Annotated in this window: 35 protein-coding genes and 1 tRNA gene (1 of these 36 cut by a window edge); 11 read left to right on the top strand and 25 right to left on the bottom strand. The window is 64.4% G+C overall.

Features of this window, described 5'->3' with window-relative positions:
- On the top strand, positions 1–429 hold the 3' portion of the coding sequence (locus CK489_RS01315) for a hypothetical protein (protein WP_050629514.1). It extends 204 nt beyond the left edge of the window; 429 of the gene's 633 nt are visible here — the last part of the coding sequence; the start codon falls outside the window, past its left edge; the stop codon is at positions 427–429.
- 85 nt (positions 430–514) lie between these two features.
- On the opposite strand, the gene CK489_RS01310 is transcribed toward CK489_RS01315, so the two are convergent.
- Positions 515–1,603 carry a TRAP transporter substrate-binding protein gene (locus CK489_RS01310; protein WP_050629491.1) on the bottom strand — a complete coding sequence of 363 codons (1,089 nt, stop codon included), beginning with the start codon at positions 1,601–1,603 and terminating at the stop codon, positions 515–517.
- Positions 1,604–1,908: 305 nt separating this feature from the next.
- Between CK489_RS01310 and CK489_RS01305 the strand changes: the two genes are divergently transcribed.
- Entirely contained in the window at positions 1,909–2,994 is a 1,086-nt protein-coding gene (locus CK489_RS01305; protein ID WP_095731013.1) for an NAD-dependent epimerase/dehydratase family protein, read from the top strand.
- A 79-nt stretch (positions 2,995–3,073) separates the two neighbouring features.
- Here CK489_RS01305 and CK489_RS01300 read toward each other — a convergent pair whose 3' ends face one another.
- From CK489_RS01300 to CK489_RS01280, 5 genes are all read right to left on the bottom strand, one after another.
- Complete coding sequence (locus CK489_RS01300) at positions 3,074–4,381, bottom strand: NAD(P)H-dependent oxidoreductase (RefSeq protein ID WP_095731012.1); 1,308 nt, start codon at positions 4,379–4,381, stop codon at positions 3,074–3,076.
- A gap of 189 nt (positions 4,382–4,570) precedes the next feature.
- Positions 4,571–5,371, bottom strand: a complete 801-nt coding sequence (locus CK489_RS01295) for a phytanoyl-CoA dioxygenase family protein (protein ID WP_050629492.1) — start codon at positions 5,369–5,371, stop codon at positions 4,571–4,573.
- 56 nt (positions 5,372–5,427) lie between these two features.
- Positions 5,428–6,102, bottom strand: coding sequence for a GntR family transcriptional regulator (locus tag CK489_RS01290; protein WP_095731011.1), 675 nt, complete (start codon positions 6,100–6,102; stop codon positions 5,428–5,430).
- A gap of 347 nt (positions 6,103–6,449) precedes the next feature.
- Positions 6,450–7,697, bottom strand: coding sequence for a M20/M25/M40 family metallo-hydrolase (locus CK489_RS01285; RefSeq protein ID WP_095731010.1), 1,248 nt, complete (start codon positions 7,695–7,697; stop codon positions 6,450–6,452).
- 54 nt (positions 7,698–7,751) lie between these two features.
- Positions 7,752–8,618 (bottom strand): sigma-70 family RNA polymerase sigma factor, encoded by an 867-nt coding sequence (locus CK489_RS01280; protein WP_095731009.1) that lies wholly within the window; start codon positions 8,616–8,618, stop codon positions 7,752–7,754.
- 110 nt (positions 8,619–8,728) lie between these two features.
- On the opposite strand from CK489_RS01280, the gene CK489_RS01275 reads away from it, so the two are divergent.
- Positions 8,729–9,184 carry a carboxymuconolactone decarboxylase family protein gene (locus CK489_RS01275; RefSeq protein WP_095731182.1) on the top strand — a complete coding sequence of 152 codons (456 nt, stop codon included), beginning with the start codon at positions 8,729–8,731 and terminating at the stop codon, positions 9,182–9,184.
- 40 nt (positions 9,185–9,224) lie between these two features.
- On the opposite strand, the gene CK489_RS01270 is transcribed toward CK489_RS01275, so the two are convergent.
- Entirely contained in the window at positions 9,225–10,034 is an 810-nt protein-coding gene (locus CK489_RS01270) for an alpha/beta fold hydrolase (RefSeq protein ID WP_050629494.1), read from the bottom strand.
- A 157-nt stretch (positions 10,035–10,191) separates the two neighbouring features.
- Between CK489_RS01270 and CK489_RS01265 the strand changes: the two genes are divergently transcribed.
- Positions 10,192–10,734, top strand: coding sequence for a methylated-DNA--[protein]-cysteine S-methyltransferase (locus tag CK489_RS01265; RefSeq protein WP_095731008.1), 543 nt, complete (start codon positions 10,192–10,194; stop codon positions 10,732–10,734).
- Between the two features lie 63 nt (positions 10,735–10,797).
- On the opposite strand, the gene CK489_RS01260 is transcribed toward CK489_RS01265, so the two are convergent.
- The 5 genes from CK489_RS01260 to CK489_RS01240 form a co-directional block, all read right to left on the bottom strand.
- Positions 10,798–11,667, bottom strand: a complete 870-nt coding sequence (locus CK489_RS01260; RefSeq protein WP_095731007.1) for an MBL fold metallo-hydrolase — start codon at positions 11,665–11,667, stop codon at positions 10,798–10,800.
- A 19-nt stretch (positions 11,668–11,686) separates the two neighbouring features.
- Positions 11,687–12,880: a serine hydrolase domain-containing protein gene (locus CK489_RS01255; protein ID WP_095731006.1), complete on the bottom strand. Its 1,194-nt coding sequence runs from the start codon at positions 12,878–12,880 to the stop codon at positions 11,687–11,689.
- Positions 12,881–12,903: 23 nt separating this feature from the next.
- On the bottom strand, positions 12,904–13,518 hold the full coding sequence (locus CK489_RS01250) for a glutathione S-transferase family protein (RefSeq protein WP_095731181.1): 615 nt from the start codon (positions 13,516–13,518) through the stop codon (positions 12,904–12,906).
- 140 nt (positions 13,519–13,658) lie between these two features.
- A complete protein-coding gene (locus CK489_RS01245) occupies positions 13,659–14,501 on the bottom strand; it encodes a fumarylacetoacetate hydrolase family protein (RefSeq protein ID WP_095731180.1) in 843 nt (280 codons plus the stop codon).
- A 156-nt stretch (positions 14,502–14,657) separates the two neighbouring features.
- Positions 14,658–15,293 carry a TetR/AcrR family transcriptional regulator gene (locus CK489_RS01240; RefSeq protein WP_050629518.1) on the bottom strand — a complete coding sequence of 212 codons (636 nt, stop codon included), beginning with the start codon at positions 15,291–15,293 and terminating at the stop codon, positions 14,658–14,660.
- A gap of 172 nt (positions 15,294–15,465) precedes the next feature.
- On the opposite strand from CK489_RS01240, the gene CK489_RS01235 reads away from it, so the two are divergent.
- Positions 15,466–15,837, top strand: coding sequence for a hypothetical protein (locus CK489_RS01235; protein ID WP_095731005.1), 372 nt, complete (start codon positions 15,466–15,468; stop codon positions 15,835–15,837).
- A 1-nt stretch (position 15,838) separates the two neighbouring features.
- Here CK489_RS01235 and CK489_RS01230 read toward each other — a convergent pair whose 3' ends face one another.
- From CK489_RS01230 to CK489_RS01205, 6 genes are all read right to left on the bottom strand, one after another.
- The gene (locus CK489_RS01230) at positions 15,839–16,687 is read right to left on the bottom strand and encodes an MBL fold metallo-hydrolase (protein WP_095731004.1); all 849 of its coding nucleotides are present in this window, start codon (positions 16,685–16,687) and stop codon (positions 15,839–15,841) included.
- A 20-nt stretch (positions 16,688–16,707) separates the two neighbouring features.
- Positions 16,708–17,697: an NADPH:quinone reductase gene (locus CK489_RS01225; RefSeq protein ID WP_095731003.1), complete on the bottom strand. Its 990-nt coding sequence runs from the start codon at positions 17,695–17,697 to the stop codon at positions 16,708–16,710.
- On the bottom strand, positions 17,694–18,476 hold the full coding sequence (locus tag CK489_RS01220) for an SDR family oxidoreductase (RefSeq protein WP_095731002.1): 783 nt from the start codon (positions 18,474–18,476) through the stop codon (positions 17,694–17,696). Before CK489_RS01220 ends, CK489_RS01225 begins: the two co-directional genes overlap by 4 nt.
- Before the next feature lie 134 nt (positions 18,477–18,610).
- On the bottom strand, positions 18,611–19,126 hold the full coding sequence (locus CK489_RS01215; protein WP_095731001.1) for a CvpA family protein: 516 nt from the start codon (positions 19,124–19,126) through the stop codon (positions 18,611–18,613).
- A gap of 292 nt (positions 19,127–19,418) precedes the next feature.
- On the bottom strand, positions 19,419–21,026 hold the full coding sequence (locus CK489_RS01210) for a GMC family oxidoreductase (protein ID WP_095731000.1): 1,608 nt from the start codon (positions 21,024–21,026) through the stop codon (positions 19,419–19,421).
- A 157-nt stretch (positions 21,027–21,183) separates the two neighbouring features.
- Complete coding sequence (locus CK489_RS01205; RefSeq protein WP_095730999.1) at positions 21,184–22,617, bottom strand: coniferyl aldehyde dehydrogenase; 1,434 nt, start codon at positions 22,615–22,617, stop codon at positions 21,184–21,186.
- Between the two features lie 317 nt (positions 22,618–22,934).
- Between CK489_RS01205 and CK489_RS01200 the strand changes: the two genes are divergently transcribed.
- Positions 22,935–23,011 (top strand) — tRNA-Met (locus tag CK489_RS01200).
- Positions 23,012–23,139: 128 nt separating this feature from the next.
- On the opposite strand, the gene CK489_RS42080 is transcribed toward CK489_RS01200, so the two are convergent.
- On the bottom strand, positions 23,140–26,112 hold the full coding sequence (locus tag CK489_RS42080; protein WP_245350217.1) for a hypothetical protein: 2,973 nt from the start codon (positions 26,110–26,112) through the stop codon (positions 23,140–23,142).
- A gap of 590 nt (positions 26,113–26,702) precedes the next feature.
- Between CK489_RS42080 and CK489_RS01180 the strand changes: the two genes are divergently transcribed.
- Both CK489_RS01180 and CK489_RS01175 read left to right on the top strand, forming a co-directional pair.
- Entirely contained in the window at positions 26,703–28,844 is a 2,142-nt protein-coding gene (locus tag CK489_RS01180) for a type I secretion system permease/ATPase (RefSeq protein WP_050629504.1), read from the top strand.
- Positions 28,828–30,240 carry an HlyD family type I secretion periplasmic adaptor subunit gene (locus CK489_RS01175; protein ID WP_050629505.1) on the top strand — a complete coding sequence of 471 codons (1,413 nt, stop codon included), beginning with the start codon at positions 28,828–28,830 and terminating at the stop codon, positions 30,238–30,240. The genes CK489_RS01180 and CK489_RS01175 overlap by 17 nt, the downstream gene beginning before the upstream one ends.
- A 21-nt stretch (positions 30,241–30,261) precedes the next feature.
- Here CK489_RS01175 and CK489_RS01170 read toward each other — a convergent pair whose 3' ends face one another.
- The gene (locus CK489_RS01170; RefSeq protein ID WP_095730998.1) at positions 30,262–31,065 is read right to left on the bottom strand and encodes an FkbM family methyltransferase; all 804 of its coding nucleotides are present in this window, start codon (positions 31,063–31,065) and stop codon (positions 30,262–30,264) included.
- 148 nt (positions 31,066–31,213) lie between these two features.
- On the opposite strand from CK489_RS01170, the gene CK489_RS01165 reads away from it, so the two are divergent.
- Both CK489_RS01165 and CK489_RS01160 read left to right on the top strand, forming a co-directional pair.
- A complete protein-coding gene (locus CK489_RS01165; protein WP_245350216.1) occupies positions 31,214–32,524 on the top strand; it encodes an autotransporter strand-loop-strand O-heptosyltransferase in 1,311 nt (436 codons plus the stop codon).
- Between the two features lie 44 nt (positions 32,525–32,568).
- The gene (locus CK489_RS01160) at positions 32,569–39,537 is read left to right on the top strand and encodes an AIDA repeat-containing protein (protein WP_095730997.1); all 6,969 of its coding nucleotides are present in this window, start codon (positions 32,569–32,571) and stop codon (positions 39,535–39,537) included.
- 150 nt (positions 39,538–39,687) lie between these two features.
- Here the strand turns inward: CK489_RS01160 and CK489_RS01155 are convergent, their stop codons facing one another.
- The 5 genes from CK489_RS01155 to CK489_RS01135 form a co-directional block, all read right to left on the bottom strand.
- Positions 39,688–41,205 (bottom strand): ATP-binding protein, encoded by a 1,518-nt coding sequence (locus CK489_RS01155; protein ID WP_095730996.1) that lies wholly within the window; start codon positions 41,203–41,205, stop codon positions 39,688–39,690.
- A gap of 144 nt (positions 41,206–41,349) precedes the next feature.
- Positions 41,350–42,060 carry an alanyl-tRNA editing protein gene (locus tag CK489_RS01150; protein ID WP_095730995.1) on the bottom strand — a complete coding sequence of 237 codons (711 nt, stop codon included), beginning with the start codon at positions 42,058–42,060 and terminating at the stop codon, positions 41,350–41,352.
- Positions 42,061–42,123: 63 nt separating this feature from the next.
- The gene (locus tag CK489_RS01145; RefSeq protein WP_050626081.1) at positions 42,124–43,293 is read right to left on the bottom strand and encodes an OpgC domain-containing protein; all 1,170 of its coding nucleotides are present in this window, start codon (positions 43,291–43,293) and stop codon (positions 42,124–42,126) included.
- A gap of 288 nt (positions 43,294–43,581) precedes the next feature.
- Complete coding sequence (locus CK489_RS01140) at positions 43,582–44,196, bottom strand: TetR/AcrR family transcriptional regulator (RefSeq protein WP_050626080.1); 615 nt, start codon at positions 44,194–44,196, stop codon at positions 43,582–43,584.
- A gap of 89 nt (positions 44,197–44,285) precedes the next feature.
- Positions 44,286–45,401, bottom strand: a complete 1,116-nt coding sequence (locus CK489_RS01135; RefSeq protein WP_245350215.1) for an acyl-CoA dehydrogenase family protein — start codon at positions 45,399–45,401, stop codon at positions 44,286–44,288.
- Here CK489_RS01135 and CK489_RS41645 point away from each other — a divergent pair.
- Positions 45,378–45,731, top strand: coding sequence for a hypothetical protein (locus tag CK489_RS41645; protein ID WP_198960813.1), 354 nt, complete (start codon positions 45,378–45,380; stop codon positions 45,729–45,731). The two genes, CK489_RS01135 and CK489_RS41645, sit on opposite strands and share 24 nt — an antisense overlap.
- Positions 45,732–46,005: the final 274 nt, after the last annotated feature.

Genomic DNA, 46,005 nt, shown 5'->3' with positions numbered 1-46,005 from the left:
CTCACCGACAAGCAGGTCGACGGCGCGATCGCCGCGGCGAAGGAAATGGATCCGATCACCGCCAAGCTGTCCCAGGACGCCAAGCCGGATCCGAAGGTCGTCGCCCAGCTCGAGGCCATCGCCAAGAAGAACGGTTTTGCCAGCTATGACGAGTACAACAGCGTGGTCGACAACATCTCGCTGGTGCTCGGCGGCTTCGATCCGCAGACCAAGAAATATGTCGGTCCCGAGGCGGTGCTGAAGGCGCAGATCGCCCAGGTCCAGGCCGACAAGAAGATGTCGGCCAAGGACAAGAAGGACGCGCTTGCCGACCTCAACGAAGCCCTGAAATCGCCGCCGCCCGCGGTCGAGAACAAGGGCAACATCGATATCGTGACCAAGAGCTACGACAAGCTGATGGAAGAGTTCGGCGGCAGCGACGACAACTGAGCCGCCATCCGAATCGAACCCGAATCAAATTGAGCCCCGGAGAATTTCTCCGGGGCTTTTTTATTGTCCCGACACCGCGCTTGGTTCAGGTCCGGGTGCGCATCCGCATCATGAAGCTGTCGAACGAGAGCTCGGCGACCTGCATCCAGGCCAGCGATTCGTTGCGATAGGCGGACAGGCTCGCATACATCTTGCCGAAATGCGGATTGCTCTTGGCGAGATCGGCGTAGATCTCGTTGGCTGCGTTGTAGCAGGCCTCCAGCACTTCCTGCGGGAACGGCCGCAGCTGCGCGCCGGCCACGATCAGGCGTTTCAGCGCCGGCGGATTGACCGCATCATATTTGCCGGTGACCCAGGTGAAGGTGTCCTCGGACGCGGCCTGGATTGCGGCCTGATAATGCTTCGGCAGCGCGTTCCACTTTTCCTTGTTCATCACATTGTGGCCCTGGCCGGTGCCTTCCCACCAGCCGGGGTAATAGTAGAATTTCGCGACCTTGACGAAGCCGAGCTTCTCGTCGTCATAGGGGCCAACCCATTCGGCGGCGTCGATGGTGCCTTTCTCCAGCGCCGGATAGATATCGCCGCCCGCGATCTGCTGCGGCACGCCGCCGACCTTGGCGATGATGGTGCCGGCGAAGCCGCCGACGCGGAATTTCAGCCCCTGCAAGTCCGCCATCGACTTGATCTCCTTCCGGAACCAGCCGCCCATCTGGGCGCCGGTCGAGCCGGTCGGAATGCCGACGCAGTTGTATTCGCTGAGCAGATTGTTGAGCAGCTCGCTGCCGCCGCCCCATTGCAGCCAGGAAATATGCTGGCGCGTGTTGAGGCCGAATGGCAGCGACGTGCCGAAGGTGAAAGCGGGATTCTTGCCCCAGTAATAATACAGCGCGGTGTTGCCCATCTCGACCGTGCCGTTGGAGACGGCGTCGAGCACCTGCAGGCCGGGCACGATCTCGCCGGCAGCGAACGACTGGATCTGGAATCGGTTGTCGGTGATTTCGGCGACGCGCTTGCAGAAGAATTCGCAGCCGCCATAGAGCGTATCGAGCGCCTTCGGCCAGCTTGCCGCCAGCCGCCATCTGACCTCGGGCATCGATTGCGCGACCGCGGGTGCAGCGACTGCCGTCGCCGCGAGCCCGACGCCTCCTGCTTTCAAGAAATCACGACGCTTCATGCGTAGCCCTCCTGTGTGCCGATGCCTCGACAAGGGAACGATCTTGGTGCCGTCTTTCTTCGCCGATCGATCGACGTTGCTGTGATGATGTGTCCGGTGGCCCTCGACGGGCTCTTGTGTGGAAATCCGTTTCGTCCGGTTCCATCGCTCAGGATGATGGTTTGCCGGCGGAAATCAAGCGCCGGCCTTGGTTGCAGCTGCGAAGGAAAGTCGTCGCTGTGGGTCTCATCCGATACCCGCGCGACGGGCTGCGGGGCCTGTCGCGATCTGCTACGCAGGCAGCGAGTTGATGGGAGTTCAAGGACATGGCCAACAAGAAAGTCGTGGTCGCCGGCGCGACCGGCTTGGTCGGCAGCGCCGCCTTGCGACACTTCGGCGCATCCGACGATTGCGAGCGCATCGCGCTGTCGCGCCGCAAACCACGCGATCTCTACGGCGCGCGGCACGTGCCGATCGATCTCACCAGCGCTGAGGATTGCCGCCGCGCCGCGGCCGAGTTCGGCGGTGCAACCCATCTGATCTATGCCGCGCTCTATGAGGCGCCGAGCCTGGTCGATGGCTGGCGTGACGCCGGGCAGATCGAAACCAACGACCGGATGCTGCGCAATTTGATGGGCGTGCTCGAACCCGCAGCGCCTGATCTCAGGCATGTTGCGCTGCTGCAGGGCACCAAGGCCTATGGTGTGCATGTCCGGCCGCTCACGGTGCCGGCGCGCGAGGGCCGCTCGGAAATGTACGAGCAGCCGAATTTCTATTGGGCGCAGGAGAACTTCCTGCGCGAATTGCAGCGCGGCAAGAGCTGGCACTGGAGCATCCTGCGTCCGGTGCTGATCATCGGCGAAGCCATGGGCGGGGCGATGGACCTGATCCCGCCGCTCGGCGTCTATGCGGCGGTGCTGCGCGCGCAGGGCAGGCCGCTCGATTATCCCGGCGGCGCGCCGCGCGTCGCGCAGGCGGTCGACGTCGATCTCCTGGCGCGCGCGATCGCCTGGTCGGGCGAGGCCGAGACCGCGCGCAACGAAGCCTTCAATGTCACCAATGGCGATGTCTTCACCTGGGAGAATATCTGGCCGGCGGTATCAGATGCGCTCGAAATGGCGCCGGGCACGCACGTACCGCTGTCGCTGGCACAGGAGTATCCGAAATGGATCCCGCTGTGGGACGAACTGCGCAGGAAGCACGATCTGATCGCGCCGGGTCTGGAAGAGTTCGTCGGCCTGTCGTTCCAGTATGCCGATTACAGCATGCGCTATGGGCAGACCGAATCCGGTCCGCCGTCGATCGTGTCGACGGTCAAAATCAACCAGGCCGGCTTCACCGAGATGATGGATACCGAGGTGATGTTCCGGAAGTGGTTCAGGCTGGCGAAGGCCGGCCGGCTATTGCCGTAGTTGCCGGCGCGCTCTCTCGTCTCCCTCGCCCCGCTCTTGCGGGGAGAGGCGGAGAAGCCGCAGCGCTGTGAGCTGAGCGCTAGCGCGAAAACGCCTGCTCCATCGCCTTGCGGGTCTTGATCGTGTCGTTGCGCTCGTCGACCTCGACGTCGCTCCAGCGCACCACGGCGCCGTGGGCAACGTCGTTCTTCAGCTTGACCCGATGCGCGAGTCCGATCGGCAGTGCCCCGGTGGCGAGGCTGGCGGACGCCGGCATCAGTTTGCCCCACACCGTGTAGCCGCCTTCGCCGTCCAGCATCTCGCCGGCGCGCAGATTGCGTTTCGCCACCGAAGCGACGTCGCCGCGGAAGCCGCGCGGCTGCCCGGTCGGCTCGTTGCGCAGCGCCGCCGACAGTACCGAAATATTCAGCTCGAGCCCGATCAGATGATACGGCTTGTACATCGCCGCATAGCGGCCGGATGAATCGGTCTTGAGGCCATACTGCTTGAAGCAATCGGCGGCATAGTCGTTCGGTGCCTCCAGCACCACATAGACGCCCCAGCGCAGATCGCGGAATACCGGACGGCCGTCGCGCTCCAGCGACGACACCACCTCGACGATGCCGGATTTCTCCAACACGCCGCCTTTGTCGCGCGGGCGCATCACATGCGGCAAATCGTCGACGCCGCAGGGTGGAAACAGCAGGCCCTCCGACGGCACGTCGAGCGTGCAGGCATTGGCGATCGCCGCCATCTCGATCGCGGATTTGGTGCCATCGAGGAAGGAGTTGAACATCTGCGGATTCATGCCGGCGGATTGCGCTTCGCCCGCGGTGAGCCCGTAATGCTGCCACACGCCTTCCGGCGTCACGTCGTGATAGGCCGGCAGGTATTTGGTGCCTTTGCCGGCGGCGACGACGCGAAAGCCGGTGGCGCGCGCCCAGTCGACCATCTCCGCGGTCAATGCGGGCTGATCGCCATAGGCGAGCGAATAGACCACGCCGGCCTTGCGCGCCTCTTCGGCGAGCAGCGGGCCGGCCAGCACGTCGGCTTCGACATTGACCATCACGACATGCTTGCCGGCCGCGATGGCTGCGCGGGCATGGCGAATGCCGACCGCGGGATTGCCGGTCGCTTCGACGACGACGTCGAATGCGCCGCCGGCGATCGCCCGCGCGCCGTCGTCGGTGAAGGTGGTTGCATCGATCCGCGCGTCGTCCCAGCCGACCGTCCGGCAGGCCTCGCGGGCGCGCTCGCGGTCGAGATCGACGATCACGGGCACCTCAAGCCCCGGCGTGTGCGGCACCTGCGACAGAAACATCGAGCCGAACTTTCCGGCGCCGATCAGGACGACGCGCACCGGCTTGCCGGCGGCGGCGCGGGTTTTGAGGAGGTGATGCAGGTTCATGTGCTGGTTACCGATGGTGCAGTCGCGCAGGGCGCGCGACAAGGAAGAAGTTGTCATTCCGGGGCGCGACGAAGTCGCGAGCTAGGATGTGCAATTGCACATCTGAGAATCCATCGTACTACGAAACGTGCCAGATGGATTCCGGGCTCGACGCTTGCGCGTCGCCCCGGAATGACGGCGTCTGGGACTTTACTCCGCCGCCTGCCGCGGCGCACGGGCCAGCCGCAGCAGCGCGTCGTCGGCGACCGTCTGGATCGGCGTGAAGTCGCGGTGTGCGATGTAGTCGGGCCGCGTCGGGGTGCGGATGTAGTTCGAGACCGCGTTCAGCGTCAGATAGACGATCTTGCGCGGGTAGGGCGTGATGTTGCCGCTCGATCCGTGCACCAGATTGCCGTGGAACATCAGCATGCCGCCGGGCTTGCCGGTCGGCGCGACGATGCCGCCCTGCTTGACCAGGCGGGTCACCGTCTCCTCGTCCAGCGTCCACAGCGGGTAGGAGGTGGTTTCGAGGTCATGCGAGGCCTTGAGGTCGCCCGCGGTCTGGCTCTGCGGCACCAGCATCAGGGGGCCGTTGATCGGCATCACCTCGTCGAGGAAGATCGCGATGTTCATCGCGCGCGGCTCCGGCATGCCGTCGTCGCGCTTCCAGGTGCCGTAATCCTGGTGCCACTGCCAGACGTCGCCGGTGAAGGCCGCCTTCGCGTTGATCTTGAACTGATGCATGTAGACCTTCTCACCGAACAGCTGCTCGATCGGGTCGATCATGCGCGGGTGCGCGCCGAGGACGCCGAACGCCTCGTTGTAGAGATGCGCGGCGAATGCGGTGCGCGGCGCGCCGCTCTTCTCGCGCCACACCTCGGGGCGGTTGGCGTCATAGATCGAGATCGCCTCGCGGGCGAGGAAATCGACTTCTTCCTGGCTGAACAACTCAGGCAGGAACAGCCAGCCTTCGCGATGGAAAAATTCGACCTGCTCTTGGGTCAGTTTCATGGTGCTTCCTCCCTTGATTATTGGTCTTCGTTCTTGCGGCGCCGTCAGGTTTCCGTTCACGCCGCTACGTCGGTCGCTCTCAATCTCTCTTCGGTCATCCGTCCAGCCGTCTGCGCATGCGCCAGCGCGGCAGCCTCCGCGGCGGCGGCATTGCCGGAGAAGATATGCGCGGCGATGGTCTCGTGTTCGGTCCAGGCGCTGTCGCGGTAATCGAGCTCGGCGAGTACGGTCGCCATCGAGCGGCGCATGTGCGGCCATTGCGGCGTGATCATTTCCTCGATCGCGGAATTGCCGGCGAGCCGGTAGATCGCGCTGTGGAAGTCGACGTCGAGCGCGATCAGCCGCGCCAGCGGCGCGTGGTCGTCGATCGCGCGTCCGGCTTCGAGCGCGGCCTCGAGCTGCGCGCGTGCCGGGGCATCCTCTCTTGCGCGCCTCGCGGCAAGCCGGGCCGCCAGCGCGTCGATCGCGCCGCGGACCTCATAGAGCTCGCGGATGCGCTGCGGATCGAGCTGCGTCACCTCGAAGCCGCGCTTGCCGCTTTCCGCGACGAGACCCTGGCGATGCAGCAGGTGCAGCGCGTGCGAGATCGGCTGGCGCGAGACGCCGAGTTTTTCGGCAAGCTCGTTCTGGGTGATGCGCTGGCCGGGCAGCAGCGAGCGGTCGATGATCGCCTCGAGCAGCCGCCCGTAGACCTGGTCGATGAGGTTCGGAAGCGGATCCAACGGGATCATGCCGACTGTCCAATTTGGAATACGGAATTCCGTATTCGAAGAGAGGCTACTGCCGGTTGTGCGAGCGGTCAAGACTCCAATTTACGGCGGGGCTAAGCGTTTGGTAGATCGAAGTTTTTCTGAAGGGTGAACCGTCCGGCGTTCGCGTCGGTTGCGCTGATCAGCCAGCCTCAATCGCGCAGCAAGCCGTCAAGCAGCCTGGTCGAACGCTGGCTACCGGCTCCTTTGCATGGGGTTGTTTTCGATATTTTTTGGCAACGGGTCTTCCCTGCACGTGACAGTCGGGGCGGGGGCCCGGCTGCCGGCGCGAAAGATTGGCGCTGCTGTATCAACGCGATGCCGTTGCGCTACTTCGCCTTGCCCAGCTCCATCAGCATCCGCGTCATCAGATAGAGCCGCGGCACGATCGAATTGGTGTCGATGTATTCGTCGCGCGCGTGATAGCCCCAGCCGGCGAGCCCGAAGCTTTCGACCACGACCGCCTTGCCGCTGCGCGCGGCGTAGCCGGCGTCGGTGGCACCGCCGGTCATCTCCGCGATGTCAAGCGTGCGGTCGAGCTCGGCATAGATCGCCTGTCCCTGCTTGGCGAGTGCGCGGCCGCGATCATTGGCGACGAAGGGCGGGCGGCCTGCGACCACCTTCACGCTCACCTCGGTATCCGCGATCAGTCTGTTCTTCACCTTCTCGTCCAGCGCGGCCTGCAGCTTTTGCACGCCGTCCGGAATGGTGAGGCGGATGTCGGCGCCGGCAGAGGCATGATCGGGAATCTGGTTGCGCACGGTGCCGGCCTTCGCGGTGGTCCAGTTCAGCTGCGTGCCCGGAATCGATTTCGCGACGTCCTGGGTCTGCAGCAATTGATGCGCGAGCTCGATCAGCGCGTTGCGGCCGAGCTGCGGCGCCGCGCCGGCATGCGAGGCCTTGCCCTTCACATCGAGCGTGCCGGTCGCGGTGCCGCTGGCGCCGAGCAGCAGGCTTTCATTCTTGGCCACCGGCGGCGCGACCGTCGGTTCACACGACAACACCACGTCGTGCTGGTCGGCGAACTCGGCGATGATCTCGCCGGAGCCGATCGAGCCGACCTCCTCGTCCGGATTGAACGACACCGTGAGTCTGGCATAGTCGCGCCAGCCCGCATCGTTCAGGATCTTCAGGGAATGCAGGATGACGGCGATGCCGCCCTTGTCGTCGGCAATGCCGGGTCCGTAGATCCTGTTGCCGTCGACCTTGTAGGGCTGGCTGTCGAGGATGCCGTGCTCGTAGACGGTGTCCATATGCGCGATCAGCATCAGCTTCTTGCTGCCGGTACCTTCGAAGGTGCCGATCACCATGTCGGCGCCGGCGCCCTTGGTGGTCTTGCGCCGTTCGGTCTTGGCGCCGAGCGCCTTGAGCCGCGCTTCGGTGTAGTCGGCCATCTTCTTCAGGCCTTCGACATCACCGGAGCCCGACTCGATCAGCACCATGTCGTGCAGGCTTTCGATCACGGCGGGCTGGGCCTGCTCGGCGGCCGCGCGCAGCTTTTCATCCGCAGCAAGGGCGGAGGACGAGGCGAGGGCGAGCAGGCCGGCCGACGCGAGCAATTTGATCGATAGTTTCATGATTGTCCTCCCTGCACGAGCGCAGGGAGACACTAACATCGCGACCTGGCCGCGTCAGGTACGATCGAGCACCTCGACATCCAATGTTTCGATCTGCGCGGGTTCGGCGGTCGCATCGATCTCCGCGATCCTGTCGCCTGAAATCGTGACCCGCAGCACGACGCGCAGCTTGCCACCGAAGATGACGGCGACGCCGATCTCGCCGTCGACCAGCGCCGGCCGCGCCGCCTGCGCGCGTCCCTTGAAGCTCTGGGCGACAGCCGTGGCGCCGCGGATCACCGGCAGCGAGCCGAGCCGCTGCGCCGCCTGATCGGCGCGCACCACGACGTCGGGCGCGAGCACCGCGAGCAACCCTTCGAAATCGCCGTTGCGGGATGCCGCGAGGAAGGCCTCGACGATGCCGCGTTGCCGGCCGAGATCGGCATCCGGCGCGGGCGGCGCGCCCTGCACGCGACGCCGCGCACGGCTGGCGAGCTGCCGCGCGGCGGCCGGCGTGCGTCCGACGATCGGCGCGATCTCCTCGAACGGCACCGCAAACATGTCGTGCAATACGAACGCCAGCCGCTCGGCCGGCGCCAGCATCTCCAGCACCACCAGCAGCGCCGCGCCGACGGAGTCGGCCATTTCGGTCTCGCGCTCGGACGGATTATCCGCAACCGGTTCGGGCACGTGCGGACCGATCGGCTCCTCGCGGCGCGATTTGCGCGCGCGGAGCATGTCGAGGCAGATCCGCGCGATCACCGTGGTCAGCCATCCCCCGAGATTGTCGACCGCGGCAGCGTCGGTACGGCCAAGCCGCAGCCAGGCTTCCTGCACGGCGTCGTCGACCTCCGCGGTCGAGCCCAGCATGCGGTAGGCCACCGCCCGCAACCGCGGCCGGTTGGCCTCGAACTGCTCCGCCAGAAATTTCTTCTCGTCCATCGGTCACATTCCCTTGGTCCGCTCCGTCATGGCCATGACGAACGAAATTGGGCCGATGTGACAGCAGATCGGCACGGCGGCGTCAAAAGGCAAATCAGGAGAGCGATATGATGAAAGCCCGCATGAACCACCCGGTGATGGTTGTTCCCGAAGCCATGAAGGCGCTGCAGGCGCTCAGCGAGAGCACCAAGCCGGCGCTGCCGGAAAAGCTGCTCGAACTGGTCCATCTGCGCGCCAGCCAGATCAATGGCTGCAGCGTCTGCGTCGACATGCACCCGAAGCTCGCCCGCCGCGCCGGCGAGACCGACGAGCGGCTGTTCGCGGTCGGCGCCTGGCGCGACACGCCCTATTTTACGGACGCTGAGCGCGCGGCGCTGGCGCTGACGGAAGCGGTGACCCGGCTCAGCGACCGCGAGGATCCGGTGACGGACGCGGTGTGGGACGAGGCCGCCAAGCACTTCGACGAGCAGCAGCTGGCATCGCTGGTGCTCGGCATCGCGGCGATCAACGTCTGGAACCGGCTGAATGTCGCCGTGCGCCAGCCCGTTGGTTCGTGGAAGGTGTGATCTTCTCCCTCTCCACGCCAGCGGGGAGAGGTGCACCGCCTCAGCTTGCCAAGAACTCCAGCACGATCTCGCAGTAGCGCTGCGGGGCCTGCTCGAACATCGGATGCGTGGTGCCGGGGATCATCTCGGTGCGCGAACCCTGCACGTTGGCGGCGAGGGCGTGCAGCACCTTCGGCAGCACGCCCTTGGTGTTGGCGCCGCCGATGAACAGCGTCGGTGTCTTGATCGCCTCTGCGTCGGCCTTCGAGAACGGCGGTCGCTGGTCGCGGGTCTGGCCGATCAGCGTCGTCGCATTGTCGCGCAACAGCTGCTTGGAGGTCGCCGGAATCCGTTTCCAGGCGCCGGGGCCTTCGAGCGCGTCCATGAAGATCTGCAATCCGCCGTCGATATCGCCCTTGGCGATTTCGGCCGCACATGCCGCGAAGCGTGCTGCCAGCGGCGAGGGGCCCGGCTTGAAGTCGGGATCAAGGGTTTCATCGAGTTCGCCGCCGGGCTCGGCCAGGATCAGCTTGCGCAGCAGGTCCGGCCGCCGCTGCGCAGCGCGGAAGCAGATGTGCCCGCCGCGGGAATGCCCCATCAGGTCGACTGGTTTGGTATCGAAGGCCTCGATGAAGGCGACGACGTCGTCGACATGCTGCGCGATCGAATAGGTGTCGCCGACACCGTCCCAATGCGCCGGGAAAAAATGCCGCAGGCTGACCGCGATCACGCGATGGTGGCGGGTCAGCGGGCCGAGCACCGCCGACCAGATCCGGAAATCGCACAGCGAACCATGCACGCAGACCAGCGGCGGCCCAGCTCCGATATCGAGATAGGGCATGTCGAAACCGTTGACGCGGAGGCTGTGCATTTTGAGGGCTCGCGGAGGGCAGGAGATGTTGTTGATTTGACCCAAGTTCCCACGGAATTCGGGTGGATAGCAACATTCTCCAAGCCTAGATTTCAGATCAACAGCAGGCTCACGCGTGAGCTGAAGGAATGATATCAGGGAACATCTGGAGCGAGCCATGACCGGCCAGCATTTTGCAATCTTCGACACCATGATCGGCGCCTGCGGCGTCGTCTGGGGCGAGCACGGCGTTACCGGCGTGCAGCTGCCGATGGGCAACGAAGAGAAGACCCGCAAGCGGATTTTCCAGCGCAATGGCGACGTCACCGAGGCGGCCCCGCCGGCCGAGGTGCAGCACGCGATCGACGGCATGATCGAGCTGCTCGCCGGCAAGGCGAACGACCTCGCCGACATCGTGCTCGACCTCGATGGCGTGCCGGAGTTCAACCGCGGCGTCTACGACATCGCGCGCCGGATTCCACCGGGCAAGACCATGACCTATGGCGACATCGCCAAGCAGCTCGGCGGCGTCGAGCTGTCGCGCGACGTCGGCCAGGCGCTCGGCCGCAACCCATGCCCGATCGTGGTGCCCTGCCACCGGGTGCTGGCGGCGGGCAACAAGCCGGGCGGCTTCTCGGCCAATGGCGGCGTGGTCACCAAGCTGAAGATGCTGCAGATCGAAGGCGCGGTGGTGAACCACACGCCGAGCTTGTTTGATTGAGGAAGAATCACCCTCCCCTGGAAGGGGAGGGTGGCAGCGCGCTCGCCGCGAATTCAGCGCGCCTCACGCCGTCTCGCACACGAACCCGTTGCCCTTCCGCCGGATCTTGCCGACCGACGGCGAGGGGAAGTGCGCGGGGCAGCACAGCGTGTCGGTGTCGCAATAGCGCTCCAGGAAACCGCGGCGCGTCTTCGCGGCCTGCGCCGGGTCGACATCGAACTTCGGCGACAGTTCCGGATAAAGCGTCTGGATCGGCGAGTGCATCAAATCGCCAGCGAACACCGCATCATCCTTGCCGCGGCCGAAGGTGAAGGCGAGATGGCCCGGGGTATGGCCGGGTGTCGGCAGGATGCGCATGTGATCGCCGATCGCGAAATCATTGCCGACGAGCTCGGCCCGCTTGGCTTCGACCACCGGCAGCACGCTGTCGACGAACGGCGGGACCTCCGCCTTGGCATTGGTCTCGGTCCAGTAGTCGAACTCGGTCTTGTCGAACACGTAGCGCGCGTTCGGGAAGGTCGGGACCCAGCGGCCGTTCTCGAGCCGCGTATTCCAGCCGACATGGTCGACATGCAGATGCGTGCACATCACATAGTCGATGTCACCGACCGAGAAGCCCGCCGACGCGAGGCCGCGCAGATAGCTGTCGTCGGTTTTCATATTCCAGCTCGGCCGCCCCGGCCGCGGCTTGTGATTGCCGATGCAGCTGTCGATCAGGATGGTGTGGTGCGGCGTCTTCACGATGTAGGACTGGAACGCCAGGATCAGCGTGTCGCTGTCGTCGAGCGCGCCGGCGGCCTTCATCCAGCCGCGGTTCTCGGCGAGCACTTCGGGTGTCAAGCCAGGCAGCATGTCGTGCGCGGGCAGGAACTTGCCTTCCTCCTCCACGATGCGATGAATGGTGAGATCGCCGGCGGCAAATTTCAGGCTCATGGGTGATTTCCTTGAGAGATCAGTGCGCGTCGCGCACGGCGGGAATGATGATGTTGGCGAGGATATCCATCGCCGCAAGCCCCTCCTTGGGCTGGCCGTACTGGGCTGCCGTCGTCATCATCACAAGATCGAGATCGGGCACGACGATGATGCGTTGACCGCCCCAGCCGAAGGCGCCGACCCATTTCACTTCCTTGCCGTTGGACAGCGAGCGACCCATCCACCACTGATAGCCGTAGAACAGCGTGCCGCCGAAATAGCCGACGGCCTGGAAGCGCGGCACGGTCGATTGCGCGATCCAGTCGGCCGGCACGATCTGCTGCTCCTTCCACCGCCCGTGGTCGAGCACGAGCTGGCCGATCTTGGCGGCATCGCGCGGACGAAGCCGGAGGCCGGCAGCGGCGGCAATCTTGCTGTTCTTCGGATAGGCCTTCCACTCGAGATCGGTGATGCCGAGCGGCTGGAACAGCGTCTCCCGCGCGAAGGCTTCGAGCGGCTTGCCGGAGACCTGCTCGATGATGTTGCCGAGCAAATCCGTGCCGCCGCCATTGTAGGTCCACAGCGTGTCCGGCGGTGCTACGATCGGTTTGGCCAGGACATAGCCGATCGGATCGGCATCGAAGGCGAGATGCGGCTCGTCATTGTGCGGATCGGTCCAGGGCAGCGCTTCGTCCCATTGAATGCCCGACGACATCGTCAAGAGATGGCGCAGCGTGATCGCGTCCCATCCCGCTGATTTCACCGATCGGTGCTCGGGAAAGAACTTCACCACGGGTTCGTCGACGCCGGCGATCAGCTTGCGGTCGATGGCGATGCCGACCAGCAGCGACGTCACGCTCTTCGATGCCGAACGCATGTCGTGCCTGGTCGTCGCCGTGAATTCGGTGCGGCCCTCCGGATAGCCCCACGGCTGGTCGATGCCGGCGAAATACTGCTCGAACACCAGCCTGCCGTGACGTGCCACGACGACGGAGTGAATCTCGCTGCTGCGCAAGCCGAGCCGCGCGGCGATGCCGCACAGCCGCTCGCCATCCATGCCGACGCTGTCGGGTGACGCGATCGTCCAGCCATCGTCGAGCGCGGCCGGCGATCCGCAGGGCTGGTCGTTCTGTCCGGTTTTCATGTCGTCGGCCCTCAGCGTGGTGATCGAGGCCGTCAACGCGAGCACGAGGCTCGCGCCGAGAAGCAGGAGGCGGGGGAGGCGATGGGGCATCGTCATCCTCCCGCCTTGCTCCGCTACGCCGCTGGCGGGGCCGAGATCTTCACCGACGGCCGTTCCTGCATGCGCTGGTAGAAGGCGTCGAGCTTCGGATAGGCCTTGCGCCAGCCGCAATCGGCGAACCGGAAATCGGCGTAGCCGAGCACACAGACCAGGCCGATTTGCGCGATGTCGAACGACGAGCCGTCCAGCACGTCCGGCCGGTTCTCGAACCGCGCCATGCCGGCCCAGGCCCTGTTCCAATGATCGTCGTACCAGGCCTGCCACAGCGAGCCCTGCGGCCGCACCATCTTCTCGTAGCGGCAAAGCAGCATGGAATCGAGCATGCCGTTGAGCAGCGAATGATCGGTCTTCAGCTTCCAGCGCCGCGTGCCGTAGCCCGGGATCAGCCGGCCGCCGCCGATCTCGTTGAGATATTCGACGATGACGTAGGAATCCAAAATCACGTCGCCATGGTCGAGGATCAACACCGGCAGCTTCTTCAGCGGCGAGATCCTGGAATATTCGTCGTTGGCCGTGCCCGGTGCGACGGTGGCCGGCACGAACTCGATCTTGTCGATCAGGCCGAGCTCGATCGCCGCGATGCGCACCTTGCGGGCGAACGGGGAGGCGGGAGAGAAGGTGAGTTTCATTGGTGGCTCCTCGGTAGAGCTATCGTATTGGAGCGTCATTGCGAGGAGCGAAGCAATCCATTCATCCAGCATGGTTGGATAGATGGATTGCTTCGCTTCGCTTGCAATGACGTGGTCGCGCCGGTGTCCGGCGCCGGACCTCAAGCCGCGACGATTTCCTGGCGCTGCTCGCCGAGGCCTTCGATGCCGAGCGTCACGACGTCGCCGACATTGAGGAAGGTCGGCGGCTTCATGCCGAGGCCGACGCCGGGCGGGGTGCCTGTGGTGATGATGTCGCCGGGCAGCAGCGTCATGAACTGCGAGACGTAGGAAATGCACTTCGCCATCGTGAAGATCATGGTCTTGGTCGAGCCGGTCTGGCGGCGCTGGCCGTTGACGTCGAGCCACATCGACAGGTTCTGCACGTCGGCGATTTCGTCCTTGGTGGCAAGCCACGGGCCGACCGGACCGAACGTGTCGTGCGACTTGCCCTTGGTCCATTGTCCGAGCCGCTCGGTCTGGAAGTTGCGCTCGGAGACGTCGTTGCAGACGCAATAGCCGGCGACGTAGTTGAGCGCGTCGGCTTCCGAGACGTACTTGGCGCGGGTGCCGATGATCGCGGCGATCTCGACTTCCCAGTCCAGCTTGGTCGAGCCGCGCGGCTTCTCGACTGCATCGTTCGGGCCGGACAGCGAGGTGTTCGCCTTCATGAAGATGATCGGTTCGGTCGGGATCGCCGCCCCGGTTTCCTTGGCGTGGTCGGAATAATTGAGGCCGATCGCGACGAACTTCGAGATGCCGGTGACGGGGGCGCCGAAGCGCGGCTTGCCGGAAACGGCGGGCAGGGAGGCGGGATCGAGGGCAGAAAGCTTCTTCAGCGATTCCGGCGCGTAGGCTTCGCCGGTCAGGTCCTTCACATGGGCCGAGAGGTCGCGGAGCTGGCCGGATTTATCGATCAGACCGGGCTTTTCCGCACCCTTTTCGCCATAACGAACAAGCTTCATGTTGATCACTCCCTACGGTGTCTTGAGGATTGTTACTGGTATACCTCGACATGCTTCATGGAACAGCGCGGGCGGAAATTCAACCGCTTCGCGGTCACGACATTGCAGCCATCACCTTCCGACGTGGCGGTTTTGAGCTGCTCTTTCAAATAGCGGTCATGATCGCGGGCGCGGCACGGCCAGCATCCGCGTGAACATCTCTTCCAGCAGCCGGCACGGCGGCTCGGGATCGCGCATGCCCGCGATGATGGCATCGTCCGCCACCGCATGCATTCCGTCGAACACGATCAGCGCGGCACTGCGGGCGTCCGGGAACGTCCAGACGCCGGCCTTCCGGCCGTCCTCCAGCACGGCGACGATCTGGGCGATCACATCGTCCTTTTCCTGCGATTGGCGCTGATGATGCGGGAAGTCGTGAAACACGACGTCATGCAGTTCGACATTGGCAAGATAGGTTCCGACGGCGCCGCGTAGCCAGGCCGACAGCCGTCCGGCGTGATCGTCCGGAGCGCACGCGCCGATCGCAGCCGCGACACGGGACAGGAAGTCCTGCGTGAAGCGTGCGCGCAAGGCGAGGATCACGTCCGCCTTGGTCGAGAAGTAATGGTAGAAGGTGCCCTTCGCGACGCCGGCCCGGGCGACGATGTCGTCGATCGTGGTGGTCTCGATGCCTCTTGAGATGAAGAGCGCCGCTGCCGCCGACATCAGCTCGTCCACCCTGACCTCGGCGGGTTGAGTCCGCCGCCAGTGCCGCGATGTGTCGCGCCTGGTCGCCTGCCGCTTCCCGATCATGCCGTTAGCATCCATCCGTGCCTGATATCCGATTCTTGGATCGCATATTTAGAATGCCTTTGAAATGGTTTAGTTGAGTTGACCGACCGTCAGTCGATACGTATCTGTGATCCGGCCACGGCAGCTGCCCGATCAGCATGGCGGGGCGCCGTCCGTACCACGAGGAGTCTTCATGAAGTTCTTTCGCGAGGCCGAGCCCGGCATCTTCATCGCGACCGGTCGCCTGCAAACCGAGCAGGACGGTTGCGACTGGACCGCGGAATACAGCGAGCTTCTCGCTGCGGATCGTCCGCTTGCCGTGATCGTCAACGTCAACGATCAGCCGGAGGTCGCCGCCGGCAAGCCGATGGTGTTGTGGATGAAGGCGCGCAAGGCCGAGCTCGGCCGGCTGATCCGGGTCACCGTCTATATCGCCGATGACGATGCGGAACGCGCCGAGCTCGAGCGCACCCTTCCCGGACGGGCCAAGGCGTTGCCCTATCCGGCTGCGATCGCCGCCAGCGAGGCGGACGCGCTGTTCCTCGCGCGCGCCAGCTTGATCTAGCTTACCCCAGCGCGATGAACCTGAACGCGTCGCCGTCGCGCTTGATGTGGCCGGCGTTGAAATGCCCGCCGATCACCAGCGTCGGCGTGTCGGCAAATCGCGAGAACAAGTCGCGCCGGGTGGCCGCCGATTGCTTCTGGTCGGAATCCGCGGTCGACGACCAGTCGAGGTGATACATCTGGCAGGGATGATGCGCGACGTCGCCGGTCAGCAGCCCTTCCTCGCCGGCCGACTTGATGTGGATGCTCATGTGGCCCGGGCTGTGTCCCGGCGTCGGGATCAGCGTAATCTCTTCGGTCAGCCGGTGGTCGCTCGGCACCAGCTCGGCGTTGCCGGCATCCGCGATCGGCTTCACGGAATCGGCGAACACGGCGGCATGCGCTGGATCGTCGCTGTGGTCGCGCCAGTGCTCATACTCGGTCTTGCCGAACACGTAGCGCGCATTGGCAAAAGTCGGCACCCATTTGCCGCCGGCCAGTTTCGTGTTCCAGCCGACATGGTCGACATGCAGATGCGTGCACAGCACGGTGTCGATGCTGTCAGGTGCAAAACCAGCCGCGGTCAGCGTCTCCAGGAACGGATCGCTGCGGTTGTTCCAGGTTGGCACGTTGCGGCCCTGCTTGTCGTTGCCGAGCCCGGTGTCGACGATGATGCGGTGCTCCGGGGTTTCCACCAGCAGCGAATGGATCGACATTTTCAGCCGGCCGTCCTCATTGGCGAAATGCGGGATCAGCCAGGGCAGGCGCTGGATCTCCTCGCGGCCTGCGAGCGGCAGGATGAAGCGTGTGCTGCCGACGGTCTCCAGCTCGACGACCTTGGTGATCCTGACCTTGCCTACGGTCCAGTGCATGCGGCGTATCCTCGTTCTTGTTATCTGGCGCAGTCGACGATCACGGTGCCGATCTTGTCGCCCTTCTCGACGGCAAGGTGGGCATCGGCGGTCTCGGCAAGTGCGAATTGTCCGGCGATGTTGTGCACGCGGGTGCCCGATTCCAGCCATTTCGTGATGTCGGCCTGCGCGGCGGCGAGCAGCGGGGGCGGCAGCGCGAACAGCACCAGCGAGCGCACCGTGATGCACTTCTCCATCAGTTCGCGCACCGGCAGCGTGGGCGTGCGGTTGCCATTGGTGGCGTACACCGCGATGGTCGAGTTCAGCGCCATGAGCTTCAGCGTGGTTGCGAGGTTGCCGCCGAAATCGACGTCGATCACGCGGTCGACGCCGCGGTTCTCGGTGAACGCCATGACCTTGGCGACCACGTCCTCGGTCCGGTAGTTGACGACCATGTCGGCGCCGCCAAGCCGCGCCTCGACGTCCTTGACCTGCGAGCTGACTGTCGCAATCACCCGCGCACCGCCCCACTTCGCCAGTTGCACGGCGTAGTGGCCGACCGCGCCGGCGCCGCCGGTGACCAGCACCGTCTGGCCTGCGACCGGACCGTCGGCAAACAGCGCACACCATGCGGTCATGCAGGGAATGCCGAGCGTGGCTCCGGCCGCGAACGACACGTCCTGCGGCAGCGGCGTCACCAGATAGTCGGCGAGCGTGATGTACTCGGCGGCAGTGCCGAAGGCGCGGCCGTTGCGCTGGCCGTTGAACAGCCAGACGCGATCGCCGACGGCAAAGCGCGTCACGCCTTCACCGACCTGGTCGATGATCCCGGCGCCATCGCTGTTCGGGATCACGCGCGGAAACTCCATCGCGCGATAGTTGCCGCTGCGGCGGCCGACATCGGCCGGATTGACGCCGGAGGCCTCGAGGCGAATCCGGACCTCGCCGGGACCAGCGTCGGGCGTCGGCATCTCGCCGACGGTGAGAACCGTCGGCGCCGCGCCGGTCCGTTCGTACCAGACCGCCTTCACAGCGTGCCCGGGAAGGCGCCGCCATCGAGCAGGATGTTCTGCCCGGTGATGAAGCCGGCCTTGTCGCCGCACAGGAAAGCGCAAGCATAGCCGAATTCGTCGGGACGGCCGAAACGGCCGGCGGGGTTCAACTTGGCGCGCTCGGTCAGGACCTGGTCGGCCGAGATGCCGCGCTTCTCGGCCTCGGGCTTGGCGGTGCCGCGCAGCCGGTCGGTGTCGAACGGGCCCGGCAGCAGGCCATTGATGGTGACGTTGTTGATCACGGTCTTGCGCGACAAGCCGGCGACGAAGCCGGTGAGGCCGGCGCGGGCGCCGTTGGACAGGCCGAGGATCTCGATCGGGGCTTTCACCGCCGCCGAGGTGATGTTGACGATACGACCGAACTTGCGCGCCATCATGCCGTCGACGGTCGCCTTGATCAGCTCGATCGGCGTCAGCATGTTGGCGTCGATCGCCTTGATCCAGTCGTCGCGGGTCCAGTTGCGGAAATCGCCGGGCGGCGGACCGCCGGCATTGTTGATCAGGATGTCCGGCTCGGGGCAGGCTTTCAGCACCGCTTCACGGCCCGCCGCCGTCGTGATGTCGCCGACGATCTCGGTCACGGTGACGCCGGGGTGGCTTTTGCGGATCTCTTCGGCGGTCTGCTTCAGCGCCTCGGCGCCGCGCGCCGTCAACGTGACATGTACCCCTTCATTGGCGAGGGCGATCGCGCAGGCGCGGCCCAGTCCCTTGCTCGATGCGCAGACGATGGCGCGGCGGCCTTTGATTCCAAGATCCACGAGTTTACTCCCTGTGAGGTCGGGTGGTTTTTAAAGGTTTGATGGCGGCATTCTAGCCAAGCCCGGCGGCGTCGGTAAGAGAGGTGCAATGCATAAGTGCATGCCGGACAGGAACAACGGGTCGTCTCGATCAACTAGATGCGCTGCTCGCGGCGCAGCCGCTCGATCGCCATGGTGGCTTCCGGTGGCAGCGAGCGGAATCCGGCCTGCCCGGCCGCGGAGAACAGCGGCCGCAATTGCGATCCGTTGAGGAACTGCGGCTGCCTCGCCAGCGGCACCAGCTGATCGAACACCAGCACCAGCGTGGTCACGACGAGGCCGACCCTGACCGCGCCGAGCAGCGCGCCGCCGAGGCGGTCTCCGATCCCGACCTCAGCGCCGATCGTGTCGTCGAGCATCGTCCGCGCCATCTTTCCGAGAATGACGCCGATCACGAGGAACAGGCCGAACAGGAGCACCCCGTTGGGCGGAAACGGCGACGACGGCAGCGTCGCGATGTGGGGCCCGATCATCGCCAGCGCCGCGACCGCGAGCGGCATCGCGACGAGATAGGCCAGGATGGTGACCGCGCTGCGCAGCAGGCCGGTCGTGAAGCCGGTCACGACCGCGAACAGCAAGCCGAGGATCACGGCGGCATCGAAGAGGTTCATGAGTGAGAATTTCCTGCCCGATCTCCTACGGTCCCCAGGTTGGTGAAACCGGCTTGCATCCAGGACAATTGTAGCGATCAAGCGCCTACTTCCGGCAACCTGTCGATGTCCGGCCTATTCGATGCCGGTAAAGAAATCATCCTCTTCACCGACGCTCGCCGTCATTCCGGGGCGCGACGAAGTCGCGAGCCCGGAATCCATCGAGCTGCGGGTTCAACGGAAATGGATTCCGGGCTCGCGCTCACGCGCGCCCTCAGGTGCGCAATTGCGCACCGGGGAATGACAAAGAAGTTCACCCCGCGCGCATCTCCGCCCGGATCATGTCGGCGGCCTTCTCGCCGATCATGATGGTCGGCGCATTGGTGTTGCCGCCGATCAGCGTCGGCATGATCGAGGCGTCGACCACGCGCAGGCCGTCGAGCCCGTGCACGCGCAGCGTCGGATCGACCACCGCGAGCGGATCATTGGTACCCATCTTGCAGGTGCCGACCGGGTGATAGACGGTGTCGGAGCGCGCCCGCAGGATGCTGCGGATGTCGTCGTCGGTGCGGACATCTGCGGTGAACATGTCCTTCTGCTGCAGCGCGCGCAGCGCCGGCGTGTCGAGCAGCCGCTTCGTCATCTTGAAGCCGGCGACCATGGTCTCGACGTCGCTGTCCTCGCCAAAGAAATTCGGATCGATCGCGGGAGCTGCCATGGGATCGGCGCTGTTCAGCCACACGCTGCCGCGGCTCGCCGGCCGCAGCAGGCAGACATGGCAGGAGAAGCCGGTGCCCCAGCGCGGCTTGCGGCCGTGGTCTTCCACCATGGCCATGCAGAAATGCAGCTGAATGTCGGGGACGTCGAGGTCGGGCCGCGTCTTCAGGAAGCCGCCGCATTCGGCGACGTTCGAGGTCATCGGGCCGCGCCGCTCGCGCCGGTATTGCCCGATGCCCTTGATGATCCGCCCGATCCCGCTCCACGACAGTCCCGAGAAATAAGGTGCGTCGGAGGCGAAGCCGAACACGAAGTCCGGATGATCCTGCAGGTTCTGTCCGACACCCGGCAGCTGATGCACGCTGGCGATCCCGTGCTTGCCGAGCGCTGCGGCGTCGCCGACGCCCGACAGCATCATCAATTGCGGCGACTGGAACGCGCCGGCAGCGAGGATGACCTCGCGCCGCGCGCGCAGCACCTTCTTCTCCTTGCCCTGCATGTACTCGACGCCGACGGCACGCTTGCCCTCGAAGAGGATGCAGGTCGCGTGCGCCTGCGTCTCGATGCGCAGATTGGGCCGGCGGCCCATGTGGGGATGGATGTAGCCGCGCGCCGCGCTCCAGCGCTCTCCGTTCCGCTGCGTCACCTGGTAGATGCCGAGGCCTTCCTGCTCGGCGCCGTTGAAATCGTCGCGGATCCGGAACTGACCCTCGCGCGCGCCTTGCAGGAACATCTCCTTGACCGGATTGTCCGACTGCAGGCCCGTGACGTTGAGCGGCCCGCCCTTGCCGTGATATTCGCCGTCGAGCTCGGTGTTGTTCTCCGAACGCTTGAAGTAGGGCAGCACGTCGGCATAGCTCCAGCCGGTATTGCCGAGCGAAGCCCAGTGGTCGTAGTCGGCGCGATGGCCGCGGATATAGACCATGGCATTGATGGCCGAGGAGCCGCCGAGGCCCTTGCCGCGCGGCTGATAGCCGATGCGGCCGTTCAAACCCTTCTGCGGCACCGTGTCGAACGCCCAGTTGTTGATCTTGCCCGAGAGCATCAGAATGATGGCGCCGGGCGTGGTCACCACCCAATTGTCGTTCTTGCCGCCGGCATCGAGCACCGCCACCGAGGTCGCCGGATCCTCCGACAACCGCCCCGCCACCGCGCAGCCGCCGGAGCCGGCACCCACCACCACGAAATCGAATGTGTCAGTCATTTTTGTTTCCCCCATGCAAGTTATTTGTTGTCATTCCCCGGTGCGCAATTGCGCACCTGAGGGCGCGCGCAGCGCGAAGCCGGAATCCATTGCGCCGCATCGATGCGGATAAATGGATTCCGGGCTCGATGCTTCGCATCGCCCCGGAATGACGCCGCTAAGACAACATCCGCATCAGCTTCTCCAGCCGCGCGATCTTCGCGCCATAGGGCGGATAGAGGTCGGCGAGCCTGTTGAACCGCGAGCGGTAGAATACCGGCTTCAGCTTCGTGAGCGTCCTGAATCCCCATTCGCCGTGATAGGCGCCGGTGCCGGACGCGCCGACGCCGCCCATCGGCTGATAGGCCTGCGCGAAATGGAACAGGCAGTCATTGACGGTGACGCCGCCGGACACCGTGCGCGCCAGCACCGCGTCGCGGGCGGCGTGATCGGTGCCGAACCAGTACAGCGCCAGCGGGCGGTCGCGCTTGTTGATGAAGGCGATCGCCTCCGTTGAGTCACGGGTGCCGATGACCGGCAGCAGCGGCCCGAAGATTTCCTCCTGCATCACGGTCATCTCAGGCGTCGCATCGACGATGACGGTCGGCGGGAATTTGCGCCGCTGCTTCCACTCCGGATCGTTCGACGCTGCCGGTTGCATGATGGTCGCGCCCTTCGCGGCGGCGTCGGCGACGAGGGCCTCGAGCCGGGCGTAGTGCCGGTCCGAGACGATCGAGGTGTAGTCGGGATTTCTGGGATCGGTGCCGAACATGTGCTGCATGTGGCCCTGCAACCGGATCGCGAACGGCTGCACCGAGGCTTGCGGCGCCAGCACGTAGTCGGGCGCGATGCAGGTCTGGCCGGCATTGAGCAGCTTGCCATAGGCGATGCGTTGCGCGGCCTCGTCGATGTCGGCGGAACCGTCGACGATCGCGGGCGATTTGCCGCCGAGCTCGAGCGTCACCGGCGTGAGGTTGCGGCCGGCCGCCTCGGCGACCAGCCGGCCGATTCGGGTCGAGCCGGTGAAGATCAGATGATCGAACGGCAGCGCCGCAAAGGCCTTCGCGATGTCGTCGTCGATATCGGTGACCGCGAGCTCGGCGGTGTCGAATTTCTTGGCGATCGTCTCCATCAGCAATTCGGAGAACCGCGGCACCAGCTCGCTCGGCTTGATGATGGCGCGGTTGCCGGCCGCGATCGCCGCGACCGCGGGCGCCAGCGTCAGCTGCAGCGGATAATTCCACGGTGCAATGATCCCGACCACGCCGAGCGGTTGCGGGATCAGCCGGTTCTTGGCCGGCGCGAACTGTACCGTGGTCGGGATCCTCTCGGGCGCCATCCAGCCCTTGAGGTGCTTGGCGGCATGCCTGATCTCGCCGAGCACCAGCATGGTCTCGGCGATCGCGGTCTCGACGGTGGAGCGGTGGCCGAAATCGGCCGAGATCGCGGCCTCGAATCGCGCCTCGTTCTCGGTCAGCGCGGCGCGCAGGCGCCGCAGTCGGTCCAGCCGCGCCTGCAAGGTCGGCGCCGGCTCGCTGCGCGACAGCTCGAATTGGCGGTGAAAGACCTCCTCAAGCGCGTACAGCCCCGGGCTCTTCAATGGCCGGTCCATTGGCGTTTCCCCTCGGATGACGATTCCTTGACGGATTTTGTTGGCGCCAAGCTCCGCTTTTGCGTGCGATCTGGCAAGGCCCGGTTCCCGGCGGTAATTCTGTCAGGAAAAACCGGTGATTTGGACGTCACAAAATCCTCAAAAACCCGCATCCGGGGCTTTCCAAACCGACCTCACGTTGATACATACGCCCCGCACCCGACGGCTTCGGCCCGGGTCGCCTTCTCAGGAAGCTCTCCGGACGGATCGATCGGCGCCGTTACAAGCGTTGGCCGGCAGGTTCGGGCACCCTTCCTGAAAGGCACGCAACGGTTTAACGCGGGGTGGAGCAGCCCGGTAGCTCGTCAGGCTCATAACCTGAAGGTCATAGGTTCAAATCCTATCCCCGCAACCAAGTTCGGACCTACCGGTTCCGATGAAATGGCCCGCATCTCGCGGGCCATTTTTGTTTTGGGAGAAGGTTCGCCTCGATCGTCGGTGCCGGAGGACCGATCACTGCCTCCCGGCAAACCGGTCCGCGCGCTAGACGATGAAGTGAAATTCCTGCCAGGCGCTCCACATCAAGCCGTCATTGGCGCGAACCCAGAGGTCGTCGGCGACGGTTCCGCCCTGGAAGGTGGTGCTGGCAAGCTGGGCCGCGCTGACATTGATGGCGGTGTTGGTGGGCTGCGCGTTGCCGCCCATGCTCCAGTGACCGCTGTTGGCTGACGTGGTCGAATCCCAGAATTGATATTGGGTGATGCTGTCGCCGTCGGGATCGGTCACCGAAAACAGGTTCGATGCGGCCACGCTCTGGTTGGCCGTGGCGTGGAAGTCGGACGCGGAGACGATCGGAGCCTGGTCGATCGGTGCGGTGACGTGAAATTCCTTCCACGGCCCCCAGGCAATGCCGTCGTAAGCCCGCGCCCACAGATCGTCCGAACCGGAGCCGCTCTGAAAGCTCGTGCTCGAGAGCTGGGCGGCAGTGACATCGATCGCGACGTTGGTGCCCTGAGCCACTCCGCCGACCACCCAGTGCCCGCTGCTCGGATCCGACGTCGAATCCCACACCTGATAGTTCGCGATGGTGTCTCCATCCGCGTCGGTGGCGGAGAACAGCGCGGAGGCCGCGATATCCTGGCCGTGGCTCGCCGCAGCGTCGGCGGCCGTCACGATCGGAAGATTGTCGAGCGGCGCGTTGACGTGGAATTCCTTCCAGTTGCTCCAGACCATGCCATCGAAGGCTCGCACCCAGAGATCGTCGGAGCCTGAACCGCTCTGGAATGATGTATTGGCCAGCTGTGCCGCGCTGACATCGATGGCCTGGCCCGCCGGCTGTGCGGCGCCGGCCACGACAAAATGCCCGCTGGCGGGATCGGTCGTCGAGTCCCAGAACTGATAATTGGTGATCGTATCGCTGTCGGGATCGCTGACCGTGAACAGGTTGGACGCGGCGATGTCCTGACCATGCGTTGCGGTCATGTCCGACGCGCTGACCACCGGTGCGTGGTCGATCGGCGCGTTGACGTGAAACTCTTTCCAGGCACCCCATGTGATGCCGTCATTGGCTCGCACCCACAGGTCATCCGAGCCGGAGCCCGACTGGAACGAGGTGTTCGTCAATTGAGCGGGTGAAACATCGATCGCGATGTTGGCAGCCTGCGCCACTCCGCCGACCACCCAATGACCGCTGGAGGGATCGCTCGTTGAATCCCAAACCTGATAGGCGGTGATCGTGTCGTTGTCGGCGTCGGTTGCGCTGAAGAGATTGGATGCGGCGATATCCTCGCCATGGGTCGCCGCAAAATCGGTCGCGCTGGCCACCGGCGCATGATCGGGACCAGGCGTGACCGTGAACGGGACCCATGCGCCCCACAGCGTTCCATCGTAAGCCCTCACCCAAAGCTGGTCCGGAGCCGAGCCGAACTGGTAGCTGGTCTGGGCAAGCTGTGCGGCGGTGATGTCGATTTCCGCATTGGTGGCCTGAACGGCACCGTTCACCACCCATGCGCCGTTGCCGTTGCTGTCCCAGAGTGCGTACTGGGTGATCGGATCGCTATCCGGGTCGGAGGCGCTGAACAGGCTCGAAGCCGCGATCGACGTTTGCCCGTGTGCCGCCGTGAAGCCGGAAGCCGAAGCAACGGGAGGATGGTCGACGCCTGGCGTCGCCGTGAACGGGACCCATGCTCCCCAGAGATATCCATCATAGGCGCGGACCCAAAGCGTGTCGGGGGCCGAACCGAACAAATAGCTCACTTGCGAGAGGTTGGCGGCCGCGACGTCAATCTCGGCGTTGGTGGCTTGCGCAACACTGCCGATAGTCCAATGGCCGTTGCCCTGCGTGTCCCAGAATGCATATTCGGTGATCGTGTCGCTGTCCGGGTCGCTAGCGGAGAACAGGGACGAGGCAGCCGCCGCGAGCTCCATATGCGCGGCGGTCACGTTTGCTGCCGTGACCACGGGTGCATGATCGGCCGGCGAGATCACGAAGGATTTCCAGTCGCTCCACAAATAGCCGTCGAACGCTCTCACCCACAATGTGTCCGAGCCGGGTCCGGCTTGATAATTGACCTGAGCCAGCTGCGACGCGTTGATGTCGATCTCGGTGTTGGTGCCCTGGGCGACGCCTCCCACCGTCCAGTAACCGTGGCCGTTAGTGTCCCAGAAGGAATATTCGGTGATGGAATCGCCGGTGGCCATGTTCACCGAGAACAGCGACGAGGCCGCGTAGATCTGATTTCTTCCTGCGGACTGGTCGCTGGCGGTGACGACCGGCGTCGTCCGGATGCTGTACCCCAGATCCTTCAGAACGCCGATGTCCAAATTGGAGATCGCGTACTGGTAATCGGGGTAGAAGACGATCCCGTTCATCAAATCCAGCGTGAGCGGATCCTTGACGGTCGACGGGGTGGCGTAGAAGTCGGATTGCTGGTTGCCGAAATGATAGTAGTTCTGGGTGGTGCTGTTTGTGGTCAGGGGCACCGGGCCGCCATAGGCGGCCTCGGCATTGGCGCCGATAAAGTATGCGCCCATCGCGGTCTTCTGAATCAGATTGTCGAACGTCGATTCGTATTGGCCGGCAAGCTGGCCGCTCTGGTCGTACCAGCCCGTCATGCCGAAGCCGTGCATCAGCTCATGCAGAAAGACGTCGATCGGATTGATCACGTTTCCAGGCACCTGACTGGCGTAGGTCAGGCCATAAGCCATGTCGATGTACTGGAAATAGCCGGGATCGATGTTGATGGTGATGTCGCTTGTCGCGCCCGAGACATGCTGCCCGGTGGTCAGCTCGTATTGGCTTGACGGCTCGTACAACGGGAGCGTGCCATTTGTTCCGACATAGTAGCTCGTGGTCGGCCCGCCATCGGCACGGCCAACGCTGGTGGGCAGGATGTTGAGCTGCACCACCAGGGTGCCAATGCCCAGGATATAGCGCTGCCAGACATTGAGGGCCTGCTCGAGATCGTAAACAAGCGAGGCTTCGGCGGACGCGCCTGCGTTCGAAGAATCGTTCAATGTTACTGAATAATTCCAAGGCATCTTGGTCGGGCTTTCAATCTATGGTAGCGTACCAATAATAAGTACTATTCATGCTGATCAGTCACGGGTAGTCAACAGACGTCGAGCGCGGGCTGCGGTGGTGCGTGAGGCTGTTCATGTACAGCGCCTCGGGTGCGATCGGCCTGAACTTGGGCATGGAACAGAGTCCGCGCCATTTCTGCAGGCTGAATATCAGCTCGGCACGACACTCTTATACGTCACGCGGCCGATGCGATCATCGCGGCGACGCCGATGACGGCCCATCTCAAGCGCCGCGGCCCGTAAGACTACGGAGCGTGGTTCAGCTGCGGGCGGTTCCGACGAGGGACCGGGATCGGCATGATGTTGCTCGTGAATTCGGTCGTTCGTTCACAACGCCAATTGCATCCCGCCAAAGAGACATAGTACTCTGGGCGTCATATTCATCTGCTGCTCTGTCGGTTCGTTGCGAATAGTCGGTTTGCGCTGGCGACGAGGTCGAAGGAGCAGGGACGGGGCGCTCCCGACGGTGTCGGTTCGCGTTCGACGGCAGTTATTTTCAGCTACTGAGCAGATTAAATCGCGAGATGATTGAAACGCGGAGCGGTACGGCAGCAGACAGCGGGATCGTTGCACTCGCGATGCTGCTGCGTTTTCACGGCATCCCCGCCGATGTCGACCAGATTCGTCACCAGTTCGGCAACGGACCGGTCGGAACGCCGGAGATGCTGCGCTACGCGCGCTCGACCGGCGTCAAGGCCCGGGAGGTGACGACCAACTGGCTAAGGCTCGAGAAGGCTCCGCTTCCTGCCATCGCGTTGTTGCGCGACGGTGGCCATTTGATCCTTGCCAAGGTCGGCGCCGACAAGATCCTCGTGCAATCGCCGCTGTCGGAGCGCCCGGAGTTGATCACGCGTGCCGATCTGGAAGCGGTGTGGTCAGGCCGGATGATCCTGGTCAGCCGCCGCGCCGGACTGGTCAATCTTGCACGCCGCTTCGACCTGTCATGGTTTCTGGGCGCGATCCACAAGTATCGATACCATTTCGTGGAGGTGTTGATCGCCTCCTTCTTCCTGCAGCTGTTCGCGCTGGTGTCACCGCTGTTCTTTCAGGTGGTGATCGACAAGGTCCTGGTCAATCACACTCTCAGCACGCTCGATGTGCTCGTCGTGGGATTGATCGGCATCGCGGTGTTCGAGACGGCGCTTGCGATATTGCGGACCTATCTGTTCTCCCACGTGACGAACCGGATCGATGTCGAATTGGGAGCCCGCTTGTTTCGGCACCTCATCGGGCTGCCCATTGCCTACTTCCAGGCTCGCCGGGTCGGCGATTCGGTTGCGCGGGTCCGCGAGCTCGAGAACATCCGCAACTTCCTGACCGGCTCCGCCCTGACGGTCGTGATTGACCTGTTCTTCACCGTCGTCTTCATCGCGGTGATGTTCGTCTACTCGCCGATCCTGACCTGGATCGTGCTCGGATCCTTCCCGCTCTATGTCGGCATCTCGGCCGGCGCGACGCCGCTGTTCCGTCAGCGGCTCGACACCAAGTTCGAGCGCGGGGCCGAGAACCAGGCCTTCCTCGTCGAGAGCGTGACCGGGGTCGAGACCATCAAGGCGATGGCGCTCGAACCGCAGATGCAGCGGCGCTGGGAGGAGCAGCTTGCCGGATACGTCGCGGCCAGCTTCCGTGTGCTCAGCCTCGCCAACGTCGCGAGCCAATCGGTCCAGTTCGTCAGCAAGCTCGTCACCGCGGTGATCCTTTACGCCGGGGCCAAGCTGGTGATCGACGGCAGCCTCACGGTCGGCGAGCTGATCGCCTTCAACATGTTCTCGTCGCGCGTCAGCGCGCCAGTCCTGAGGCTGGCGCAGCTCTGGCAGGACTTCCACCAGGCGAGGCTCTCGGTTGCGCGGCTCGGCGACATCCTGAATACGCCGGCCGAGCAGACCTTCAGCCCCGGCCGCGCAGTCCCGCCGCCGATCAAGGGGCAGGTCACGCTTGAGCACGTGTCGTTCCGATACCGGGTCGATGGACCCGAAGTGCTGCACGAGATCAACATCAACATTCCCGCCGGCCAGGTCGTCGGCATCGTCGGCCCGTCGGGGTCGGGCAAGAGCACCTTCACGAAGCTGGTTCAGCGCCTTTACGTTCCGGAGAAGGGCAGGGTCCTGGTCGACGGCATCGACCTTGCGATGGTCGATCCGGCGTGGCTGCGCCGCCAGGTCGGCGTCGTGCTGCAGGAAAACGTGCTGTTCAATCGCAGCGTCCGGGAAAACATCGCGCTCGCCGACCCGGCCGCTCCGATGGAGAAGGTGGTCGCCGCGGCCCAGCTTGCGGGGGCTCACGAATTCATTCTGGAACTGCCGGAAGGCTACGACACCGTCGTGGGCGAGCGCGGCTCCAGTCTGTCGGGAGGACAGCGCCAGCGCATCGCGATCGCGCGCGCCCTGATCACCGATCCGCGCATCCTGATCTTCGATGAAGCGACCAGTTCGCTGGACTACGAAAGCGAACGGGTCATCCAGGACAATATGAACCGGATCGTGAAGGGGCGAACGGTCTTTGTCATCGCGCACCGGCTGTCCGCCGTCCGGCGCACCGATCGAATCATCACCATCGATCGCGGCCGGCTGGTTGAGCAGGGCTCCCACGAGGAGTTGCTGAGCTCGGGCGGAAGATACGCGTCGCTATACCGGTTGCAGGCGGGGATCCATGAAGTCGGCTCGTGAAGCGCCTGCGGTCGGGCGTAAAACGCGGGACGAGCTGGCGTTCCTGCCGGCGGCCCTCGAAATCGTCGAGACGCCACCATCTCCGACCGCCAGGCTGACGGCCATCTTGCTTGCCGCCCTGTTCTGTTGCGCCGTGGCATGGGCCGGCCTCGGCAAGATCGATATCGTTGCCTCTGCTCCCGGAAAGATCGTGCCGGGCGACCGCGTGAAGCTGGTCCAGCCGCTTGAGATCGGGGTGGTGCGGGCCATTCACGTCCGCGACGGTCAAACCGTCAAGGCCGGCGAGATTCTGATCGAGCTGGATCCGACCAGCAATCAGGCCGAGCTTCTGCACCTGAAAAACGATCTTCTCGCGTCATTGCTGGACATTGCCCGCACACGCTCTGCGCTCGACGGCAACACGAGCGCGCTCGACGGCGCGCCGGAGGACACGCCGCCTGCCTTGATTCAGATGCATCTGGAGTATCTGCGCAGTCAGGATTCCGAGCAGCGCGCCAAATTGTCCGAGCTGGATCGGCAGCGGGTGCAGAAGGTGGCGGAGACCAAGACGATCGACGCCGGCATCGCCAAGATTGAAGCCTTGCTGCCGGTGCTGCAGGAGCGCGTCAACGTCCGCAAGTACCTCGCGGACCGGGAATACGGTTCAAAGCTGCAATATCTGCAGGAGCTTCAGGAGCTCGTCGGGATGCAGCAGGACATCCTGGTGCAGAAAAGCAAGCTCCAGGAGGGCAATGCTGCCGTGGCCGCGCTCGACGAGACGCGCGCCAAGCTTGTCTCGGAATACCGGCATCGCCTGTATGACGACCTGGCCAAGGCGACGCAGAAGGCCGGCAGTCTCAAGGACGAGGTGTCCAAGGCCGAACACAAGACCAATCTTCAGAAGCTTGCGGCACCGATCGACGGCGTGGTGCAGCAATTGGCCGTGCACACGGTCGGCGGTGTCGTCACGCCCGCCCAGACGCTTGCGGTGGTCGTGCCCAGCGACAATCTGATTGAAATCGAGGCGATGGTTTCCAATCGCGATATCGGCTTCGTGCATCCCGGGCAGGACGCCGAAATCAAGGTCGATACCTTCAACTTCACGCGCTACGGCCTGCTGCACGGCAAGATCGTCAGCGTCTCGCCCGATTCCGTCTCCCGCGACAAGGCGCGAGATTCCGCCCGCGAGCCCAATGCTGCTGGGACGGAGGAGAGCAGCGAGCCGAAGGGGCAGGGGCCGGTGTATATCGCGCACGTCTCGATCGACCGGACCAAGATGGTCGTCGACGACAAGGAGATCAGTCTTTCGCCGGGAATGACCGTCACCGTCGAAATCAGGACGGGTGCCCGCAGCATCATGAGCTATCTGTTGTCGCCGATCATGCGCTACCGGCAGGATGCCCTCCGCGAGCGGTGACGACGCCCGGCGGTCAGGCCGTCACGACGTGGTCCGGGATTCCACGTGGCTCAGGCTTGGATCGGATTCGTGGATCGCAAGGCAGTTTTGCCCCGCGTCGTAGGTCCGGTATCCATGATCGTTCAGCGTACGAACCAGGGCGGCCTTGTCGGTCTTGATGAATTCCGCATGGATGATCGGGTGATGCTGCCGGATCGTGGCGCTGGCGCCCTCCAGCACCTTCAACTCCATCCCCTCGACGTCGATCTTGATCAGGTCGCAGCGGCCCAGGTTCAGCGAGTCCAGCGTGATCATTGCCGTCTCAATCCCGCTGGCCTCCGAATAATCGATTTGCTGCCCGATCTGCTCGGTGGCGGAGCGTTGCGTCACCTCCAGGCTGCCGAAACTGGCGGGCTCCTGATGACTGAGGGCCGGCACCCGGGTTTTTCCGGTTTCCGACGAAATGACCGCGTGCATCGCCCTCGCGTTGAAGCAGTTGTTGATGGCGATGTTACCGGCAAGGGCGTAGTAGACCCGCTCCTGCGCCTCGATGGCAACGACCGAGCCCCAGCCGTCCATGTGCCTGGACCATTCGATGGTGTGAACGCCGATGTTCGCTCCGCAGTCGATCGCGACCACGCCATCGCCCCGGTAGGTTCTTCGCAGTGCAAGAAGACCCTTCGTCAGCTCGATTTCAGTGGCGTCGAACGTGCCATGCTCGAGAATCTGAATCCCGACTCCAAAAGTGTGGTCGCCCGCGGTGTGATAGTCCAGCCGGTTGACGATCAGCGGGCCATGCGTCGACGCTGCGATCACAAACGGGATCTTGCTGGGATTGCGGCTCATCGTTGTGTGTTTCTTTGTGTCTGCCGCGTGGGAACGGCTGCGAGGGGTACCCGCTAAGGTTTTCGTCCGTTGACGCGGTTGTCAATCTCGCTTACCTTCCCTGCACTTTTTAAGAGGCTGTTTATTATTTCAGGGCAGGGGATATTTCGTGAATGCCATTGCCGTTGCGCCGGCGATCGGGCTGAAGCGTTCGATTGACGATGTCACCGACCAACCCAAAATAATCGTTGATCGTTCGACGAGCGCTGTATCGGGCAAGCCGGACGCTGTCGCGTCGGGTGCCGACGCGCCGAAACCTGCCTATCCTCCTGCAGCCGAACAGCCGACCCAAGTGGGTCCGAAGGGGCTGCGCTTCGACTTCAACGACGGCGCCCGGGTGTTTTGTCCCCCGGGAGAAAGCCCATGGCGCGTGCGGCTCTGGGACGCCGAGACCGGCAACCTTCTGTTCGAGACGCAGTTCGCGGGCGGTCGCGTCAACAGCTCAAAGCGCTACTACATTCGCTTCCGCATCGAAGTCTTGCAGGGCGATGATGTCATCTTCTCGCACGAGTACAACGCGACGGATCGTCACGTTCTGATCCAGCTTCCGATCGGGACGCTGGGAGACACGGTCGGCTGGTTTCCCTATGTGGCGAAGTTCAGGGAAGCTCACAATTGCAGGCTGACCTGTGCAATGGCGGAGAAGTTGATTCCGCTGTTTCGGGATGCGTACCCCGACATCAACTTCGTCACGCACGAGGAGATTCAAACCGATCGCTACTACGCCACGTACAGCGTCGGATTGTTTTTCGACGACAAGAACTTCGTCTATCAACCATGCGACTTCCGCTTTGTCGGACTGCATCGGACCGCCGGATACATCCTCGGCGTCGATCCGACCGAAGTCGCGCCACGCATCTCGCTGGCTGATGACCAAAGGCCGATCCCCGAGCCTTACGTCTGCATCGCGGTGCAGAGCACCACGCAATGCAAGTACTGGAATAACCCCAACGGCTGGCGGGAGCTGACCGGTTTTCTCACGCAGGCCGGCTACCGCGTGATCTGCATCGATCAGAAACCGACGCACGGCCACGAGCTGGTCTGGAATCACATTCCGAACGGCGCGGAAGACTGGACCGGTGACCGTCCCATTCAGGAACGGGCCAATCTGCTCCAGCACGCGGACTTCTTCGTCGGTCTCTCCAGTGGGCTTGCGTGGCTGGCCTGGGCGGTCGGCACCCCGGTCGTCATGATCTCGGGCTTCACGCATCCGACAAATGAATTTGCTACGCCATATCGCGTCATCAATTACCACGCGTGCAACAGCTGCTGGAACGATCCGGCAGTTCGATTCGACCACAAGGATTTTTTCTGGTGCCCCCGTCACAAGGGGACGCCGCGTCAGTTCGAGTGCACAAGGCTGATCACCTTGGATCACGTCAAATCGGTGATCAGGACTATTCCCGGATTCAAGCTCTAGCCGATTTTTTCAAGCACTGACGATTTTCATGGGGGAGCGCTGCCATGACCACCACTTTTGTAAGCTCGGGTTTTACCAGCTCAGGTTTGATCGAAGCGGGCGGCGATACGCTTGAGGTCCTCAACGGAGGCTCCGCGGTCTCGACGACGCTGAGTAGTGGTGGCCAGCTCCTGGTCGATTCCGGCGGCTACGTAGACTCGACCACGATTTCAAGCGGCGGCAGCGTGACCATCAGCGCCGGCGGCGTGATGAGCGGTACCGGTAGCGGCAGCACGGGCGTTTTCAACAGCGACAACGGCACCGTCAACGTGCTGTCCGGCGGCGTGGTGGATCATATCCGTGTCAGCAGCGGCGGCGTGCTGAACATATCGTCAGGCGGCTTCACCAGCGGCGGTATCGGTTCGGGCACCGGCGTTTTCTCAGGTGGCGTGGAGAACATCCTGGCCGGTGGTTCCGCGTCTTTTATCGCGGTCTATACCGGCGGTGTCATGAACGTCGCCGGCGAAACGCTGAGCACCGTCGGTATTTCGGGAGGCGTCGAGAACGTCCTTTCGGGCGGCTTCATCAGTGGCGCCTCGCATTCGGGCACGGGGGTTTCTGCGGGAGGCGTCCTCAACATCTCTGCCGGAGGTTCGGGCGCCTTTGTGGGCGTGTACACCGGCGGCACGGCCAACGTGGCCGGCGTCATTCTCGGCAATAGTGTGATCTCGAGCGGCGGCGTCGAGAACGTGTTGTCGGGCGGCTTGATCTCAGGGTCGGGCGGCACGTTCACGGGCGATTACGGTACGCTCAATATCGAGGCGGGCGGCTCGGCAACTCGTTTCGACGTGTTTTCTGGTGGCATCGCCAACATTGCCGGATCGGCGGGCAGCGTCGGTGTCTGGGGCGGTACGGCCAGGCTCCAGGTTGGTGGCTCCGCCGGCGAGTTTGACTTCTCCGGGCCTGGCGTCTCCGGTGGGACCGGGTTCTCGGGGAATGGCGGCAAGCTGGAGATTGATGGCCTCTCGATGCCCGGAGCCACCATCTTCGGCTTCGTTGTTGGCGATACGATCAACCTTACCGGCGAGGGCGCTTCGCACGTCACGAGCGTGGGCCTCGGCGCGAATAACGTTCTGCAGATAGCGACCAACGATCACGGCACGCTGACCCTTCAGCTGGACCCGAGCCAGATCTTTACAAATCCGTTCGGCCGCACAGGCGATGCCTCCGGCACCGACATCTTCCTCTTCACCAGCGCCGGTGGTAGCGGCAACATAACCGTGAGCAGTGGCCAGACTGACTTGGGGCTGGTTATCAGCAGCGGTCAGACGCTCAACGTTCTGTCCGGCGGAACGGCCATCGGCACCGTGCTCAGCGGTGGCACCGAGAATGTTTTCGGAGCCGAGCAAAACGCCACTGTGAGCAACGGGGGCGTGCTCAACGTCTCCGCCGGCGGAATCGTGCACGGCGTCGCGGTGTCGAACGGCGGCACCTTGAACGTGGCGGGCACGATCACCAGCAACACGGCGGTCTTCGGCGGCGGTGTCGAGAACATCCTGTCCGGCGGCTTCATCTCCGGCCAGATCGGATCCGGAACGGGAATTTCGGGCGGCACCCTCAACGTGCTGGCCGGCGGCTCGGCCTCCTATGTCGGCGTGTCGGCGGGCGGTACCTTCAACGTCTTCGGTACGGTGCTGAGCATGGTCGGCATCACCAGCGGCGGTGTCGAGAACGTGCAGTCGGGTGGCCTGATCTCCGGCGCAACGAGCTCCGGGACCGGCGTTTCCGCCGGCGGCGTGCTGAACGTTCTGGCCGGTGGTTCGGCCGTCCACGTCGGCGTGTCGAGTGGCGGCACGTTCAACGTCTTCGGCAACGTGCTGAGCAACACCGCGGTCTACAGCGGCGGCATCGAGAACGTCGAGTCGGGCGGGTCGATCTCCGGTGCGAGCGGGTCCGGAACGGGAGTTTCGGGCGGTACGCTCAACGTACTGGCAGGCGGCTCAGCCGCCTTCGTCGGCGTGTCCGCTGGCGGCATCCTCAACGTGGCGGGCGTGACGCTGAGCAATGTCAGCATCACCAGCGGCGGCATCGAGAACGTGCAATCGGGCGGCCTGATCACCGGGGCGATCAGCTCGGGGACCGGCGTTTCCGCGGGCGGCGTGCTGAATGTTCTGGCCGGTGGTTCGGCCGACCACGTCACCGTGTCGAGCGGCGGCACCATGAATGTGTCGGGCACCGTGCTCAGCAATGTGGCCGTCTTGTCCGGCGGCGTTGAGAATGTTGCCTCGGGTGGCGTTGTCACCGGTGTGACGGGTTCCGGGACGGGCGTATCCGGAGGTACGGTCAACGTATTCGGCGGCGGCGCGCTGGATCACCTGACGGTTTCGAGCGGCACGCTGAATGTCTCCGCTGGCGCCACAGTGCACAACATCACGGTGTCGAGCGGCGGCACCATGAATGTTGCCGGCACGATGACCAGCAACACGCTGATCTCGGCCGGCGGTATCGAGAACGTGCTGTCCGGCGGATTGATCTCCGGCGTGACGAGTTCGGGGACCGGCGTTCTCGGCACATTGAACCTTCTGGCCGGCGGTTCGGCGGTTCACGTCGGCGTCTCGAGCGGCGGCACGTTCAATGTTGCGGGCGTCGTGCTCAGCAATGGCGCCGTCTATGACGGCGGTGTCGAAAACGTTCTTTCCGGCGGTCTCGTTACCGGCGTGACGGGTTCCGGCACCGGCATCTCCGGCGGCACGGTCAATGTCCTTGCGGGTGGTGCGCTGGATCACCTGACGGTTTCGAGCGGCACTTTGAATGTCTCGGCTGGTGGCACGGCACACGACCTTACGGTGTCGAGCGGTACCCTGAATGTTGCGGGTACGATCATCAGCAACACGCTGGTCTCGAGCGGCGGTGTCGAGAACGTGCTGTCCGGCGGGTTCATCTCCGGCGCATCGAGTGCGGCGACCATCATTTTCGCTGGCGGTACCGTGAACGTCCTGGCCGGTGGTTCGGCCACGCACGTCGGCGTGTCGAGCGGCGGCATCTTCAATGTCGCAGGCAAGGTGCTGAGCAATACAGGTATCTACGACGGCGGCGTCGAGAACGTCCTGTCCGGCGGATCAATCTCGGGAGCGAGCGGATCCGGGACGGGAATTTCGGGCGGTACGTTGAACCTGTCGGCCGGCGCCACGGCCGCCTTTGTAGGCGTGTCGAGCGGCGGCACGTTCAATGTCGCGGGTACAGTGCTGAGCAATGCCACCGTCAACAACGGCGGCGTGGAGAACGTGCTGTCCGGTGGATTGATCACCGGCGCCATCAGTTCGGGCACCGGAGTCAGTGCAGGCGGCGTATTGAACGTTCTGGCTGGCGGCTCGGCGGCTTTCGTCGGCGTGTCGAGCGGCGGCACCTTCAACGTGTCGGGCACCGTGCTCAGCCGCGTGGGCGTTTATGCCGGCGGCGTTGAGAATGTCTTCTCGGGTGGTGTCGTCACCGGCGCCGTGGGCTCCGGGACGGCGATCTCCGGCGGCACAGTCAATGTCTTGTCGGGCGGCGCACTGGATCACCTGACCGTTTCCAGCGGTGGCGTGCTCAATGTCGCTTCCGGAGGCACGGCGCACGACATCGCGGTGTCGAGCGGCGGCGCGTTCAATCTTGCCGGCACGACGACGAGCAACGTCTTCGTGTTCGCCGGAGGTACTGAACTTGTCTCCTCGGGCGGCTCGACTGGTCCGGTGACGATCTCCGGCGGCCTGGTCGAGTTGCAGGCCGGCAGCACCGCAAGCGGCGGCATCACCTTCAGCGGGTCCGGCGGGCAGCTGAAGGTCGACGGCACGTCCTTGTCCGGCACGACCATCAGCGGACTGGTTGGGGGCGACAGCATCGATCTGGCGGGCCTCAATTTCGTATCGGGCGGCTCGGCGACCTTGCTCGCGGGCAACATCCTGCATGTTACCGAAGGAGCTTCCTCCTTCGACCTGCAGCTCGATGCGACGCCTGGCGTGCGGTTCAGTGTCGGCACGGATTCCGGCACCGGCACGTTGATCACGACGCGCGCCGATGCCGCGCCGGTCACCTCGGCGGCCAATGTCACGGCAGTCTTCGGTGAGAGCGCTGCGCTGGCTTCCAGCCTCTTCAGCGTCACGGACCCCGATGGCGATCCCATCGTCACGTACGCGTTCTGGGATACCCAAGGTAACGGCCACTGGGTCGTCAACGGCGCCGTCCAGCCCACCAACGCCGAGATCGATGTCACGGCGGCGAACCTCTCGCAGGTGAGCTACGTGTTCGGTCCGAGCGGTTCGACCGACACGCTTTTCGTGCGGGCCAATGACGGTACGCTCTGGGGCAGCTGGACTCAATTCACGGCGAAGGCGTTCGCGGACACCCCGCCGACCGTGATAGCCGCCAACGTCACTGCGACGCACGGCCAAACGTCGGTTGCCGCGTCAAGCCTGTTCACGGTGAGCGATCCGGATCCCGATACGATGACCCAGTACGCGCTCTGGGACACCGGCGGCAGCGGCCACTGGGTTGTGAATGGTGTTGCCCAGGCCGCCAATACCGAGATCGACATCACCGCAGCGCAGCTGTCGCAGGTGAGCTACGTCTTCGGTCCGGTCGGGTCGACGCCTGATACCTTGTACATCAGGGCGAACGACGGAACGCTGTGGGGCGGCTGGACCGCGTTCACGGCGAGTCCTGGAAGCGACCACGCTCCGGTCGTGACGGCACCGAACGTGACTGCCATCCACGGGGTAACCTCGGCTATCGCCTCGAGCCTGTTCTCGGTCTCCGATGCCGACAACGATACGATCACCCAGTACGCGTTCTGGGACACCGGAGGCAACGGTCACTGGGTGGTCAATGGTGTCACCCAGGCCGCCAACACCGAGATCGACGTTTCGGCGGCGAACCTGTCGCAGGTGAGCTACGTGTTCGGTCCGGCTGGCTCGATGCCCGATACGCTCTACGTGCGGGCCAATGACGGAATGCTGTGGGGCGGCTGGACCGCGTTCACGGCGACCCCAGGGGGCGACCACGCTCCGATCGTGACGGCACCGAACGTGACCGCGACGCATGGGGAGGTGTCGGCCCTTGCCTCCAGCCTGTTCTCGGTGACGGATACCGACAACGATACGATGACCCAGTATGCGTTCTGGGACACCGGCGGCAACGGCCACTGGGTGGTCAATGGTGTCGCCCAGGCCGCCAACACCGAGATCGACGTCGCGGCGGCGAACCTGTCACAGGTCAGCTACGTGTTCGGTCCCGGCGGCTCGATGCCCGATACGCTCTACGTGCGGGCGAACGACGGGCAGTTGTGGAGCAGCTGGACTGCGTTCACCGCAGGGCCGGGGGTCGATACGGCCCCGGTGGTGACGGCACCGAACGTGACCGCCAGTCACGGCCAGCTCTCGGTGCTCGCCTCGAGCCTGTTCTCGGTCAGCGATGCCGAGAGCGATGCGATCACCCAGTATGCGTTCTGGGACACCGGCGGCAACGGCCACTGGGTGGTCAACGGTGTCGCCCAGGCCGCCAACACCGAGATCGACGTCGCGGCGGCGAACCTGTCACAGGTCAGCTACGTGTTCGGTCCCGGCGGCTCGACACCGGATACGCTCTATGTGCGGGCCAATGACGGCAGCCTGTGGAGCAGCTGGACCGCGTTCACCGCAGGGCCGGGGGTCGATACGGCCCCGGTGGTGACGGCACCGAACGTGACCGCCAGTCACGGCCAGCTCTCGGTGCTCGCCTCGAGCCTGTTCTCGGTCAGCGATGCCGAGAACGATGCGATCACCCAATACGCGTTCTGGGACACCGGCGGCAACGGCCATTGGGTGGTCAATGGCGTCGCCCAGGCCGCCAATGTCGAGATCGATGTCTCGGCGGCGAACCTGTCGCAGGTCAGCTACGTGTTCGGTCCCGGAGGCTCGCCGTCGGACACGCTCTACGTGCGCGCCAACGACGGATCGAAGTGGAGCAGCTGGGCTGCGTTCACGGCAACACCGGGGCCCGACCATGCTCCGGTCGTGACGGCGGCGAATGTCAGCGGAATTCACGACCATTCGGTCGCAGCGACCGGCCTGTTCTCGGTCACCGACGCCGACAGCGATACGATGACCCAGTACGCGTTCTGGGACACCGGCGGCAACGGCCACTTCGTGGTCAACGGCGTCGCCCAGGCCGCCAGCACCGAGATCGATGTCGCGGCGGCGAACCTGTCACAGGTCAGCTACGTGTTCGGTCCCGGCGGCTCGCCGTCGGATACGCTCTACGTGCGGGCCAACGATGGCAGCGAGTGGAGCAGCTGGACGGCCTTCACGGCCACCGCGACGAACCAGGCGCCGACGGTCGCGGTCGCCAACGTCGTGACGGTCTCGGGGCAGACCTTTGCTGCCGCGAACCTCGTCACGGCGACGGACGCCGACGGCGATCCCATCACGAAGTATGCGCTGTGGGATTCCAACACGAACGGACGTTGGAACGTCGGCGGCATCAACGAGCCGGCGAATACCGAGATCGACGTCACCGCGGCGCAGCTTTCCCAGGCGACCTATCAGGCCGGCTCGGGCACCGACCAGCTCTGGATCCGGGCCTATGACGGCACTGCGTGGGGGGCCTGGCAGTCCTTCAACGTAACGGGGGAGAGCCCGAGCAGCGCCAGCATCGCAACGGGCGCTACCCTGGAATTGCCGGGGGCTTCGAACGCCGCCGTGTCGTTCCTGGGTTCGACGGGAACGCTGAAGCTCGATAATTCGGCGAGCTTCAACGGCACCGTCGCCGGGATGACGGGTTCGGACGCGATCGATTTCGCGAATATCAGTTTCGCGAACGTTCAAACGCCGAGCTTCAGCGGAACCAGCACGAACGGAACGCTCACGGTGACGGACGGCACCGTCACGGCGAGCATTGCGCTGCTGGGCAACTATATGGCCTCGACCTTCACGACCTCGAGCGACGGCCATGGCGGTACCCTGGTTGTCGATCCGCCGGCGACGCAGGTCAGCCAGCTGGCCCAACCGCAGCACGCGTGAGGCCTGTAGATGAGGCGTGCGGAGCCGCCGAGACAAGGTGGCTTCGTCCATCCAGAGAAACGAAACGGCCCGCCTCTCGGCGGGCCTTTTTGTAACTGCGACATCTCCGGATCCTGCACCGTGTCCGGCGCTTCGCCGCTCACCCTCCGATCACGGAGCCGAGCTGTTGCAGGCTGCTTCCGCCGGTACCTCGTCGACATTCGGGTCGGCCGCGGCCGTGGCCCAGGCGAGCTCGACGAGTGTCACGATCCGCCGTCCGGCACCATCGAGCTGGCAGACGATCAGGCCCTGCTCCTCGATGTAGGTCAGAAGATGCCGCGCGCGGCGCAGCGAATGCGTGCCATAGGCGCGGGCGATCGCGGCATCGCTCGGGCAGGGCCAGCCTTCCTTCGCGGCACGGGCGATCATCATGAAGACGCCCTGCATGTCCTCGGGCAGGATCGCGGCGCGCAGCTGCACATCCCGCCAGGCGTCGTCTTCCGCGATCTCGGTGCCGAGCCCGGCGCGGGCGCGCGTCAGCATGCGGCGGAAGTCGGTCAGCTCCGGCACCACGGCGCCGAGCCCCTCGATCCGGCAGCGCACCACGAACTCCTGATAGAGCACGCCGATGGCGCGGAAGCCGGCGTCGGGCTCGGCGAGAATGGCGCGCAGGATGCGATCCAGCCGCTCACGCCGCTCGGCCAGTTGCTCGGCGCTCGGCGGCGGCTCCGCAGTCTCGGGATCGATCTCCGGTGTGGTCGACTTGGCAGCCATCAATTGGCTGAGCAGGTCGGGCGCCGGCGCCCGGCGCGGCGGCCTGGCCGCCGTCTCGGGCGGTGGGGCCGCGAGGATGATGGCGCGCGCGTCTTCGAGTACCGCTTCCGGCAGCGGCATCAGTCGCGGCGCCGCGTTGCGCGGCTGCGTGTCGGTTGGACCGATGCGCAGGCCAAGCGGACGGCGCGAAAGCGCCGGGCCAAGCGCCATGAATTGTCCGCGCTCGAGGTCGCGGAAGGCCTCCGCCTGCCGCCGCTCCATGCCGAGCAGGTCGGCGGCGCGCGCCATGTCGATATCGAGGAAGGTGCGACCCATCAGGAAGTTCGACGCCTCGGCCGCGACATTCTTGGCGAGCTTCGCCAGCCGCTGGGTCGCGATGATCCCCGCAAGGCCGCGCTTGCGGCCGCGGCACATCAAATTGGTCATCGCGCCGAGCGACAGCTTGCGCGCCTCGTCGGAGACTTCGCCTGCGACTGCCGGCGCGAACAGTTGCGCCTCGTCGACCACCACCAGCATCGGGTACCAGTGATCGCGGGGAACCTCGAACATTCCGCCCAGGAAGGCGGCAGCGCGCCGCATCTGGTTCTCGGCGTCGAGCCCTTCGAGATTGAGCACGGTGGAGACGCGATGAATGCGCACGCGTTCGCCGGCGACCTGCAAACTGCGCTCGGTGTGGTCTTCGGCGTCGATGACGAGGTGACCGAACCGCTCGGCCAGGGTGACGAAGTCGCCCTCGGGATCGATGATGGTCTGCTGCACCCACGGCGCGCTCTGTTCCAGCAGCCGGCGCAGCAGATGGGATTTGCCGGAACCCGAATTGCCCTGCACCAGGAGACGCGTCGCCAACAGCTCCTCGAGGTCGATGGCCGCCGATGCGCCGGCCGTCGTTTGTCCCATCTCGATCGCTACGGTCATGTCCCCGACTCAAATCGTCCTTGCGGAGACGCGGCTTAACAAGCCGATCGCGCCCCGTCGAGCGAGCCGCACAACATCATCCCCAGGCACGGCCGGCACGTGGATGGCTTGAGGATTGCCCGGTGCAAGACTTGCCGGAGCCGTTCAGACCGCGACTTTGATCCTGCGGTTCTGGCGGCCCTTGTTGTCGATCTTGACGATACGCGCTGGGCGCGATTGCCCGGTCGAGGCCAGATGGGTGCCGCCGCAGGCCTGCCGGTCGAGACCGAGGATCTCGACGATCCGGACCAGCCCGTCCGCCCCGACCGGCGGCGCGACAGCCTTGCTGCGGAACAATCCGGGGATGGCTTGCGCCTCGGTATGCGCCATGAAGACGGCGCCGACGGTGAGGTCCTGCCGGATGATGTCGTTCAGCGGCGCCTCGAGCGTCCGCAGCGCCTCGTTGTCGGCGCCGGGCAGATCGAAATCGACGCGGAAGGTGCCGTCGGCATTGAGCTGCGCCCCGGTCAGAAGCGCGCCGCCGAACCGCGTATAGACCAGCGCGTTGACGACATGGGCGAGCGTGTGCAGCTCGCACATCAATGCGCGAAACGCCGGCTCGACTTCGAGCATGACCTTGCCGGAGATCACGCTGTCGCCGGGGATCGTGTGCCAGAGGCCGCGCTCGTCGCGCGCGAGCCCGGTCACCGGCAGCTCGCCGCCGGCCCATCGCAGAAGCCCGCGGTCGGCGAGCTGTCCGCCGCCGCCGGGAAAGAACGGCGAGCGTTCGAGCAGAACTGCTCCGGGCCGCGCGTCGAGCACGTCGGCTTCGAGTTGCAGGATGTCGGGATGGTCATGGGTGAAGGCATGGGACATGCCTTCAATCTAGCGCATGCCCATCGCCGCTGACCACCCGCGTCGGCCTCGACGGTCCGCCTGCTACTCCGCCGGCTCCGCAGCCGGCGCCTGCGCAGCCACCGGCTTCTTCGCGGGCGCCTTGTCGACCTTCTTCGACCAGGAGCGGTAATAGGCGAGCACGGTCATCAGCACGATGCCGACAAAACTCACCACGATCTGCATCCAGAGGCTGCCGGAGACCTCGACCAGCACCACATGCGCGACCACGGCGAGGAAGACGCCCGTGCAGAACACCTCGAGCGACTGCTGACCGCATTTGATGATCGGCTCGAAGATCGGCCATTCGTAGCCAGGCCATTCGCGCGGCAGGAAGCGCGTCACGAAGAAGGCGAGCACCACGAAATGCAGCACGCGATACGGCGCGAGGTTGGTCTTGTCGTTCGGATTGAACGCGTCATAGAGCCAGGCCGGCATCGCCTGTCCGAGCTCGGGGAAGCGACCCGCAAGCGTCATGACCAGCGCGAACAACAGATAGGCGCCGCCGAGCCACAGGAAGGCGCGTGAGCGGATGAAATTGATCGATTCGCTGGCGCCGCCGAGCGCGAACCAGCCGCCGAACACGAACAGGAACTGCCAGCAGAACGGATTGAAGTACCACGAGCCAGACGGATAAGCCGGCAGGTTCCAGCCGAAATGGCGCGCGGCGAGATAGAGCAGGAACGAGGCCGCCAGCGTCAGATTGAGTTTTCGCAGCATCGCCCACAGCACCACCGGATACACTAACATCAGCGCGATGTAGAGCGGCAGCACGTCCATGTTGACCGGCTTGAATGCCAGGATCAGGCCCTGATAGAGCGTTTCGGCCGGGTTCTGCATGAAGCCCGCGACGTTGAATTCGTTCTGCAGGTTGGGATCGTGGTAGCGCTGCGCGAGATAGCCGATCTCGGCGATATAGATCACGAACAGCAGGACGTGCGCGACATAGATCTGCCAGGCCCGCTTGATCAGCCGGGTGGCGCCGATCACGGTGCCACGCTCCAGCATCATGCGCGCATAGACGAAGGATGCGGTGTAGCCGGAGATGAAGACGAACAGATCGGCGGCGTCGCTGAAGCCGAAATTCTTCTGCGTGATCCAGTTCACCGCGTTGTTCGGGATGTGATCGAGATAGATCGCCCAGTTGGCGAAGCCGCGCAGCAGATCGAGCCGATAGTCGCGGCCACGCGGCGGCAGAACAGCCTTGACGTCCATCGGTTCGCTCCCATCCCAACTGCCCGCGCGTCCGGTCGCGGGTCGCCCACCGCGTGATACTAGAACATGATTTCGACGGCTGTGTATTGGTTTTCCGGAACGGAATGCTTCGACAGCCGGCCAACGCGATGCATTTGGATCAAATCGTTCCGTCCGTCGAAATTAAAGCCGGCTATCACGATTCAAGATTCGTGGATGGGTAGAGCGCAGCGAAATCCATCAAGCTGCGGACGTGCGGAGAAAGGATGAGTTCCGCTGCACTCTACCCATCCTACGAGGGCTCTCCGGTTAGCGCTGAACGAACCCGTTGTGCAGCGTCGTGAACAGCGTCCTGCCCTTCTTCACCAGATCGTATTTGCGGCCGTAGAGCAGCCAGACCGCGGTGAGGTGGCACATCCCGCCCATCATCAGCGACATCGCGGTGTAGGGATCGAGATTGCGGCGATAGGTGCCGGCGCGGATCGCCTGCTTGATCAGCTGCACGTAGCGCAGCGCGTATTTGTCGACCGCCTTCTTGACCCGCGGTTCGGCGGCAAGCACGCTCGGCCATATCTCCAGGAAGAACACGCGGCCCCAGCTCGGGTTGTCCTTGATGTACTGGAAGTTGGTCAGGAAGATGATGCGAAGCTGCTCGACAGGGTCGCCGCCCTTCACCAGCAGCGGTTCGGTCTTCTGATAGAGCGCCTCGAAATTGCCCTCGGGCACGTCGAGCACCAGCGCGCGCTTGTCCTCGAAATAGTCGTAGATGCTGGACAGCGGTACTTTTGCCACCGCGGCGACGTCGGTGAGCGAGGTGCCGTCGATGCCCCGCTGGCCGAACAGCTTGGTCGCTGCCGAGAGGATCTGCTCGCGCCGATCGCGGCTGCGTTGTTGCTTGAGCTTGAGCGTCGTCCCCGAAGCCACGGTTGTCTCCTCGCGTCCCGCAAAAACAGTAAGGCAGCGCGATCGGAACACAAGCGCCATTGCGACGGGATACAGCGTAAGATTGCGGATCAGATCGGCGTGTTCCGCCGTTCATGGTTACGGAACGCGTTGCGTGCGATGATCTGGCGCATGATCTCCGATGTGCCATCCAGAATCCGGACTACCCGGGTTTCCCGCCAGATACGCTCGATTGGCAGGTCCCTGGAATACCCGGCACCACCGAACAGCTGCATGGTCATGTCGGCCACGCGCTGCACCATGTCGGCGCCGGTATATTTGGACAGCGCGGCCGCGGCGGTGCGGGCGGCGGGATCACCCTGGTCGTAACGCCAGGCCGCCTCATAGGCGACAAGGCGCGCGGCATGCAGCGCGCTCGCCATGTCGGCGATCTGCCATTCGATACCTTGATGGTCGCGCAGCCTGCGTCCGAACGTCTCGCGCGTCGAGACGTGATCGAGCGCGTAATCCAGCAGCTGGCTCGCGGCACCGACGCAATAGGCGCCCCAATGCGTGCGTCCGGCATCAAGGCAGCGCATCGCGATCGCGAAGCCTTCGCCTTCCTCGCCGAGCAGGTTCTCGCAGGGAATGCGGCAGTCATCGAAGAATACTTCGGCATGCGCTGAACCGCGGCCGGCGGCCATCTCGACCACGCGGCCGACGGTGAGGCCCGGCGTCTTCGCGTCGACGACAAACGCCGCGATGCCCTTGGCGCCCTTGGATGGGTCGAGCGTGGCGAACACGGTGAAGACGCCGGCGACCGGCGCATTGGTGATGTAGGTCTTGCGGCCGTCGAGCACGTAGTGATCGCCGTCCCGCCGCGCCCGGGTCTGGATGCGGGCAGCATCCGATCCCGCGTCCGGCTCGGTCAGCGCGAAGGCGCCGATCACTCGCCCGCTGGCGAGCTCCGGCAGCCATCGGTCGCGTACCGCCGGCTGCGCGAAGAACTCGATCGCCTTCGATCCGATATGAACGTTCACCCCGCAGAGATAATAGAAGGCGGTGTGAGCTTTTGCGAGCTCCTCGATCGCGATGCAGCTGCCGAGCATCGAGAGGCCGAGCCCGCCGAACTGTGTCGGCGTGTTGGTGCCGAATAATCCCATCCTGCGCAGGCCGGCCATCGCGCTCTCCGGAACGATGCCGCCCGCCTCGATCGCGGCATCGTGCGGCTTGAGTTCGCCGCGCACGAATTCGCGCATCCGGCTTTGGAGAACATGGAGATCGGCGGGAAGCTCGAAGTGCATGGGGTGCACCAAAATTCGAATAATCTTCGAAAAATGTGCGACGTCGTTGCGGAAATGTCAAAGGTTCAAAACCGGCAAATCGATGCGATCGTGCAGGCGACGGGCCGGGAAGAGCCGGGCGATCAGCCGTCATCGCCGCGTCACATCTTCAACTTGGCGTGTTGCGGTGCAAATCCATCGGCTGCACGACGGATGACATATCGTCGCGGCGGTAACGGCGTGCTGCGGAACTCGCCGCTTAGTATGCCGGCGTCGGTCCTTGCTTCCAAATGAAATCAAAATGAAATAGTCGCGCCCTAGTCGCGATCTGAATAATATGCAATCAATGAGATAGGGGCTGCGAGAAGCGCCCGAGCCGTGTCATCAACGGATCGGGGCGTTCGAGACATGTGCAAGGCATTCGGTTGATGTCGCTGTATCGCGTTCCAACAAGCCCCGTCCGCCGCTGCTCCCGTGACGTTTGTGCCGGCCGGCCACCTCACCGATCTCTCGAAACTGCACGCGATGCCTTATCGGCATCGCCGTCGTGCGTTCGATCCCGTCGCAC

Origin of the sequence: Bradyrhizobium sp. UFLA03-84 (assembly GCF_002289535.1) — a bacterium.
GTDB classification, from domain to species: domain Bacteria; phylum Pseudomonadota; class Alphaproteobacteria; order Rhizobiales; family Xanthobacteraceae; genus Bradyrhizobium; species Bradyrhizobium viridifuturi.
This window is presented reverse-complemented; position numbering and strand designations above follow the sequence as displayed.

What these genes read in the sequence shown, in the direction of transcription:
- CK489_RS01310 (WP_050629491.1), bottom strand. Translation starts at nt 1,603, where the DNA reads ATGAAGCGTCGTGATTTCTTGAAAGCAGGAGGCGTCGGGCTCGCGGCG.
- CK489_RS01305 (WP_095731013.1), top strand. Translation starts at nt 1,909, where the DNA reads ATGGCCAACAAGAAAGTCGTGGTCGCCGGCGCGACCGGCTTGGTCGGC.
- CK489_RS01300 (WP_095731012.1), bottom strand. Translation starts at nt 4,381, where the DNA reads ATGAACCTGCATCACCTCCTCAAAACCCGCGCCGCCGCCGGCAAGCCG.
- CK489_RS01295 (WP_050629492.1), bottom strand. Translation starts at nt 5,371, where the DNA reads ATGAAACTGACCCAAGAGCAGGTCGAATTTTTCCATCGCGAAGGCTGG.
- CK489_RS01290 (WP_095731011.1), bottom strand. Translation starts at nt 6,102, where the DNA reads ATGATCCCGTTGGATCCGCTTCCGAACCTCATCGACCAGGTCTACGGG.
- CK489_RS01285 (WP_095731010.1), bottom strand. Translation starts at nt 7,697, where the DNA reads ATGAAACTATCGATCAAATTGCTCGCGTCGGCCGGCCTGCTCGCCCTC.
- CK489_RS01280 (WP_095731009.1), bottom strand. Translation starts at nt 8,618, where the DNA reads ATGGACGAGAAGAAATTTCTGGCGGAGCAGTTCGAGGCCAACCGGCCG.
- CK489_RS01275 (WP_095731182.1), top strand. Translation starts at nt 8,729, where the DNA reads ATGAAAGCCCGCATGAACCACCCGGTGATGGTTGTTCCCGAAGCCATG.
- CK489_RS01270 (WP_050629494.1), bottom strand. Translation starts at nt 10,034, where the DNA reads ATGCACAGCCTCCGCGTCAACGGTTTCGACATGCCCTATCTCGATATC.
- CK489_RS01265 (WP_095731008.1), top strand. Translation starts at nt 10,192, where the DNA reads ATGACCGGCCAGCATTTTGCAATCTTCGACACCATGATCGGCGCCTGC.
- CK489_RS01260 (WP_095731007.1), bottom strand. Translation starts at nt 11,667, where the DNA reads ATGAGCCTGAAATTTGCCGCCGGCGATCTCACCATTCATCGCATCGTG.
- CK489_RS01255 (WP_095731006.1), bottom strand. Translation starts at nt 12,880, where the DNA reads ATGCCCCATCGCCTCCCCCGCCTCCTGCTTCTCGGCGCGAGCCTCGTG.
- CK489_RS01250 (WP_095731181.1), bottom strand. Translation starts at nt 13,518, where the DNA reads ATGAAACTCACCTTCTCTCCCGCCTCCCCGTTCGCCCGCAAGGTGCGC.
- CK489_RS01245 (WP_095731180.1), bottom strand. Translation starts at nt 14,501, where the DNA reads ATGAAGCTTGTTCGTTATGGCGAAAAGGGTGCGGAAAAGCCCGGTCTG.
- CK489_RS01240 (WP_050629518.1), bottom strand. Translation starts at nt 15,293, where the DNA reads ATGATCGGGAAGCGGCAGGCGACCAGGCGCGACACATCGCGGCACTGG.
- CK489_RS01235 (WP_095731005.1), top strand. Translation starts at nt 15,466, where the DNA reads ATGAAGTTCTTTCGCGAGGCCGAGCCCGGCATCTTCATCGCGACCGGT.
- CK489_RS01230 (WP_095731004.1), bottom strand. Translation starts at nt 16,687, where the DNA reads ATGCACTGGACCGTAGGCAAGGTCAGGATCACCAAGGTCGTCGAGCTG.
- CK489_RS01215 (WP_095731001.1), bottom strand. Translation starts at nt 19,126, where the DNA reads ATGAACCTCTTCGATGCCGCCGTGATCCTCGGCTTGCTGTTCGCGGTC.
- CK489_RS01210 (WP_095731000.1), bottom strand. Translation starts at nt 21,026, where the DNA reads ATGACTGACACATTCGATTTCGTGGTGGTGGGTGCCGGCTCCGGCGGC.
- CK489_RS01205 (WP_095730999.1), bottom strand. Translation starts at nt 22,617, where the DNA reads ATGGACCGGCCATTGAAGAGCCCGGGGCTGTACGCGCTTGAGGAGGTC.
- CK489_RS01180 (WP_050629504.1), top strand. Translation starts at nt 26,703, where the DNA reads ATGATTGAAACGCGGAGCGGTACGGCAGCAGACAGCGGGATCGTTGCA.
- CK489_RS01175 (WP_050629505.1), top strand. Translation starts at nt 28,828, where the DNA reads ATGAAGTCGGCTCGTGAAGCGCCTGCGGTCGGGCGTAAAACGCGGGAC.
- CK489_RS01170 (WP_095730998.1), bottom strand. Translation starts at nt 31,065, where the DNA reads ATGAGCCGCAATCCCAGCAAGATCCCGTTTGTGATCGCAGCGTCGACG.
- CK489_RS01160 (WP_095730997.1), top strand. Translation starts at nt 32,569, where the DNA reads ATGACCACCACTTTTGTAAGCTCGGGTTTTACCAGCTCAGGTTTGATC.
- CK489_RS01155 (WP_095730996.1), bottom strand. Translation starts at nt 41,205, where the DNA reads ATGACCGTAGCGATCGAGATGGGACAAACGACGGCCGGCGCATCGGCG.
- CK489_RS01150 (WP_095730995.1), bottom strand. Translation starts at nt 42,060, where the DNA reads ATGTCCCATGCCTTCACCCATGACCATCCCGACATCCTGCAACTCGAA.
- CK489_RS01145 (WP_050626081.1), bottom strand. Translation starts at nt 43,293, where the DNA reads ATGGACGTCAAGGCTGTTCTGCCGCCGCGTGGCCGCGACTATCGGCTC.